Source organism: uncultured Duncaniella sp., assembly GCF_910578445.1.
GTDB lineage: Bacteria > Bacteroidota > Bacteroidia > Bacteroidales > Muribaculaceae > Duncaniella.
This window is the reverse complement of sequence record NZ_CAJTQC010000016.1, coordinates 1-57,671: the sequence shown is the minus strand read 5'-3', so window position 1 is coordinate 57,671 and position 57,671 is coordinate 1. Positions and strand designations below refer to the sequence as shown.

General features: G+C 51.7%; 46 protein-coding genes and 1 tRNA gene (1 of these 47 running past the window's edge). 32 read left to right on the top strand and 15 right to left on the bottom strand.

Annotation, left to right across the window (positions count from 1 at the left end; genetic code table 11):
- The 28 genes from nuoH to QZ311_RS07815 form a co-directional block, all read left to right on the top strand.
- Positions 1–506: the end of an NADH-quinone oxidoreductase subunit NuoH gene (gene nuoH / locus QZ311_RS07950; RefSeq protein ID WP_297066422.1), read on the top strand. The gene continues 571 nt to the left of window position 1, outside the view; only the last 506 of its 1,077 coding nucleotides appear in the window; its start codon lies beyond the left edge, outside the window; its stop codon occupies positions 504–506.
- A 79-nt stretch (positions 507–585) separates the two neighbouring features.
- Positions 586–2,091, top strand: a complete 1,506-nt coding sequence (gene atpD, locus QZ311_RS07945) for a F0F1 ATP synthase subunit beta (RefSeq protein ID WP_123613962.1) — start codon at positions 586–588, stop codon at positions 2,089–2,091.
- Positions 2,092–2,150: 59 nt separating this feature from the next.
- Complete coding sequence (atpC, locus tag QZ311_RS07940; protein WP_297066420.1) at positions 2,151–2,387, top strand: ATP synthase F1 subunit epsilon; 237 nt, start codon at positions 2,151–2,153, stop codon at positions 2,385–2,387.
- Positions 2,388–2,399: 12 nt separating this feature from the next.
- Positions 2,400–3,578, top strand: coding sequence for a F0F1 ATP synthase subunit A (gene atpB, locus QZ311_RS07935; RefSeq protein ID WP_297066417.1), 1,179 nt, complete (start codon positions 2,400–2,402; stop codon positions 3,576–3,578).
- 36 nt (positions 3,579–3,614) lie between these two features.
- A complete protein-coding gene (gene atpE, locus QZ311_RS07930) occupies positions 3,615–3,866 on the top strand; it encodes an ATP synthase F0 subunit C (protein WP_297066437.1) in 252 nt (83 codons plus the stop codon).
- A 23-nt stretch (positions 3,867–3,889) separates the two neighbouring features.
- Positions 3,890–4,387, top strand: a complete 498-nt coding sequence (gene atpF, locus QZ311_RS07925; protein WP_297066414.1) for a F0F1 ATP synthase subunit B — start codon at positions 3,890–3,892, stop codon at positions 4,385–4,387.
- A 170-nt stretch (positions 4,388–4,557) separates the two neighbouring features.
- Complete coding sequence (locus QZ311_RS07920; RefSeq protein ID WP_297066411.1) at positions 4,558–5,103, top strand: F0F1 ATP synthase subunit delta; 546 nt, start codon at positions 4,558–4,560, stop codon at positions 5,101–5,103.
- Between the two features lie 26 nt (positions 5,104–5,129).
- Entirely contained in the window at positions 5,130–6,701 is a 1,572-nt protein-coding gene (gene atpA / locus QZ311_RS07915; RefSeq protein ID WP_297066404.1) for a F0F1 ATP synthase subunit alpha, read from the top strand.
- 82 nt (positions 6,702–6,783) lie between these two features.
- The gene (gene atpG / locus QZ311_RS07910) at positions 6,784–7,671 is read left to right on the top strand and encodes an ATP synthase F1 subunit gamma (RefSeq protein WP_297066402.1); all 888 of its coding nucleotides are present in this window, start codon (positions 6,784–6,786) and stop codon (positions 7,669–7,671) included.
- A gap of 80 nt (positions 7,672–7,751) precedes the next feature.
- Entirely contained in the window at positions 7,752–8,471 is a 720-nt protein-coding gene (locus tag QZ311_RS07905; RefSeq protein WP_297066398.1) for a 4Fe-4S binding protein, read from the top strand.
- A gap of 27 nt (positions 8,472–8,498) precedes the next feature.
- A complete protein-coding gene (locus QZ311_RS07900) occupies positions 8,499–9,014 on the top strand; it encodes an NADH-quinone oxidoreductase subunit J (protein ID WP_297066395.1) in 516 nt (171 codons plus the stop codon).
- A gap of 15 nt (positions 9,015–9,029) precedes the next feature.
- Positions 9,030–9,341, top strand: coding sequence for an NADH-quinone oxidoreductase subunit NuoK (gene nuoK / locus QZ311_RS07895; RefSeq protein WP_123613867.1), 312 nt, complete (start codon positions 9,030–9,032; stop codon positions 9,339–9,341).
- Between the two features lie 9 nt (positions 9,342–9,350).
- The gene (gene nuoL / locus QZ311_RS07890) at positions 9,351–11,297 is read left to right on the top strand and encodes an NADH-quinone oxidoreductase subunit L (RefSeq protein ID WP_297066391.1); all 1,947 of its coding nucleotides are present in this window, start codon (positions 9,351–9,353) and stop codon (positions 11,295–11,297) included.
- 35 nt (positions 11,298–11,332) lie between these two features.
- The gene (locus QZ311_RS07885) at positions 11,333–12,838 is read left to right on the top strand and encodes an NADH-quinone oxidoreductase subunit M (protein ID WP_123613869.1); all 1,506 of its coding nucleotides are present in this window, start codon (positions 11,333–11,335) and stop codon (positions 12,836–12,838) included.
- 16 nt (positions 12,839–12,854) lie between these two features.
- Positions 12,855–14,297: an NADH-quinone oxidoreductase subunit N gene (locus QZ311_RS07880; protein WP_297066385.1), complete on the top strand. Its 1,443-nt coding sequence runs from the start codon at positions 12,855–12,857 to the stop codon at positions 14,295–14,297.
- A gap of 205 nt (positions 14,298–14,502) precedes the next feature.
- Positions 14,503–15,333: a glutamate racemase gene (gene murI, locus QZ311_RS07875; protein WP_297066382.1), complete on the top strand. Its 831-nt coding sequence runs from the start codon at positions 14,503–14,505 to the stop codon at positions 15,331–15,333.
- Between the two features lie 32 nt (positions 15,334–15,365).
- On the top strand, positions 15,366–17,900 hold the full coding sequence (locus tag QZ311_RS07870) for a DUF4493 domain-containing protein (protein ID WP_297066380.1): 2,535 nt from the start codon (positions 15,366–15,368) through the stop codon (positions 17,898–17,900).
- 57 nt (positions 17,901–17,957) lie between these two features.
- Positions 17,958–18,656, top strand: coding sequence for a DUF4923 family protein (locus tag QZ311_RS07865; RefSeq protein WP_297066377.1), 699 nt, complete (start codon positions 17,958–17,960; stop codon positions 18,654–18,656).
- 53 nt (positions 18,657–18,709) lie between these two features.
- Positions 18,710–19,261, top strand: a complete 552-nt coding sequence (locus QZ311_RS07860; RefSeq protein ID WP_297066374.1) for an ORF6N domain-containing protein — start codon at positions 18,710–18,712, stop codon at positions 19,259–19,261.
- A 35-nt stretch (positions 19,262–19,296) separates the two neighbouring features.
- The gene (locus QZ311_RS07855; protein WP_297066372.1) at positions 19,297–20,274 is read left to right on the top strand and encodes a glycosyltransferase family 2 protein; all 978 of its coding nucleotides are present in this window, start codon (positions 19,297–19,299) and stop codon (positions 20,272–20,274) included.
- 31 nt (positions 20,275–20,305) lie between these two features.
- Complete coding sequence (locus QZ311_RS07850; RefSeq protein ID WP_297066370.1) at positions 20,306–20,863, top strand: phosphoribosyltransferase family protein; 558 nt, start codon at positions 20,306–20,308, stop codon at positions 20,861–20,863.
- On the top strand, positions 20,839–21,507 hold the full coding sequence (locus QZ311_RS07845; protein ID WP_297066367.1) for an HAD family hydrolase: 669 nt from the start codon (positions 20,839–20,841) through the stop codon (positions 21,505–21,507). Before QZ311_RS07850 ends, QZ311_RS07845 begins: the two co-directional genes overlap by 25 nt.
- A gap of 209 nt (positions 21,508–21,716) precedes the next feature.
- A complete protein-coding gene (locus QZ311_RS07840) occupies positions 21,717–24,770 on the top strand; it encodes a TonB-dependent receptor (protein WP_297066364.1) in 3,054 nt (1,017 codons plus the stop codon).
- 23 nt (positions 24,771–24,793) lie between these two features.
- Positions 24,794–26,584 (top strand): RagB/SusD family nutrient uptake outer membrane protein, encoded by a 1,791-nt coding sequence (locus QZ311_RS07835; protein WP_297066361.1) that lies wholly within the window; start codon positions 24,794–24,796, stop codon positions 26,582–26,584.
- Between the two features lie 298 nt (positions 26,585–26,882).
- Complete coding sequence (locus tag QZ311_RS07830) at positions 26,883–28,400, top strand: NAD(P)H-hydrate dehydratase (RefSeq protein ID WP_297066358.1); 1,518 nt, start codon at positions 26,883–26,885, stop codon at positions 28,398–28,400.
- A 63-nt stretch (positions 28,401–28,463) separates the two neighbouring features.
- Positions 28,464–29,552, top strand: coding sequence for a DUF4831 family protein (locus QZ311_RS07825; RefSeq protein WP_297066355.1), 1,089 nt, complete (start codon positions 28,464–28,466; stop codon positions 29,550–29,552).
- 270 nt (positions 29,553–29,822) lie between these two features.
- The gene (locus QZ311_RS07820; RefSeq protein WP_297066352.1) at positions 29,823–32,366 is read left to right on the top strand and encodes a hypothetical protein; all 2,544 of its coding nucleotides are present in this window, start codon (positions 29,823–29,825) and stop codon (positions 32,364–32,366) included.
- Positions 32,363–34,240 (top strand): hypothetical protein, encoded by a 1,878-nt coding sequence (locus QZ311_RS07815; RefSeq protein WP_297066349.1) that lies wholly within the window; start codon positions 32,363–32,365, stop codon positions 34,238–34,240. Before QZ311_RS07820 ends, QZ311_RS07815 begins: the two co-directional genes overlap by 4 nt.
- 90 nt (positions 34,241–34,330) lie before the next feature.
- Here QZ311_RS07815 and QZ311_RS07810 read toward each other — a convergent pair whose 3' ends face one another.
- Positions 34,331–37,585 carry a S41 family peptidase gene (locus tag QZ311_RS07810; RefSeq protein WP_297066347.1) on the bottom strand — a complete coding sequence of 1,085 codons (3,255 nt, stop codon included), beginning with the start codon at positions 37,583–37,585 and terminating at the stop codon, positions 34,331–34,333.
- Positions 37,586–37,646: 61 nt separating this feature from the next.
- A complete protein-coding gene (locus QZ311_RS07805; RefSeq protein WP_297066343.1) occupies positions 37,647–38,564 on the bottom strand; it encodes a DMT family transporter in 918 nt (305 codons plus the stop codon).
- 339 nt (positions 38,565–38,903) lie between these two features.
- Between QZ311_RS07805 and QZ311_RS07800 the strand changes: the two genes are divergently transcribed.
- Positions 38,904–39,605, top strand: a complete 702-nt coding sequence (locus tag QZ311_RS07800; protein ID WP_297066340.1) for an OmpA family protein — start codon at positions 38,904–38,906, stop codon at positions 39,603–39,605.
- A gap of 174 nt (positions 39,606–39,779) precedes the next feature.
- Here the strand turns inward: QZ311_RS07800 and QZ311_RS07795 are convergent, their stop codons facing one another.
- The 10 genes from QZ311_RS07795 to pckA form a co-directional block, all read right to left on the bottom strand.
- Entirely contained in the window at positions 39,780–40,796 is a 1,017-nt protein-coding gene (locus QZ311_RS07795) for a M28 family peptidase (protein WP_297066335.1), read from the bottom strand.
- A 287-nt stretch (positions 40,797–41,083) separates the two neighbouring features.
- Positions 41,084–41,635 (bottom strand): NADH peroxidase, encoded by a 552-nt coding sequence (locus tag QZ311_RS07790; RefSeq protein ID WP_297066331.1) that lies wholly within the window; start codon positions 41,633–41,635, stop codon positions 41,084–41,086.
- 57 nt (positions 41,636–41,692) lie between these two features.
- Positions 41,693–42,127, bottom strand: a complete 435-nt coding sequence (locus QZ311_RS07785) for a Fur family transcriptional regulator (protein WP_297066328.1) — start codon at positions 42,125–42,127, stop codon at positions 41,693–41,695.
- A gap of 383 nt (positions 42,128–42,510) precedes the next feature.
- Positions 42,511–43,269 carry a UDP-2,3-diacylglucosamine diphosphatase gene (locus QZ311_RS07780; protein ID WP_297066326.1) on the bottom strand — a complete coding sequence of 253 codons (759 nt, stop codon included), beginning with the start codon at positions 43,267–43,269 and terminating at the stop codon, positions 42,511–42,513.
- Between the two features lie 136 nt (positions 43,270–43,405).
- Positions 43,406–43,726 carry an iron-sulfur cluster assembly protein gene (locus tag QZ311_RS07775; RefSeq protein WP_297066323.1) on the bottom strand — a complete coding sequence of 107 codons (321 nt, stop codon included), beginning with the start codon at positions 43,724–43,726 and terminating at the stop codon, positions 43,406–43,408.
- Positions 43,727–43,837: 111 nt separating this feature from the next.
- On the bottom strand, positions 43,838–46,642 hold the full coding sequence (gene polA / locus QZ311_RS07770; RefSeq protein WP_297066320.1) for a DNA polymerase I: 2,805 nt from the start codon (positions 46,640–46,642) through the stop codon (positions 43,838–43,840).
- Between the two features lie 87 nt (positions 46,643–46,729).
- Positions 46,730–47,167 (bottom strand): thioredoxin domain-containing protein, encoded by a 438-nt coding sequence (locus tag QZ311_RS07765; protein ID WP_297066315.1) that lies wholly within the window; start codon positions 47,165–47,167, stop codon positions 46,730–46,732.
- 197 nt (positions 47,168–47,364) lie between these two features.
- The gene (locus QZ311_RS07760) at positions 47,365–48,300 is read right to left on the bottom strand and encodes a malate dehydrogenase (RefSeq protein ID WP_297066312.1); all 936 of its coding nucleotides are present in this window, start codon (positions 48,298–48,300) and stop codon (positions 47,365–47,367) included.
- A gap of 260 nt (positions 48,301–48,560) precedes the next feature.
- Complete coding sequence (locus QZ311_RS07755) at positions 48,561–49,385, bottom strand: hypothetical protein (RefSeq protein WP_297066309.1); 825 nt, start codon at positions 49,383–49,385, stop codon at positions 48,561–48,563.
- 248 nt (positions 49,386–49,633) lie between these two features.
- A complete protein-coding gene (gene pckA / locus QZ311_RS07750; protein ID WP_297066306.1) occupies positions 49,634–51,241 on the bottom strand; it encodes a phosphoenolpyruvate carboxykinase (ATP) in 1,608 nt (535 codons plus the stop codon).
- 818 nt (positions 51,242–52,059) lie between these two features.
- On the opposite strand from pckA, the gene QZ311_RS07745 reads away from it, so the two are divergent.
- Positions 52,060–52,272 carry an XRE family transcriptional regulator gene (locus tag QZ311_RS07745; protein WP_297066303.1) on the top strand — a complete coding sequence of 71 codons (213 nt, stop codon included), beginning with the start codon at positions 52,060–52,062 and terminating at the stop codon, positions 52,270–52,272.
- A gap of 149 nt (positions 52,273–52,421) precedes the next feature.
- On the opposite strand, the gene rlmN is transcribed toward QZ311_RS07745, so the two are convergent.
- The gene (gene rlmN, locus QZ311_RS07740) at positions 52,422–53,495 is read right to left on the bottom strand and encodes a 23S rRNA (adenine(2503)-C(2))-methyltransferase RlmN (RefSeq protein WP_297066299.1); all 1,074 of its coding nucleotides are present in this window, start codon (positions 53,493–53,495) and stop codon (positions 52,422–52,424) included.
- 177 nt (positions 53,496–53,672) lie between these two features.
- Between rlmN and QZ311_RS07735 the strand changes: the two genes are divergently transcribed.
- Positions 53,673–53,746 (top strand) — tRNA-Ala (locus QZ311_RS07735).
- Positions 53,747–53,982: 236 nt separating this feature from the next.
- Here the strand turns inward: QZ311_RS07735 and QZ311_RS07730 are convergent.
- Positions 53,983–55,203, bottom strand: coding sequence for a hypothetical protein (locus QZ311_RS07730; protein ID WP_297066296.1), 1,221 nt, complete (start codon positions 55,201–55,203; stop codon positions 53,983–53,985).
- Between the two features lie 329 nt (positions 55,204–55,532).
- On the bottom strand, positions 55,533–56,057 hold the full coding sequence (locus tag QZ311_RS07725; RefSeq protein WP_297066293.1) for a macro domain-containing protein: 525 nt from the start codon (positions 56,055–56,057) through the stop codon (positions 55,533–55,535).
- Between the two features lie 116 nt (positions 56,058–56,173).
- Between QZ311_RS07725 and QZ311_RS07720 the strand changes: the two genes are divergently transcribed.
- On the top strand, positions 56,174–57,601 hold the full coding sequence (locus QZ311_RS07720) for an AAA family ATPase (protein WP_297066290.1): 1,428 nt from the start codon (positions 56,174–56,176) through the stop codon (positions 57,599–57,601).
- Positions 57,602–57,671 lie beyond the last annotated feature (70 nt).

Genomic DNA, 57,671 nt, shown 5'->3' with positions numbered 1-57,671 from the left:
TCGGAGGTATCGTAGAGGCACAGAACCACCTCTGGTTTATCTTCTCCGGTCATATTCCGGCTATCATCGCATTTGTGATTTTCATGATTGCGGGTACAGCCGAGACCAATCGTGGTCCGTTTGACCTTCCCGAAGCGGAGAGCGAGCTTACCGCAGGTTACCACACAGAGTATTCGGGTATCCATTTCGGATTCTTCTATCTTGCCGAATATCTCAACCTTTTTATCGTTTCCGGCGTAGCCGCGCTCCTTTTCTTCGGAGGCTGGATGCCTCTCCACATCCCGGGCTTGGATGCCTTTAACCAGATTATGGATTATATACCCTCGTTTATCTGGTTCATAGGCAAGGCGATTGCGCTCTCATTTATCATTATATGGTTCAAGTGGACCTTCCCCCGTCTGCGAATCGACCAGCTCCTCACCCTTGAATGGAAGTATCTTCTTCCGATCAACCTTTTCAATCTTGTACTCATGGTCCTCGTCGTGACGTTCAAGTTTTACCTCTAAGATAATTTCCTCAAACTCTAACTAATATCACGCAGCGCCGGCTTCATTGCCGGGCTGCATGCCAAAAAATCTAAACGCGATGAGTGAAAAATACGGCAAAATCGCCCAGGTAATCGGCCCGGTGGTCGATGTGATTTTCGAAGGTGATGACAACATCATCCCACCCATCTATACCGCCCTCCGTGTCTCTCACGACAATGGCTCGGAGACCATTCTCGAAGTAGAGCAGCATATCGGCGAGGACACAGTACGCTGTGTGTCGATGGAAAGCACCGACGGTCTTCGTCGTGGAATGCGTGTCGACAACCTTGAGCGTCCTATCGCCGTCCCGACTGGCGAGCAAGTGAAAGGCCGCCTGCTTAACGTGCTTGGCGACGCTATTGACCGTCTGCCGGAACTCAACCGCGACAACCTCCGTGCCATACATCAGCCGGCGCCTAAGTTCGACGACCTCACCATCGGAACTGAGATTCTTTTTACCGGAATCAAGGTTATCGACCTTCTCGAACCCTACAGCAAGGGAGGTAAGATCGGTCTTTTCGGTGGCGCGGGTGTAGGCAAGACCGTGCTTATCATGGAGCTCATCAACAATATCGCGAAAGGCCATAGCGGCTTCTCGGTGTTCACCGGTGTCGGCGAACGTACACGTGAGGGTAACGACCTTCTTCGCGAAATGATTGAGAGCGGAGTAATGAAATATGGCAAAAAATTTGAAGAAGGCATGGCCAAGGGCGAATGGAACCTTGCGGATGTCGACATGGATCAGGTGTCGCAGTCGCAGGCAACCCTCGTGTTCGGCCAGATGAACGAACCCCCGGGCGCACGTCTCCGTGTCGCTCTTTCCGGTCTGACTGTCGCAGAGCAGTTCCGCGATCAGGACGGCGGAGGTAAGGACATCCTTCTCTTCATCGACAACATCTTCCGTTTCACTCAGGCCGGTTCTGAGGTGTCGGCGCTTCTCGGCCGTATGCCTTCGGCTGTGGGCTATCAGCCTACACTTGCATCCGAAATGGGTGCTCTTCAGGAACGAATCACTTCGACAAAGAACGGTTCGATCACTTCGGTTCAGGCCATCTACGTGCCGGCCGACGACTTGACCGACCCTGCTCCTGCAACCACATTCAGCTTCCTCGACGCCACTACGGTGCTTTCGCGTAAGATTTCCGAGCTTGGTATCTATCCTGCGGTCGATCCCCTTGAATCGACTTCACGTATCCTTGACCCGAATATCATCGGCGAGGATCACTACAACACCGCTCAGGCCGTCAAACAGCTGCTTCAGAAGTACAACGAGCTTCAGGATATCATCGCTATCCTCGGTGTCGATGAACTTTCTGACGAAGACAAGCTTGTCGTTGCGCGCGCACGCCGTGCCCAGCGTTTCCTTTCCCAGCCGTTCAATGTGGCTGAACAGTTCACCGGTCTTCCCGGTGTGATGGTCCCCCTGAGCGAAACAATCCGAGGCTTCAAGATGATTCTTTCTGGCGAGATGGACGAATATCCCGAACAGGCCTTCCTCAATGTCGGAACAATCGACGAAGCCATCGAAAAGGGCAAGAAACTCCTTGCGGAAGTAGCAAAATAAGTGCATTCCCGCTACGGTAACATAAACACAGTCTCTCACACTCATTAGCAGACATAGCAATGATACTTAAAATCATATCGGCAGAAGACATTGTCTTTCAGGGTGAAGTCACGGTGGTCCACCTCCCCGGAACAATGGGCGCTTTCACAGTCCTTCCGGGACATGCGTCGCTGATTTCAACTCTCACCCCCGGCGACATACGATATACGGCACTTGACGGCGGTGAACACACCGTTGCCGTTGGTGGCGGAATCGTCGATGTCGATTCGAACATTGTTTCAGTCTGCATATATTAACTCATGGTGACAATGAAAAGAAACATATTCACAGCCTTACTGCTGGCAGTCATGGCGCTGGTCTTCCCCTTCGGAGCAGCTGCGTCCGAGGAGACTCCGCTCGACTCTCTGGTCGAGAAGGACAGCTCTGTCGACGCCCAAGGAATCATCTTCGACCATCTTGGCGACCGTTACGGTTGGGAAGTGCCTTTCAATCACCATAAGTCAATTCCCCTCCCTATCATCGTATGGGGCTCCGACGGGCTTCACGTGTTCTCATCGTCACGTGTCGACCATGGCGCGGTCTACCGCGACGGCAATGCCGAGTTCAAGGTGGCCGGGAAAGACAGCCCCTATAAAGGCAAGGTCGTTGAGATTATCGACGGTCAGGAAGTAAAGCCTGCAATCGATATCTCGATTACCAAAAATGTCTGCGGAGTCTTTATTTCCGTCCTGCTTGTCATATGGTGTATCCTCTCGGTGGCCCGCTGGCACAAGACTCAGGGAATGAAAAGCCCGCGAAAGATGACCGGAGCGATTGAATTTCTGATTGTATTCATCTATGACGGTGTCATAAAGTCGACTCTCAAGACAAAGGCAAACAAATTTGCCCCCTATCTTCTGACGGTGTTCTTTTTCGTCCTCGTCATGAACCTTCTCGGCCTGATTGTCATTTTCCCCGGAGGAGCCAACCTTACGGGCAACATTGCAGTGACGCTCGTCCTGGCCATCATCACTTTCCTTGTCACCAATGTCTTCGCAACGAAGCATTATTGGAAGGAAGTGTTCAATCCCGAAGTGCCTTGGTGGTTCAAGTGGCCGCTTCCTATCATGCCGGTGATTGAAATCTTCGGTATTTTCACCAAACCGGCGGCGCTTACCGTCCGTCTGTTCGCAAACATGATGGGTGGCCATATGATTGTCATCGTTCTGACACTTCTGATATTTATTTTTGCTGCCATGGGGCCGGCTGTCACCGGAACGACAGCTGTAGTAAGTGTGATTTTCTCAGTGTTCATGCTTCTAATCGATGTCCTTGTGAGCTTCATTCAGGCTTATGTGTTCACGATGCTTTCGACCCTGTTCATAGCCATGGGTCAGGAAGAAGGACACCATGGACATGAAGAGCATGCCGGTGACGGCGGTCACGGCAGTGGCACACCTCTCCCCGCAGCAAAAACGCAGTCCTCTCCCTCTGCAAACCCCGCATAATCTTAAAAATTTAAATAACCCATTTAATCTTCCGCAATTATGTTAGCAATGATTTTAGCAGCTATCGAAGGAACACTCGGCATCGGCGTATGCATCGGTGCAGCAATCGCAGCAATTGGTGCAGGTCTCGGCATCGGTAAAATCGGAGGCTCGGCCATGGAGGCTATCGCCCGTCAGCCTGAGTCGGCCGGCGACATCCGTAGTAACATGATCGTAATCGCCGCCCTTATCGAAGGTGTGGCCCTTTTCGCTGTCATCGTTTGTATCCTCGCAATGTTTGTGGGCTAATCCAAACTTCAATTTTTTGAAAGATGGAACTTTTCACGCCTGATTTCGGTCTGGTATTCTGGATGTTCGTGTCATTCGCCATCCTCTTCTTCATTCTGTGGAAGTGGGGCTGGCCGGTGATTATGAAAGGAGTGTCTGACCGAGCCGACCTCATCGACAAAGGTGTGGAGTATGCTCAAAATGCCAAACAACAGCTTGACCATGCCCGCGAAGAGGCGGATAAATACATAGCCGACGCACGTCGCCAGCAGGCCGACATGTTGCGCGAGGCCGACAGGATGAAATCACAGATCATCGAGGAAGCCCGCTCTGCCGCACAGTCTGAAGCCAAAAAGGTGATGGACGCCGCAAAGGTATCTATCGAACAGGAACGCAAACAGGCCGAACAGCAATTCCGCAACGAGGTCTCTTCTTTCGCCCTCGATATCGCACAGAAAGTGGTGCGCAACGAGATGAAGGATGAGAAAGCTCAGGAGAAGCTTGTCAACTCCCTGCTCGACGAGATGGAGAAACAGAATTGACGCGCCGGCCGTTGTGCCCGTCATGATTACGCGCCGGCCGTTGTGCCCGTCATGATTACGTGCCGGGCACAACGGTGGCGACTGTCCCGCTCGCTGCTCCGTTTCTTTGACCTATATGAATTAAATTAACTTAAAGATTACTCATCCTCTAAGGCTCTCATCTCCACGCAATGAACCAAGGTCTCATCCCCAGTCGCTACGCAAAGGCTCTTTTCGAGTATGCCTCCGAAAAGGGCGCTGACGCGCGCATCTACGAGCTAATGCACACGCTTGACAGTTCCTTTGTCGCCGAGCCATCGCTCCGTCAGGTCGTGGCCAATCCATTTATCCCCGCGCCCGACAAAGTCAAGCTCCTGACTTCGGCCGCAGGTGCGACAGACAAGGATGAAGTCTATGTCCGCTATCTGAAGCTCCTCGTTGACAACAACCGTCTCGATGCAGCCCGCGACATAGCCCTCGCCTACATGAAGATATATCGTAGTGAGCATCGCATCTATCTCGTGACCGTCACTTCGGCCGCGCCTATGGGTGCTGTTGAGGAGAATCGTCTCAAGGCGCTCATCGAGCGTCATCTTGACGGTGGCACGATGGAATATCACCACCGTGTCGACCCCGCTCTGATCGGAGGATTCACTGTTAGTATCGACAACGACAAGCTCGATGCTTCTGTGGCCAATGAACTCAAGCAATTGCGTCTAAAACTTTTAAGCAACTAACAAATTTCACATCCCTATATATCACAATGATTAACCCAAGCGAGATTTCTCAGGTATTAAAACAGCAACTGGAGAATATCAACTCCAAGGTGTCCTTCGAGGAGACCGGAGTCGTACTTGAAGTCGGCGACGGCGTGGCCCATGTCTATGGCCTTGACAACGTCTGCGCCAACGAGCTTGTCGAATTCGAAAACGGAGTGAAAGGTGTAGCCCTCAACCTTGAGGAGAGTAATGTGGGTGTCATCCTGCTCAACAATGTCAACAAGGTTACCGAGAACATGACAGTCAAGCGTACCGGCGAAATTGCCTCTATCCATGTGGGCGACGGTGTGTTTGGACGTGTGATCAATGTACTTGGCGAGCCGATTGACGGCCGTGGCCCCATTCAGGGCGAGCTTCTCCCGATGCCACTCGAACGTAAAGCTCCGGGTGTGATTTTCCGTCAGCCCGTTAAGCAGCCTCTCCAGACAGGTCTAAAGGCTATCGACTCGATGGTCCCCATCGGTCGCGGACAGCGTGAGCTCATCATCGGTGACCGCCAGATCGGTAAGACTGCCATTGCCATTGACACCATTATCAACCAGCGTGCTAATTTTGATGCCGGCAAGCCTGTCTACTGTATATACGTGGCCATCGGCCAGAAGGCTTCATCGGTCGCAGCTACCGTAGAGACACTCCGTCAGCATGGAGCTCTCGACTACACCGTAGTCGTGGCAGCTACAGCCGCCGATTCGGCCTCGATGCGTTACTACGCTCCTTTTGCCGGAGTAGCCATCGGAGAATTCATCCGCGACACAGGCCGTGATGCCCTCATCGTTTATGATGACTTGTCAAAGCAGGCCGTAGCCTACCGCGAAATCTCCCTTATCCTCAAGCGTCCTTCGGGTCGAGAGGCATATCCGGGCGATATTTTCTATCTCCACAGCCGTCTGCTTGAACGTGCAGCTAAAATCATCGACAACCAGCAGGTGGCCGAGAATATGAACGACCTTCCCGAATCGCTCAAAGGAAAGGTCAAGGGTGGAGGTTCGCTCACCGCGCTTCCTATAATCGAGACTCAGGCCGGCGACGTGTCAGCCTACATTCCGACCAACGTGATTTCAATCACCGACGGCCAGATATTCCTTGAGACAGCCCTCTTCAACCGTGGTATCCGTCCTGCAATCAACGTAGGTATCTCCGTATCGCGTGTGGGCGGTAACGCTCAGATCAAGTCGATGAAGAAGGTGGCCGGTACGCTGAAGATTGATCAGGCTCAGTTCCGTGAGCTCGAATCGTTCACCAAGTTCGGTGGCGACATCGACCCCGTGACCGCCCGCGTGATCGACAAGGGACGTAAGAACGAACGTCTTCTCATCCAGCCGCAGTATTCACCGATGAAGGTCGAGGACGAAGTGGCCGTGATTTATTGCGGCACACGCGGTCTTCTCGAAAACGTGCCTCTCGACAAGGTTGCGGAGTTCGAGAAAAACTTCCTCCAGCTCGTCAATACCAAGTATCCCGAGGTCATGGATGCAATCCGTGCAGGTAAGCTTGACGACGAAGTGACCACAAAGCTCTCAGAAGTTGCTGCTGAAATCTCGGCATCATATAAATAAAAAATATTCAGGGGGGACACAGGATGTCCCTGTGTCCCTCCGCCAATAAATAGAATCCATTCACTGACAGTCAGACATCATTATGGCTACACTTCGCGAACTTAAAGGACGCATCGGCTCGGTGGCCTCAAGTGAGAAAATCACCGGAGCTATGAAGATGATTTCTTCGGCCAAGATGCACCGTGCCGAGAGTGATCTTCGCCGTCTCCTCCCTTTCAGGCAGCAGATAGAGAACATCATCGGCAATCTCCTTACGGCCGATGCCGAGTTCTCGTCGCCTCTAACCGCTGAGCGCGATGTCAATTCGGTCGCCGTAGTCGTGTTTGGTTCTGACGACGGTCTGTGTGGCGCCTACAACATCAATCTCTTCAAGGAGCTCCTTGCTGTCCTCAGCGGTTACCGCGAGAAGTTCGGAGCCGGAGTGCGTGTGACGGTTATCCCCGTCGGACGTAAGATGGTCAAGGCCACATCAAAGCTCAACCTGTCCGGAGTCAGAGTCGAACCGGCTTCAACTGTCGACTCCAAGTCGGGCGGTGATTGTGTCAAGAACTTCACGCGTCATATTGAAGACCGTTTCCTTTCGGAAGAGTTTGACCGTGTGGATCTTCTCTATATGAATTTCCAGTCAGTAAGCCGTCAGAGGCCCAAATGCGATTCACTGCTCCCTGTCAGCTCCGATACATTCACCGGCGAAGGTGTGAAAGCCGTCTGTCGTCCCTGCTTGTTCGAACCTGATGCAGCAACCATCTTTGTCTCGGTTCTCCCGATGTTCCTGCTTGCAGTCATGCAGGAGGTATTCACTGAAAACCGCGCCTCGGAGCAGGCTGCACGCATCATGGCAATGCAGAGCGCCAACGACAATGCAAAGAAGCTCCTCGAACAGCTTCGCCTTGAATATAACAAACTGCGTCAGCAGAGCATTACGACCGAACTCCTCGACATTGTCGGCGGTCAGGTCAGAGACAGTTGATAAACGACTGTCGCCTCACCGCCCCGCCAATCAAAGTCACCATCCACGAATTAACACAGCACAACAGATAATAAACCGACATGGGAAGTGTAAAAGAGTATTTCTCAAATCTTGGCTCCGGCATCGCAAGTCTTATCAAAGGCATGCAGGTGACCGGTAAGGAATTTGTCACCCCCAAAATTACCGAAGAGTATCCCGACAACCGCGACAATCTCCCCGTGGCAGACCGCTTCAGGGCAGTCCTGACTCTCAAGTATGACAATCAGGGCGACCATAAGTGTATCGCCTGCGGAACTTGTGAGCGCGTATGTCCGAACGGGACAATCTCTCTCGGTATCAAAACCGTCGATACTTGGGACGGAAAGAAGAAAAAGAAGCTCGACAAGTACATGTATGATCTCGGAAGCTGCACCTTCTGTCAGCTATGTGTGACCAACTGTCCCACAGATGCCCTTGAGTTCAGCAATGACTTCGAGCAGGCAGTATTTACCAGAGGGAAGCTCCTCAAAAAGCTCAACTACCTTCCTGAAAAGGAAGAGCCGCAGCCTACACCCGAGGAAATAGCTCGTATGAAGGCGGAAAAAGAGGCTAAGATTGCTGCTGCCAAGGCTGCCGCAGAAGCCAAGAAAGCTGCCGCAGCCGCAAAGCCTGCTGCTGAAGCAGCCCCCGCGGCCAACGATGCTGCTGCCAAGGCTCTCGCTGCTGCCGCCGGTGATCCTGAGAAGGAGGCCAAAATCCGTGCAGCTCTCGAGAAGGCCGCTGCCCTCAAGGCTAAACGTGAGGCAGGTAACGCCAATTAACAGCTAAATTAATTACTATCACAGTATATGGAATCAGTAGGAAGTACAATTTGTTACTGGATAATCGCCCTTGCGATTGTCATCTTCTCGGTACTGACTGTCACCACACGCAAGATTCTGCGTGCGGCCACATATCTGCTTTTCGTGCTCTTTGCAACTGCCGCCCTTTATTTCAAACTTGACTACGAGTTTCTGGGTGCGGTACAGATTGCAGTCTATGCCGGCGGTATCGTGGTGCTTTTCGTGTTTGCAATCCTGCTTACGACACATCCCGGTGACAACAGTGAACAGTTAGCTTCAAGGAAGAAATTACTTGGTCTGATCGGCGCTATCGGAGCAGCCGGCGCATGTGGCTGGGCTCTTTGCTCGCGCTGTGCCGACATCTTCAAGCCCCTCCCTGCAATGTCAAATCCCACCATGCACCGCATCGGTGAGGCTATGCTCGGAACAGGCTTCGAACAGTATCTTCTCCCCTTTGAGGCTGTCAGTGTGTTATTACTCGCATGTATAATCGGTGGCGTGGTCATCGCCCGTAAACGCTAATCACAACTTCCCATCATGGATATTACTTTGATTTGGTATCTCGTTCCGGCTCTCGTGATGTTCTGCTGCGGTGTCTACGGCTTCCTTACCCGCCGCAACATGATTGCCATGCTTATCTCGCTTGAGCTGATGCTCAACGCGGTCGACATCAACTTCGTGGTTTTCAACCGTTATCTCTTCCCGTCTTCGATGGAGGGATGGATGTTTACCCTCTTCGGCATCGCTATAGCAGCTGCCGAGACCGCGCTCGCAATCGCGATTATCATCAACCTCTTCAGGGTCAGCAAAAACATTGACGTCCGCGACGCAACTAAAATGAAAAATTAATCACGCCCTATGGATATTACAATACCTATTCTTATATTGGCCATTCCTTTCTTCATGTTCCTTGTTCTGGGACTTGGAGGTGTCAAAATGAGCCACAAACTCGCCGGTGTGCTCGGTACGCTCGGCATGGGAACCGTGTTGGTCTTGTCATATTACACGGCGTTCACCTATTACTTCTCAGGAAACCCTGAATTCATTGATGGTACAAACCGTCTGCAATATGTGGTCTTCAACCAGACTTGGCTGCAGTTCACACCCAACCTTGCAATCAAGCTCGGTTTCCTTCTTGATCCGATTTCAGCCCTGATGCTCATTGTCATCCCGACAATCTCATTCATGGTCCACATCTATTCGCTCGGATACATGCACGGAGAGAAAGGCTTCCAGCGTTACTATGCTTTCCTTTCGCTCTTCAGTTTCTCGATGCTCGGTCTTGTCGTGGCCACAAACATTTTCCAGATGTACATCTTCTGGGAGCTCGTGGGCGCGTCGTCATTCCTTCTCATCGGTTTCTTCTATACACTTCCTTCGGCCATCTCGGCTTGTAAGAAAGCGTTTATCGTTACCCGTTTCGCCGACCTCGGCTTCCTGATCGGTATTCTCATCCTGTCGTTCTACACACAGCAGCTCGACTTCCTTCCGATGACTCAGAATCCTCAGGGTGTTCTTTCATGCTTCGGCGGTGCTACTTTCATGGGTGCTTCGGTCCTCACTTGGGCCCTCGTGCTTATCTTCACCGGTGGTATGGGTAAATCGGCCATGCTTCCTCTCCACATCTGGCTGCCTGACGCGATGGAAGGCCCGACTCCTGTTTCGGCTCTCATCCACGCGGCCACAATGGTTGTCGCCGGTGTCTATCTCGTCGCACGTCTTTTCCCGCTCTACATGCTTGAGGACGCTGCTCTGATGTTTGTGACTGTCGTCGGCGCTGCCACAGCCTTCTATGCTGCAATGGTGGCCTGCGCACAGATCGACATCAAGCGTATCCTTGCCTTCTCGACCATTTCGCAGATTGCATTCATGATGGTTTCGCTCGGTGTGGCTTCACGCGACAATGTCGCTATCCACGAAGGTCTCGGTTACATGGCCTCCATGTTCCACCTCTTCACCCACGCGATGTTCAAGGCGCTCCTCTTCCTCGGTGCAGGCTCGCTCATCCATGCCGTCCACTCCAACAACTACACATCAATGGGCGGTCTACGCAAATACATGCCCATCACCCATATCACCTTCCTTGTCGGCTGTCTCGCCATTGCCGGTATTCCTCCCTTCGCAGGATTCTGGTCGAAGGATGAAATCCTTGTGGCCTGCTTCGCCAACAATATTTTCTGGGGTATATGGATGACACTCATCGCAGGTATGACCGCTTTCTATATGTTCCGTATGTACTACCTCGTGTTCTGGTGGAACAATCCTGACTATGCTAAGGAACATCACGGCCACATGCCCCATGACCCGGGCATGGCAATGACATTCCCGCTTATATTCCTCGCAATCGTTTCGACTGTCTGCGGTCTCGTTCCGTTCGGTGAGTTCGTCACCTTTGACGGTCATGAGTACCACATCCACCTGAATATTCCTATCGCCTGCCTCTCTGTCGCAGTGGCATGTTGCGGAATCTTCCTTGCACGCTGGATGTATATCCGCGAGAACGACAAGCCCAAGCGTCTTGCCGATTCCTGCCGCTGGCTCTGGACTGCCGCTCACCGTCGCTTCTACTGGGATGAAATTTATCTCTTCATCACCCGTCGCATCATTTTCGACGGCATCTGCAAGCCTATCGCATGGTTCGACCGTCATATCATCGACGGAACTATGGACGGCCTCGCCTTCGTCACCAACAAGGCTTCAGTCGCCATCAAGGGACTTCAGAGCGGAAAGGTACAGATGTATATCTGGTGGTATCTCATCGGAGCTGTCATCCTTGGTCTCATCGTAGCGGTATGTGTACTCTGAATCTGTTTGTAAAGTAGCTAAAATATAGTAACGATATGTTTTCAAATATATTAATTTACTTTGTGGTGATACCCCTCGTCATGATGCTGGGGCTCGCCCTCTGCCGGAACATCAAGCAGATTCGTGCAGTGGCCGTCACGGGCTCGGTCGCACTGACTGCTCTCTCCGTCTGGCTTCTTGTCGACTATCTCGCCCTCCGCGCCGCCGGTGCTACCGAACCCATGCTCTGGGTCGACTCTTGGCAGTGGTTCGCACCGCTCAACATCAACCTTGCGGTGGGTGTCGACGGCATTTCGATTGCCATGCTCATCCTGACCGGCATCATCCTTATAACCGGTAGCTTTGCTTCGTGGGAAATTCCCCAGCCCAAGGAATTCTTCCTCTGGCTGATTCTTCTCTCGACAGGTGTCTATGGCTTCTTCATCTCGATCGACCTTTTCACCATGTTCATGTTCTATGAGGTCGCACTCATCCCGATGTATCTTCTCATCGGTGTGTGGGGCAGCGGTAACAAGAACTACTCAGCCATGAAGCTCACCCTGATGCTCATGGGCGGTTCTGCATTCCTCATGCTCGGTCTCATCGGCATCTACTATCATTCAGCACCCGAAGGCATGCCCCTGACTTGGAACATCCTTCAGATTGCCGAATATGACGCAATCAGCCACGGCTGGCAGAAGTTCCTCTTCCCGATGACATTCGTCGGTTTCGGTGTCCTCGGTGCGATGTTCCCCTTCCACACTTGGTCGCCCGACGGTCACGCTTCAGCTCCTACTGCGGTTTCGATGCTCCACGCAGGTGTGCTTATGAAACTCGGTGGCTACGGCTGCTTCCGTGTCGCAATCTTCCTCATGCCTCATGCCGCTAACGAACTCGCTTGGATATTCCTTATCCTCACCGGCATCTCGGTTGTCTATGGTGCGTTCAGCGCATGTGTCCAGAACGACCTCAAATACATCAATGCCTACTCGTCCGTATCTCACTGCGGTCTGGTGCTGTTCGCAATCCTTATGCTCAACACCACCGCTATGACCGGTGCGATTATGCAGATGCTCTCTCACGGTCTCATGACAGCCCTCTTCTTCGCCCTTATCGGTATGATCTATGGCCGTACCCACACTCGCGACATCCGTGAGATGGGCGGTATGATGCAGATTCTTCCTTACCTCTCTGTCTGCTACGTCATCGCCGGTATGGCTTCGCTCGGTCTTCCGGGTCTCTCGGGCTTCGTTGCCGAAATGACTATTTTCGTCGGCTCGTTCGAGCACACCGACCTCTTCCACCGCGTCTTTGTCATCGTGGCATGCAGCTCGATCGTGACAACCGCCGTCTACATCCTCCGTGTTGTCGGCAAGCTCCTCTACGGTCCTGTCTATGACCAGCACCACATGACTCTCACCGATGCCAAGTGGTGGGAACGCGTCGCTACAGCTTCGCTCATCGTCAGCGTTGCCTGCATCGGCTTCTTCCCCAACTTCTTCATCGACCTTATCAAGTTTACTTTCAGCCCCGAAATCTTTACCGTAATAGGTCTGAACTAATCATAGATTAATAGCAATGGATTACTCACAGTTTTTAGCATTAAAGCAGGAAATAGGATTGTTAATCGTATTCCTATTAGTCTTCCTTTACGATACGTTTGCATCGCCCAAGGGAACCAAGGCCGTGCCCATGATTGCATGCGCGCTCATGGCCGTGGTGACCGCATGGGGATTCTGCCCGGTTGTCAAGCTCACCGAGTCTGCTTTCTCGGGCATGTATTTCACCTCACCTACAATTGTAGCCATCAAAAACATCCTCAATGTAGGTGTGCTCATCGTCCTTATTCAGTCAATCAAATGGGCCAACTCCGAGTTTACCGCCATCCGTCGCGGTGAATTCTATGAATTGATTCTGCTCACCCTCCTTGGCATGTATCTGATGATTTCAAGCCGTCATTTCCTGATGTTCATCATCGGTCTTGAGACTGCATCGCTTCCTCTCTGCGCACTTGTCGCTTTCGACAAGCATCGCTACGAGAGCCATGAGGCTGCCATCAAATATGTCCTTACAGCAGTATTCTCTTCGGCCATCCTTCTGATGGGTCTTTCGTTTGTCTACGGTCTCGCCGGCACGCTCTACTATCAGGGCATCGCCGCCGCTCTCTATGGCAACATGGGAGTGATGCTTGCAGTCGCCCTTGCTTTCGTCATGGCCGGTTTCGGATTCAAGATTTCTCTTGTTCCTTTCCATCTCTGGACTGCTGATGTCTATCAGGGTGCGCCCACTTCAGTTACCTCTTATCTCTCGGTCATCTCCAAGGGTTCTGCCGCTTTCGCCTTCCTCGTGGTTCTCACTCAGGTCTTCGGGGCTGTTTATGAAGTAGCTTGGGAATGGATGCTCTACGCGCTCATCATCCTCACTATTACTATCGGCAACCTCTTTGCGATGCGCCAGCACAACATGAAGCGCTTCCTTGCCTTCTCGTCAATATCGCAGGCCGGCTATATAATGCTTGCAATCATTGGCGACAACGCAATGGGTGTATCGGCCCTGATGTTCTACACTCTGGTCTACATCTTCTCAAACCTTGCAGCCTTCGGCGTCATCGGCGCTATCGAGAATGCTACCGGTAAGCTTGACATGAGCGACTACAACGGACTTTACAAGACCAATCCCCGTCTTGCGGTGACAATGATGCTTGCGATGTTCTCACTCGCCGGTATCCCTCCGTTTGCAGGATTCTTCAGCAAGTTCTTCGTGTTCACATCGACTCTTAACGGCACAGGCTCTACCGCCCTCTACGTTCTTGTGCTCATCGCCCTTATCAACACCATCATCTCTCTCTACTACTATCTCCTTGTTGTAAAGGCAATGTTCATCAATGACAGTGAAACCCCCATCGCCACTTTCCGTTCGGCATGTTCAGAGCGTCTTGGCATGTGGATTTGCGTGGCAGGCATAATCGGACTCGGTATCGTAAGCTATTTCTACGATTACCTCCTGACTGTTGTCGCATGATATTTCTTTCAGTTGTGAGACATTCGCCGGAATGCTAAGGCCGGATGTCGTTATGACGGCTGAAAAGATGTTGAAAAAACAATCTGATTACGTAAACTATCTCCGGCTGCACGGCGTTTTGCTTGCAGTCGGAGATTGCTACAGAAACAGACCTGTATTCTTCTACTTTTTTTACACATAAAAGCTTCTAATCATCACTTCTCTCATGTTTCCATCATCACCCGGCCCTATCGGCGTATTTGACTCAGGCTATGGAGGCCTGACCATCCTCAAAGAAATCCGCGAGACACTTCCTGAATATGACTATATCTATCTTGGCGACAACGCCCGCACTCCATATGGCACACGCTCTTTTGATGTAGTCTACGAGTTTACGCGTGAAGCTGTCAATGCGCTTTTCGAGCGCGGTTGCCATCTCGTCATCCTTGCATGTAACACTGCGTCGGCCAAGGCGCTCCGTTCAATCCAGCAGAAAGACCTTCCGGCTTGGGACGCTTCACGGCGTGTGCTTGGTGTGGTCATCCCGACAGTCGAAGCTCTCGGGTCAATCACGAAGAACGGAAATATCGGTGTCCTCGGTACGCCGGGAACAATCAGTTCGGGCACTTATGACATAGAGATTGCCAAGTTCTTCCCGCAGTTCCGCACAGTCTCCGTCGAGTGTCCCATGTGGGTTCCGCTGGTGGAGAACCGCGAATATGATTCGCCCGGGGCCGACTATTTTGTCGAGAAATATGTTGAGGAGCTTTTCGCCCAAGAGCCCGATACCGACACAATCATCCTCGGATGCACCCACTATCCATTGCTCATCGAAAAGATCCGCCGTCAGGTCGCCGGACGTGCCACCATCGTCACTCAGGGCGAACTCGTTGCCGCAAGTCTGAGCGACTATCTTAAACGTCATCCTGAAATGGACGAAAAATGTACCCGTGGAGGCGCATGCACATATCTCACCACCGAGAATGCCGGACGTTTCGCATCGCTTGCCGGAACGTTCCTACAGACACCTCTTCAGGCTACACACGTAACGCTCTGAATTTTTTCAAAACCATCATTATTCACATCCTCTTGATTACCCGAAAGTCAGCATTACGTCTCCGGCTCATAGAGACCTTGGCGTTTATCTGTCCTGTCCTTTTCTTCACATCCTGCTCCGACGACAATACGACCGTCAGTGCAGGGACGGGACGTCTGTCGCTCAACATAGAAATTGACAACACGTTTTACTATCCTGACGGTGCGGTAGTCGGAGCTCCCGTTTTTTTGTTGCCTGAGGTTGATCAGGCCGGTGTCTTCATGCGGTCTGTCGCCGGAGCGTATTCGCATGTCTGGCCGTCGTTCAAGGATTTTCCGCAAGATGACATATATTACACCGGCACTTATTATCTTCAGGCATTCTATGGCTACGAACAGGAGGGTTTTGACCTTCCATACTACAATGCCGTGGAGAATATCGACATTCTTCCCGGAAGGACACAGCAGACTGACATGACGCTCCGTCCTGTCAGCACGGCCAACACCGTGACTTTTGATGCGGAGATGTCGGCCTGTTTTAAAGCAGTCCGGGCTTATTTGCATGCTGACGGCGGAGGTTATTTCGGCTACGACACTGCTTGCGACGATATTCTTTATCTTCTTCCGGGGCACACGTCGGTCTATCTTGAACTGACCCTGGCCGATGGCCGTGAGGTGGGCTACAAGGCTTTTGAAATCGGGAAGACCGAGAGCGGTGTGTTTTATGAATACCGGTTTTCTCTTGACTGTAGCGGAGACGACCCTGTGGTCACTTGTACGGTCGGTTCGGAAAGTGTATCGCGTACACTTGACAGCGTCTTTGTTTCAGCCCTTCCTCCGGAACTGACCGCTTATGGCTGGACTCCTGATGAAATATATGTCCTGCCTGAAGGCGAAATCCCCGATGAGGCAGTCAGAGCCGACATCAGTTCGTCAGCTGAACTATCCCATCTCTACTTTACGGTAAATTCCCCCTACCTGAATTCGGTCGGAGTCCCTCGTCAGGCCGATCTGCTGTCGCTCTCGGCAGAGGAGGCTGAAATCTTCTCCGCCTATGGCCTGAAATGGTCTTCATCAGCTCGCAGAGCCGAGATTGATTTGTCGGCATTTATGGGCAATTTTGTCTTTCTGAACGAGGCTCAGGCCATAAGCACTATCGGTCTGATGGCCGAGGATGTTGACGGGCGTGTGGGCAATCCACTGATGCTGACTGTCGAGACACGGCCTATGGAGATTGTGGTCGATTCGGTTTCTTCAGCAATGGTCGGCGCGACGACAGCTGTTATCCGCGTGGCTACACTTGCCGATGATTTCGCCTCTCATGTCGCGGTCGAGCTGCTCGACAATGGCAAGTGGCATCCGGCAGAGATAGTATTGGTCGGTGAGATAGCCGACGGCATCTATGACATTTCCTTCGCAATTCCGCCCGGAAGCGCTGACCTTAATGCCCGGATTCTCTATTGTCAGGAGGTCAGGGGAGAGGTGTGCATCTCTCGTTTCATGCCCGATTTCAGTCTGGAGTTCGATGCTTTCGCCACCTATGCCCGGGTCAAGGTCATCGCCGATACTCCTGAGCTTATATCTGCCGTGGCCAACGGTCTCGACATCTATCTCAATGGCAGCCGTGCGAGCGTGCTTTATCGCGACACGGAAGAGGGGATGGTTGTCATTACAGGTCTTGCTCCTTCGACTTCCTACACATTGACCGCGACCATGATGCGTAATCCCGGCAAGGATGATTTCACATCGCCTGTCAGGCTATCGACAGAGTCAGATCCTTCGCTACCGAACGATGAATTCGAGCACCGCAAGGAAGGTGTCTCCTATAAAAACCTTCCGAGCGGAGGCCGCTACTCACAGACGACGGTAGCTATATTCAACTGGCAGAATCATCAGACTTTCAGTCTTCAGGTCCCGAGGGAATGGGCCAATACCAATGCCAAGACGTTTTCAACACGCTCATCAAACCATAACACTTGGTACATGCAGCCGTCTGTCTATTCTGTCCCCGGCGACACGGAGGATGCAAGCTTTGCAGTGTGTCTGCGCAGCGTTGCTTTTGATGTTGACGGAGCTATCATTCCCGACTACACCCAGACCGGGCAACCATATCTGCAATATTCACCTATCATTCCTGAAATTAAGTCGCGGGCGGCCGGAAAATTATTCCTTGGTTCATATTCGTTCAATCCGTTGACCCTGGAAGAGACCTATGACGATATTGTCGACTGGCGTTCGCGCCCCATGTCGCTCAACGGATATTATAAATACAATCCTTCACAGGCCGACACATCTGACAGTGGCGTTGCCATAATCGAGGTCTATGGAAACATCGACGGTGAAAGGCGTGTCATAGCATCTGCTACAGCCTACCTGCCGGTGGCCAACAGCTATACAGCTTTCAAGGCTTCGCTGACATATGATTATTTTGGTGTGAAGGCTACAGGACTCAAGGTCATGTTTGCATCGTCGGCTGCAATAGGCACAATCGCTGAGGAAAGTGCAGCCATTGCAACCGCACCCGATCCGGTCAAGGGCGAGTCGGTCGGAAGCACTCTATGGCTTGACCATGTCACTCTCTCATATTGATCAGTGGGCGGAATCCGGCATTAAGCTACAATTAGAATTAATTAAATATTTAACCTTATGAAAAAAATTCTCCTTCTTGTTCTCCTCGCAATTCTTATTTTCGCCAGTGCTCCAACCTATGCCTCGCAATGGGATATAAACAATATTCTCAATAATCTCGGAAAAGGTTCTGCTACCACCCAGCAGACCGATTCCTCACAGTCAAAGTCAACGGCAGGCGGGTTAGGAAATTTACTTTCGGGTGTAGCAAATAAATTTGGTATAGGCTCGTCAAATCTTACAATCGGTAAACTTGTAGGAACATGGCGCTATTCAGGTCCGGCTGTGACATTCAAGAGTGACAATCTTTTGCTGAAGGCTGGTGGTGCGGCAGCAGCTTCTCAGGTGGAAGCTAAACTTGAGCCTTACTACAAGACTGCCGGTTTTACATCGCTGGTGATGACAATAAATGAGGATTCGACCTTCACTTTCAAGGCGCGCCTTATGACTCTTAACGGAACTATCGCGCGCGATGAAAAATCCGGTAATTTTATCTTCACTTTCATGGCGCTCAAAAGCATCAATATCGGTTCGATGGAGAGCTATATCGTCATGAATGGTGACAAGATGGAGCTTACGTTTGATGTCAGCAGGCTTATGGTTTTGATTGAAAAGGCCGGAAGCTTAACCGGTAATAATACAATCAAAGGTGTGTCTGTGCTACTCAATCAGTATGATGGCATGACGGCCGGATTCGAGTTGCAACGCCAGAAGTAAACATTTGCTTCTGTTGTTAATTCATCCTTATTTATAAAATCTCTCTCTGTACCATGGAAAAATTAGTGAATTATAAAGAAATAGAGAATGCCGTCATCGAGTTACGCGGTTTACGTGTGATACTCGATGCTGATGTAGCGCGCCTTTATGGCGTTGAAACAAAACGTGTCAATGAAGCTGTCAGGAATAATCCGGATAAATTTCCTGATGGCTATATTCTGTCACTCGATAAGATTGAAACCGAGAATTTGCGGTCGAAATTTTCGACCGCAAATCTTTCAACCAAATCGAGGGTTTTGCCTAAGGCTTTTACAGAAAAGGGTTTATATATGCTTGCCACAATTCTGAAAAGCCCTGTTGCAACGCAGACCACAATCGGCATTGTCGAGACATTCGCAAGGTTGCGCGAATTGTCACGGACTGTGTCAGCTCTGACGACTGTTCCGGCAGATACCGACGAACGGAAATCACTCATGGTGCAGAGCGGAGAGATTCTTGCCGACTTGCTTGACGATAGTCTTTCGACCACGGATTCTGAAACAACTTTTGAACTGAATTTTGCGGTTCTGAAGCTGAAGCACACAGTCAAACGCAAAAAGAACTGAATAGTGAATTAAAAAAACGGATGTTGTCTCGTCCTATGGTCTCGATAATAATTCCGGCGTTCAATGCCGAAAAATATCTCCGGGAATGTCTCGACAGTGCGGTCGGACAGACCTGTCATGACATTGAGATAATAGTGGTCGATGACGGTTCGACTGACTCTACCGGCCGTATTATTGCCGAATATGCCGCACGCGACAGCCGTGTGAAACCTCTCTTTCAACGGCAGTCGGGCGTGTCTGCCGCGCGTAATGCAGCCTTGCGTGTTGCCGGTGGGGAATGGGTCAGCTTTCTTGACAGCGACGATGTGCTCTATCCTCGGAGCATAGAAATGCTCCTCAATGCGGCGCTTGACAGCGGGTGTGACCTTGTTTACGGAGGATGGCTGCGCGGAGTGGAGTTCAGACCGGTTGATGAAGCGCGGACTGATGTCAGACCTCGCGTCTGCGACAGGCTTGATGTCATTGAAAAAGTGCTCTATCAGTCCGAAGGCATCGTGCCAGCTCCGTGGGGAAAACTCTACAGTCGCGAGTGTCTCCGTGATGTGTGTTTCGATGAGGGATGTATCTACGAGGATCTTGATATTTTCTATAAGGTCGAGGGCCGGAATGGAAAAATAGCCCTGATTGATGCGCCTGTCTATTTCTATCGTGACACGCCCGGCAGTCTTACGAATCAGTTTTCTCCTGCGCGGCTTGATGTGCTCAAGGTCACATCGCGTCTTGAGGACTTTATGGCCGTGAGTTATCCGAGTCTTCTTCCGGCTGCGCGCGACCGCCGGTTGAGTGCCTGTTTCAACATGTATTGTCTGCTTGCCATACATGACCGCGCGGGTGAGCATGCGCATGTTTCGCGCGAATGCTGGGAGCTGATTAAACGCTATAGATTGGAGAGCCTGAAAAATCCGCGTGTCAGACTGAAAAATAAACTTGGAATCATCATTTCATATTTAGGTGAGCGCGTGTTGAAAGCGGTAGCACCGTTGGTCTACGGCAGTAGTAAGAAAAACAGTTGAGGTAGTAAGAAAAGATAGTAAGAAAAAAATTATGAAGGTTGTTACTTTAGACAACAGGCGTTTTGCTGTAGCCTGCCGGATGCTTGCCGAGGTGGTCGCAGGCGAAAAATTTGTGCCTGAGCTTGTGGTTGGCATACGGACAGGAGGCGAATATGTGGCAAGAGAGATTCTTGGTGAATTTCCGGATGCGCAGTTGGCTGTGGTGGAACTGCAGCGGCCTTCGACTCATCATAAAAGCCTCGTGGCGGGTTTGCTCCCAATGCTTCCTTCACGCATCCTTGACTTCATGAGGATTGCCGAGTCGCGTCTGCTTGCTCTCAGACCTCGCAGAAGGGTAGGGCGTGTCGAGATTCCGGCTGAAATAACCTGTCTTAAGGCGAAGAGAATTCTTGTGGTTGACGATGCAATCGACAGCGGTGTCACGATGGAAGCCATCGTCGGTTCACTGCGTGAGGCGTGTCCGGCGGCACAGGTGCGTTCGGCTGTGATAACCGTTACCACCACCCGGCCTCTGATTTCTCCGGACTATGCACTGTATCGTAACAAAACATTAATACGTTTCCCATGGTCAATGGACATGAAAGCCTGATGCACGCTGACAGGGATGTCCCGTGTGTCATTGTAGACCTTGACGGCACTTTGCTTCAGGGCAATTCATTCAGGATGTTTATCCGCTGTCTGGTAGGACATCTCAAAGGACGCGGTGAGTACACGACGCTGGCTAAGGTGTTGGGACTGCTTGCCGCCAGAAAAGCCGGAGTGATAAGCCATGTGGCAATGAAATATCCGATTCACCGCATCGGCTCTCAGGAGATGACGGAAAAAGATCTGGCGGAATTTGCATCGCAGCTTGTCGGCTCGCTTAACACCCGTCTCATGAGTGAGCTTGAGCTCCTGAGGACGGAAGGTTCAAGGATTGTGCTTGCTACGGCCGCCCCCGACCTCTATATACCTTATCTGTTTGAACATCTGAATTTTGATGCATGGATAGCAACTCCGCTGAGCGATTCGTATGGCAGCTATGTCGAAGCACGCGGAGAGGCCAAACGACGCCTTGTCTGTGCACTTGCCGAGGAAAGGGGATGGAATGTGGAGGCGGTGGTGACCGACCATGACGATGATCTGCCATCGTTGCTGCTGCCGTTCGTGCGCCGGATTCTGGTCAACCCTACTGCGACGCTATGTGGGGCGCTTGATTCCGCCGGACTTGAATATGAAACGTTTTTGGGATAGGGTATTCATATTGTAATCAATTAATATCATCTTATTGTATAGAAAATTTGACATAATTTTAATAAAAATTGAAGATTTTATTAAAATTATTGTTAACTTTGTTGCCATCTTATTGTAATCTATATACCTATTATCGTAATAGAAACCTCACGATACCTTTGAAAAGTCATTGTAATTAATTATTTATTTATACCACTCATTATTACATCATGGAAAACAGAAAGATGTTAAAATCAGAGGGGATAAAAGGCTTCAGCCGAAATATTCTGACTCTGATTCTGGCAGTGATGGCACTTGTGGCCACTGCCCAGACAAAATCTGTCACCGGCACGGTCATTGACGAAGCCGGTGAAGCGGTAATCGGTGCGAACGTAGCGGTTCAAGGCACCAAAATGGGCACAGTCACCGATATAGACGGTAATTTTGCCTTAAACAACATTGCCGACAATGCAGTGCTCGTCATCAGCTATGTCGGTTATGTCACAGAAGAAGTCCCGGTTGCGGGCAAGAGCGTCATCAATGTTACTCTCAGGGAAAACCGAGAGATGCTTGATGAGGTAGTAGTTATCGGCTACGGTACAGTGAAGCGTAAAGACCTCACAGGAGCTGTCAGTTCGATGAAAAATTCGGATGTTGTCGTAGCTCCGACAAACAATGTGATGGAAGCCCTTTCAGGCAAGGTGGCCGGTATGGACATCACTAAGAGCAGCGGTGAGGTAGGCAGCGATGTCAGCATCCTCCTGCGTGGTTCGCGTTCGATTTACGGCAGCAACGAGCCACTTTTCATCATTGACGGTCTCCCCGGCAGCTATAATCAGGTGAATCCGAGCGATATCGAGTCGATTGATATTCTCAAGGACGCATCCTCGACAGCTATCTACGGTTCAGCCGGTGCGAACGGTGTGATCATCATCACTACCAAGCGAGGAGAGGAAGGCAAGGCTGTGGTCAACTTCGACGCCTACTATGGATTCAGCGGCGACGCCAACTACAAGCATGGCATGATCGGTGACGAATGGGTAGCTTATCAGAGCGAAGCCTACAAGTACACAACCGGAAACTATCCCTCGGATATGAGCACTCTGCTTGGCAATCCGATCTACACCGATGCCTACAATCAGGGCAAATGGATTGACTGGGTCGACCTCGTTTCGGGCCATCGTGCGACCACTCAGAAATATGCGCTTTCTGTAAGCGGCGGCACACAGAAGACCCGCATCTTTGCTTCGACATCTTATGCGAAGGAAGAAGGCCTGCTTGAGAACGACAATATCAACCGCTACACTCTACGTCTCAACATCGATCAGGAAATCAACAAGTATGCTACAATCGGTTTCACAAGCAACCTCACTTATTCAGACCGTAACCGAGGTGTGAAGAATACTTATACAAAGTCTCTCACATCGTTCCCTCTTGGTGATGCTTATGACGAAAACGGAAAACTTAACCACGAGTATATAAACGGTCAGTATTCTCCGATGGGTGACTTTATCGAGAATCAGTATGCCAACAATACAAAATCGACCTATATCAACTCAATCGGTTATCTTGAGCTTACTCCGATTACCGGCCTGAAACTCCGCTCTCAAATCAGCACAACCCTCTCTGACAGCCGTCTCGGCCAGTACTGGGGCAGTCAGGCAAACGCAAACCAGCCTTCGTATGCTTCATCACCCTACGCACAGAAGACTCACAGCAACGGCTGGGCATATACTTGGGAAAACATCCTCTCATACAATGCCGACATCAAGGACCATTCGTTCGGCGCTCAGTTCATCACATCTTATAATAAGAACACAAACGAGCAGACTATCGCCGGCAGCGGCGGCTTCCTCGTTGACTCATGGCAGTATCACCGTCTTCTGTCAGGTTCGACAAGCCCTTACACATATTCCGACTATTCCCGCACACAGAAAATGTCGTATGCGTTCCGTGTCAACTACAACTACAAAGGCCGCTATCTCCTGACGTTCTCTAACCGCTGGGACGGTGTCAGCTGGTTCTCTGAAGGCAGCAAGTGGGATTCGTTCCCCGCAGGCGCTGTCGCATGGCGCATCTCAGAGGAAAGCTTCATGGAAGATACACGCAACTGGCTTGACAATGCAAAACTTCGCGTGAGCTACGGTGTCACCGGTAACTCAGGCGGTACAGGTGCTTACGTAACCCAGAGTCAGGCATATCTCTATCCCAACGCCGGTGTGACCGTGGGTGGCGTTCCCGTTCAGTTCGCACAGTACACAGGTACGTTTGCCGGTAGCAATCTCGGCTGGGAGAAATCATACAACTGGAACGTCGGCCTTGACTTCGGCGTGCTCAACAGCCGCATCGACGGATCAATCGAATGGTTCAAGACAGACACCAAGGGCCTTCTCTACAAGCGCACAGTGCCCATCACCGACGGTCTCACCGGCTGGGGCTCACCCCTTTCGAGCTGGCAGAACCTCGCACGCACAGAAAACCATGGCGTCGAGCTTACAATCAACAGCCGCAACATCGTGACCAAGGATTTCAGCTGGTCGACTACTTTCACCGCGACTTGGAGCAAGGAAAAAATCAAATCGCTTCCCGGCGGTGACCTCATCAACGAAAACCTTTTCGAAGGCCACCCGATCAAGACTATCTACAGCTGGAAATATGCCGGTATCTGGGGCACTAACGATGACCCTGAGCTCATGAAGAAACTTGGTGTTGAACCCGGTTTCCTCAAGATTGAAACCATTGAGAAAGATGGCGACGGTGGTGTACACGCCTATGGCGACAATGACCGTCAGATTCTCGGTCATCAGAACCCCAACTGGATTCTCGGTCTTAACAACACCTTCCAGTATAAAGGATTCGACCTCTCTGTATTCATGATGGGTCGCTTCGGTCAGACAATCAGCAGCGACCTCCTCGGCTACTACACAGCAGAAGATTCACGTACCAAGAACCAGCTTGCCGGCACAGACTACTGGACAGAGAGCAATCAGGGCGCTTACTATCCTCGCCCCGGCACAGGAAGCAAACAGAGCAAGTTCTATCCGGCTCTCCGCGTAGTTGATGGTTCGTTTGCCAAGATTAAGAACATCACTCTCGGCTACACACTGCCGCAGAAGCTGACCCGCAAGGCCCTCATCGAACGCCTCCGCGTATATGGAACCGCTTACAATCCCTGCATCATTGTCAATGACAGCAAGCTCAAGGGTACTGACCCTGAGACCGGCGGTTCGGATGCATTCCCGACATACAAGCAGTTTGTATTCGGTATCAACCTCACACTCTAATCCCATAAAACGAAATTAATACAATGAAACGTAAATTCTCAAATATACTTTGGGCCTGTGGAGTGAGTGCGACACTCCTGATGCAGTCCTGTTCACTCGATGAGGTAAACCCCGGCGGTTTTACCCTTGAAAACCTCGGCACGACTCCTGCCGGTTACGAAACACTCATCAACCAGTGCTACTTCGGTCTCGAACGCCAGTTCTACAACGGCATTGATTTCATGGGCTTCATGGAGGGTAATACCGACCTCTGGACTGCCAAGACCAATCAGATGGGCCAGAACGACAATGTGTTCAAGTTCTTTGCAGGCGCGCCCAACCAGACTTTCACAAACGCATTGTGGAACGCCGCATACGACGGTATCGGTGCTTGCAACCTTGCTATCGAGACTGCTCCCAACTGCTCGTTTGCGACAGACGCAGAGCGCAATGCCAAAGTGGCCGAGGCACATTTCCTCCGTGCCGTCTACTACTACAATCTCGTTGAAATGTTTGGCGGTGTCGTGAAACTGACAGCCGTGCAAAAGGCCAACAACTATTCGCCTGCGCGCACAGACGTGCTTGAGATTTATCGCGATGTGATTATTCCTGACTTGCGTTTTGCAGCCGAATGGCTTCCGGTCGGAAATTATGACGCTGATGCCAATCCTACCAAGAAATCCGCTCTCGGCTATCTTGCAAAGGCATGTCTTGCGACCCGTCAATATGACACCACTGAATTCCTTCAGGAAGGCTTCGATGTGGCCAAGAAACTTATAGCTGACTGTGAAAACGGCGGAGCTGACTACATGACATACATGTATGCAGATTTCGACGATGTGTTCAAAGAGGCCAACAACAAGTCAAACAAGGAGGCTCTCTGGAAGTACACCGTCTTCGGCGGCAAGACCCACGGTTCAAGCAACGGTAACTACCGTACAAACCGCAACGACGAGCACTTCCTCTGTCAGCTCAACCACTTCGGCGCGAGAATCGATAATCAGGCTGTACGTCTTGCATGGGACGGCGGTGTGCAGGGCGACTTCATGCCGACTCAGCACCTGCTCAGCCTCTATGTGCAGGACAACGGTACGCTTGACCCCCGTTTCCACAAGCTTTTCATCACTGAGTGGACGGCAAATCAGGAGTATAGCTGGACCGACGGCGATGCTTCACGCTACGGCAAGAATGCCTCAAAAGTAGGTGATAAGATCAATGTCGGTGATCTCGCAATCCGCTTCGTGATGCCGCAGGATGCAAATTATGCGTCGGAAGTAGCTGCCAAGGGTACATCGAATCATCTTCTTATCGACTATAAGGACGTGTATGACGATTCCAAGAAGGGTATCATCATGACCGCCGGCGAAGGTGAAAACCACTACCGCTATTACTATCCGTCGCTCAACAAGCATGCAAGCTCCAATTACTTTGTGGCCAATGCAAGCAAGATGCGCAACGGAAATCTCAACGGAGTGATGCCGATGCGTATGGCCGAGATTTATCTGATTGCTGCCGAATACGACATCGTCCTCAACGGTGGCGGACAGGCTATGGGCTATATCAACAAGGTGCGTCAGCGTGCCGGTGCAGCTCCTCTGTCGGGAGCGGCTACAATCCGCACTGTCCTTGACGAACGTGGCCGCGAGCTTTGCGGTGAGTTCACACGCTTCTTCGACCTTAAGCGCACCGGTATGTACAAGGATGCAAGCTATCTTCAGTCAACATTCCCCGAACTTGCCGGTTACTTCAAGCCTGAATACGCCCTGCGTCCGATTCCGAGCAATTATACAGACGTGATCTCCACAGGTGCGCTGTTCATTAATCCCGGATATTGATTCAGTTCACGATAGTGTCTCTGAATCGCAAAATGTAAATATTAAGAGCTATGTCATGTAATATTAAGTGAATTGATATGATTCTTGTTGCACTGAAACACGATTGAGACACACCTAAAGGCCTGAACCTGCCTTTAGAATTTGACTACCGTGACCCTTTGTGTGCATGCCGTCGACCGATGGCATGCACACTGTTTTTTATCCCGATCGGGCTACTTTTTGGATTAATCTATGCTTATAATAATGTTTATTGGCGAAATCTTTGTAATTTTGCGTGGGCAATTCTTTTTGATTGATTATGAAGATTTTTAGCACTGAACATATACGAAACATTGACCGCGTGACTATCGAGGAGGAAGGTGTCAGCTCGATGGAGCTGATTCACCGTGTGGCCGAAGGGGTGGTCAATGAGATTCTCAGCCGTTGGAGTCCGTCGAAACCCACCATGGTTTTTGCCGGTGCGGGGAATAACGGCGCTGACGCGCTTATTGTGGCCAAAATGCTGATAGAGGCCGGTTTCAATCCCCATGTCGTGCTTATCAATGTGAAGGGCGATTCGCTTTCGCCTGACTGCCGGGCATGTCGCGACGAACTTCTCAGCATCGGCAATGTGGCCATGACTGAGATTGTGCATACTTCCCACATCCCGACACTTACATCCGACCATCTCGTCATCGACGGTCTTTTCGGCACAGGCCTGCGCAATCCCCTTGAGGGAGGCTATATGGCTATGGCGCGCTACATCAATGAATCAGGAGCGACCGTCGTGTCGATTGATATACCTTCAGGCATGTATGGCGACTGGAATTCGCGCATTCTTGCGCGCAATGTCGTCCATGCCGACCTCACTGTCGCCGTGCAGTTCCCGCGGCTCGCGTTTTTCCTGAGCGACAATGCTCCCATTGTCGGGCAATGGAAGGTGGTCGACATCGGTCTGAGCCGACGTGCCATCGAGCAGACCCCTACGAAATATTTCTTTATAGAGAAAGATGATGTCAGACGTGTGCTCAAACGCCGTCCCGATTTCTGTTCGAAGGCTGATTTCGGCCATGCGCTGCTCTTCACCGGATGCTACGGCATGATGGGCGCAGCTGTGCTTGCCGCGCGCGGAGCTTTGCGTGCCGGTGTGGGCAAACTGACCGTCCATGCTCCACGCTGCGGTTTCAATGTGCTCCAGACGGCAGTGCCCGAGGCTCTTTATATCCCTGACCGTAATGAGAACGTGATTTCCGACATGACTCCGCGTGTCAACTTCACCGCTATCGGTGTAGGGCCGGGCATAGGCACGAACGATGCCACCCGTGGCGCGCTTGAGACACTCATAAAGACCATAAAACGGCCGATGGTGTTCGACGCTGATGCCCTCAACATCATCTCCCGCACTCCCGCGCTCATGGACCACATCGCTCCCGGCTCGATTCTCACACCTCATGCCGGCGAGTTTGACCGCATATTCGGTTCGCAGGCTTCGTCCGAGACCCGTCTGCTCAGAGCGCTCGAAGTGTCACATAAATATAAGGTGATAATTGTGCTTAAAGGCCGTTACAGCGCCACCGTCCGTCCTGACGGCAAAGTCTTTTTCAATTCGACAGGCTCGGCGGCTATGGCTACAGCCGGAAGCGGCGATGTGTTGACCGGCATCATCACCTCACTGCTCGCTCAGGGCTACAAGTCGGAGATAGCGGCCACGGCTGCGGTCTACATCCACGGTCTTGCCGGCGATATCGCCGCACATGTCGAGGGTGAATACGGTTCGCTTTCGGGCGACATCGCTTCCTGTGTGGGCAAGGCTATAAAAGCCATCATGCAGGTGTAGGTTTTTAGAATTTAAGAGTTTAAAATAAAGAGTTTAAAAGGTTAAAAACTTTTCGATATCATTATGAGAAAGTTATTGTCTATATTGCTGCTGGGCGCTTTGGCTGCAATTCCGTCCGTGGCACAGACATCGTCGAAGCTGACAGCCACAAAGGCGAGCGAGTATGGCCTAATCTACACTCTTCCGCTGACAGCTTTCGAAGTTACGATAGCCGTCGAGAAGACTGTCAACACTCCCGGCGAGTTTTATCAGTATGCCCGCAAGTATCTGAGCACAGAGCCAATCATGAAGCCGTCCACTTCGTGGCACATCACAGAGGCTGTCGTCAATCCCGTGGCTATAGCCGACGAGGAGGAGCGCTATCTTGCCACATTCAAGGGCGGCAACGGTACGTTCATGATGGTGAGCGACAGTAATTTCCCTCTTTCGATAAACGATGAGGCTTACGAGGCGGCGGTTGAACTGACAGAACTGCCGAAAGCAGTAGCGCCCGCGCCCACAGTGCTCCAGAAGCCTATCGCACAGCAGGCTGTCACCCCCGAAATGATTCAGAGCCGTTCATCGGCTAAAAAGGCTGAACTTGCGGCCGATAAAATTTATGAACTTCGCAACAACCGTAACGAAATCATATCGGGGCAGGCGGATGCCATGCCGTCTGACGGTGCTGCCATGAAACTGGCTCTCGACCAGCTTTCAGGACAGGAGGAGGCTTTGACCGCAATGTTTCTCGGGACTGTCCAGAAGTCTGTCGAAGTACGCACATTCACCGTCTACGTCCCTGAAGAGGGTGAGCCGGAGCGTATAGTCGTGGCCCGTCTTTCGGCTGCCGAGGGGCTTGTCGATGCCTCTGACCTGTCGGGCGATCCTATCTATATGGAGATTAAGCCTGTGACACGTGGCGAACTGCCGGTCAATGACAAGGGCGTTGCCAAGTCTTTCCCCAAGGGAGGAGTCGCCTACCGTATTCCGGGGTCAGCGTCAGTGTCGTTGAGTTTCGACGACAAGACCTTGGTCAATAAGGAGTTTGATGTCGCACAATATGGTGTGGTTTTCGGTCTCGACCCAAGCCTCTTTACCGACAAGCGTCAGCCCGCCTATCTGCATTTCAATCCTCTCACCGGCGCGGTCCGCGAACTGGGCACAACAAATTGATTCCGGCGATTTAAGTCCGGAGAAGACATAAGAGGATATTCGACCATCCTCAAAGAACGGTATTGGAGATGTCTGTCAACAGATGTCTCCGATGCCGTTTTTTATATACCGGTTTGTATAATCGCACCTTTCCGATGTCGGGTGATAGTAAATTTGCACAATCTTCCCTATTCTTTCTTATCCTGTCCCCCTTACTCTAAACTTTGTCCCTTATCTCTCCTGATTATTCACACTTTAACCCTTAAACACACTCGTTACTATCTTAATTCTATGAATTTCAGACGAATGAAAGGCAAGAGCCGGGCTGCTATCCGTTTCCCGGCCGGAGCTTTGACACGGCGTGAAACAGAAATCTGCCATAACCTCCGCCCTCCGCTCCGTCGCACCGGTCTTGAAGCGGTCGGCCCTCCTGCCGAGATTCCCCTCGACCTGCCTATGCCGGGGCTGCGCCTGCTTCCCGGAGGCCGTATAGACAGTCCTGATGGCCGAAAATGGCTTGCGATGGAATATGATGGCCGCTTGGTCTGTCACGACGGCACTCGCTCGGTGATGCTTCCCGATGCACCGGGCCGACCGTCGGGCATTGTCAGTTGTGCCGGGCGCTATCTGGTTCTTATGGGTGCTGACGAAGCTCCGATGTGGCTACAGGCTGATACCGACGACGGCTGGACTTGGCATTCTGCAGCCGATATGCCTGAGCCTTTTGCGCTTGTCCGCAACGATGAATCTCCGCTGAGTGTCACGGTCGGTGGCGTGGAACTCCGTGGCGCATACACCTCGCGCTCCTCTCAGCTCTCTGCTGCCGACACCCGGACTGTGGGTCGTCTCGTCGGTGATGCCTATCGCTCGATAGCAGAGGCCGCCATGCAGCGTCAGGTCTATTTTCAGCCTGTCATTGCCCGCTACAGCCTCGTCGGCCACAACGGAGAGCTGTTATATGTCTCAGCGCCCGTAATGGTCATGCCACCTGACGGTCAGCAGCTTCTTGGAGTCGATTTTCTGTTGGGCGGTACAGGTTTCTCGACAATCTCCGTTGAGCGGATGACGGCTTCTGCGTTCACGCTGCGTCTGAAGCCTTGCATTCCTCTTTCGGGGCAATGGCTTGAGACGGTCAGCCGTGTAGTCTTGTCGGTCAGCCCGCAGCTTCATCCATTTGACAGTACGGATAATGCTCCCCATCGTTTCGGCTCTTTCTCGGCTACTTCCGGCTCGCTCCATGTCGGATTGCCCGGCCTCAATGATGCGGTTTCGGCTCTTGGAGGCGAAGGCTCGCGTCTGCGTTCCCTGACCGAAGCAGTCCTTGCCTCCCTGAGCGAGAGTCTCAGGCCATGTGCCACTTTCGGTTTTGACTCTTCTGCCTGTGAGTGGCAGGGCATAAGTCGGCCGGTCCGCACTCCTTCGCCGGGGCTTGACTCAGAGCTGTCCGACCTTCGTCGGCTTCTGGCTGTTTCCCATACGCCGCTTGGTCAGGACGAATCGGTAATGGCTTCGGTTGATATTCCTCATTGTCTGTGTGCCGGAGTGGCCGATATCGGTGGCGACAGCATTGCCTATGCCGGAGTTTCAGCAATGCGTTTTAGAGGGTGGCTTCCATGTGGCTTTGTCATTGCAAATCCCTCGCCCGGCGATGACTTTCCGGAGGCTGTGCCAGTGGCCGTAAAGATTGTTTTTGCCGATGGCAGCAGTTGTGTCCGTAGCGCCACTGTCAGTTCTTTCCGGCTTGGAGCACTGTCGCCGTTGCTGACATACCCGTCGGCCGACGCAGTGAGGATGGAGCTTTTCTATGAGCGTTATTTTCTCCGTGTCGAGCTCCGCCCCGACCCGTCGGGACGTTTTGCCTATTGGCTTGCCGACGACGGTTTGCCTGTCGTGATGATCCGCGACAGGCCGGCCTTTATTCTTCCGGCCGGGGCATCGCGACAGCGTCCGCTGCCATCGACTGTTGTCCTTGCTTCTGTCTCTCAGCCGCTTCGTCCTCTTGCCGTCACGCAGACATCTGAATCGCGCCCTGTGGCACTCATGGCTGTGTCTGGTTCGACAGGGGGATGGGATGCCGGCAGTGCGCGTTTCTACCTTTTCGGGAAAAATGGAGTGCAGTCTGTCACGGCTAATTCCACGCGTAGCCGTCTGACTGCGCGCACTCTTGACACGCGCGTAGTCGGTAGTAGTGATTCCGTGTGCAGTCTTGGCGGAAACTCGGTTGCCGTGCTGGCCGGCGACGACCTTGTGAGGATTACAGGCCAGAGTGTCGTGACTCTGCGCTCCTTTGTCTGTGCCGAAAGGCTCGCCCGTGATTCGGTAAGAGACGAGCTTATATGCTTCTACGGCCATGAAAAGCCTTGTCCTGAAAACTTCATGCTTGCGGAAGGCGACAATCTATCTCCTCTTTTTCCTGATGCGGTTGTCCATGACGATAAAGGCCGTATGCTCTACTCACGTTCATTTCCGTTATTGTCATCGCTCCTTGACGATGGTCAGTGTATATGGGCTACCGATGATAGCGGACGGCTCTATAATCTGTCGGCTTCACGGACTGATGCGTATGTCGATATCGCCTATCGCTCATCCGTGGCATCGCCGTCGTCCACTCCCGGAATATATGGATTCGAGATTCCTGTGTTCGGTGAAATTACAGGTGGGACTGTCGAAATCCGGGCTGACAACGGTATGGGTGTCACGCGCTCGAATCTTCTGACCTCGTGGGAGTTGAGCGGAGAAGTGGTTCATCTGCCGCCTCTGAGTGTTTTCGCCTGCCACAGCCACAATCTCATTTTGTCGATAAATCTTAATGTAAAGAATTTTATCCTGCAATGATACCACGCGATATACTTCTTGAGAATTCCCGTCGTAATGCCGCCTTGCTGCCTGTCCCTGACCCGGTTATTGGCGATGAATCCGACCCCGAGCGCCGTCCCTATTGCTTCAACGGCAAGACATACTATCTCCCGGCCGACATGCTTTCTGACCCTCGGCTCGGTGTGGCGGTCAATGAGACAGATTTCGCGCGCTTGCGTTTCAGATATGATTTCCCTTTCTGGGCTGTCAGCTGCGTGGTGATAACCGACAAGATGACTTCGGCCGATATTCCATTCCGCCTCAACCGTCCGCAGCGCAGGCTCGTCAGCCTCCTTGAGACCGAGCGTCGGGCCGGACGTCCGCTTCGTCTGATTATGCTTAAGGCTCGGCAATGGGGCGGTTCGACACTTATCCAGATTTATTTCGCATGGATTCAGATAGTCCATTGCCGTAATTGGAATTCTCTTATATGTGCCCATGTCAAGGATACGGCGGCCACAATACGCGGAATGTACAGCAAGCTCCTCGCCCGCTATCCCTCGGATTATTGGGATGAGGATGTGCGTCCTGAGTTCAGGCCATTCGAACGGATGTCGAACACTCGTCTCATTCCGGGACGCGAATGCAAGGTGACAGTCTGTTCGAGCGAGAATCAGGAGGCGACGCGCGGTCTTGACTGTGCGCTTGCCCATCTCAGCGAGGTGGCTTTCTGGAAGGATTCTCCGCGCCACAGTCCGGCCGACCTCATGCGTTCTGTCACTTCGGGCATAGCCTCAAAGCCGCTGTCGTTCATCGCTATGGAGAGTACGGCCAACGGAGTCGGCAACTTTTTCCATCGCGAATGGCTGAGAGCCAACACTCCGGGGGCGAGCGATAAGATTCCGTTTTTCGTCCCTTGGCACGAAATCGAGATTAACCGCAGTGAGGTCACAGATCCCGATGCACTGTGGGATTCGATGGATGACTACGAGCGTCGGTTGTGGTCTGCCCACGGCTGCACGCTGGAAGCGATAAAGTGGTATCATGAGAAGCGCATGGCTTTCTCCGACCACCGTTCGATGATGGCCGAGTATCCGACCACACCTGCCGAGGCTTTTTCATCGACTGTCCGCAGTGTGTTCAGCTCGGAGGATGTGGAGGCTCTGCGCGACGGATGCCGCCTGAAGGGTGAAAGGGGAGAGGTCGTGATGTCCGATTGCGGTGACACGTCGCTATGCGTCGCGCCGAGGTTTGTCCCTTCGCTCGACGGGGAGTGTGAGCTGTGGCGACATCCGCGCCCGTGCGGTGACTATATAGTCTGTGTCGATATCGGTGGTCGCACGCGTGACGCGGATTTCTCGGTCATCTGCGTTCTTGACCGTCATAGCGACTCGGAGAGTGCGTTGCCTGAAATTGTGGCCCAGTGGCGCGGGCATATCGACCATGACCTGCTTGCACGCAAGGCAGAGGCCATTGGCCGCTATTATGGCGACGCACTGCTGGTGGTCGAGAGCAATTCTTGGGAAAGTTCCTCGGAAGGCGAGGGGCGCTATATCCTCGACACTCTTTCGGCCCGCTATCCGAATCTCTATTTTCGCCCCGGAGGCAACGACGGAGTGGCGCAGACTGTAGGTTTCCACACCAACATGCGCACCAAGCCTGCCATCATAGCTAACCTTGTCGCCTGTGTGCGTGACCGTGGCTATGTCGAGCATTCGTCGGCTGCCTGCGACGAACTTCTGCAGTATGAGGCGCATCCCGATGGCTCTTATTCCGCCTCGCGCGGTTGTCATGACGACATGCTTATGACCCGCGCCATCGCTCTCTATATCCATGCCACGACACGCCTTGCATCGCCATTCAGGTTTGACGACAGGACTCTCAATGCCATACTTGACCGTTGCACACGGTAGAGCCCGTTACGTTGCGACGAAAAAAATACTACGCCTGTCCCCGGTTGTCCGGGGGCAGGCGTAGTTTCGTTTGCTATAGGAATAGAATTTTTATTTCTTCTTGTCGATGTCGTTGAGAAGAGTGGTGACGGCAGCTGAAATCTGGTCGTCGATTCCAAGGACGATTTTTGCAGGGTCGTTGGCTACCTTCACGTCGGGTTCGAGTTGGGTGTTTTCAAGATAGTTTCCTTCTGCTGTCTTGAATCCTACTACCGGGATGCCGAATGTCAGCGACGGGTCTTGCATATTGACCCAGTTTACCGAACTCATTGTTCCGGGGACAGGCATGCCGACGATTTTGCCGAGACCAACGTGGCGGTACACCCACGGAGTGCCGTGTGCGTTTGAGTAGTTGGCTTCGCCTGTGAGCATGATTGAAGGCTTGTTCCAGCGGCGTGAGGGCATTTCGCCTGCTACAACTCCCTTGATTTCCTGAGTGAGATACTTCTTTCCGCTGAAGAGCACTTCGATGTCCTCGTGCAGACGGCCTCCGCCGTTGAAGCGGGTGTCAATCACGATTCCGTCACGTTCGTTGTACTTGCCGAGCAGGTCAGCATAGATTGTGCGGTAACTTGCGTCGTTCATTGAGCGGATGTGCACATAGCCGAGGCGGCCGCCTGAAAGCGAATCGACGAGGTGTGCGTTGCGCTTCACCCAGCGGTTGTAGAGAAGGTCGGTCATGCGTGTGGTGGGAAGCACGACTTCTTCCTCCTTCTCGCCTGAGGGAAGTGTGAAGCTGACGAGTGTCTTTTTGCGTGAGATTCCGTTGAAAAGCGGGGTATAGTCGCTCTCGGAGTCGATTGTGACACCGTTGATGGCTGTGACGATTGCTCCCGGCTTCATGCTGGAATCTGCATGGCCGAACGGGCCGCCTTCCACGATTTCCGCAACCTTGAGGCCCGGACCTTCGTAGCTCATGTCATAGAGCAGACCGAGCGATGCGGTCGGTTCTTTAGCTCCGTCGCCATAGTAGCGTGTGCCGGTGTGCGACACGTTGAGTTCTCCGAGAAGTTCGCTTGTCATTTCGGCGAAATCAGCGTTGTGGTTGATGTGGGGGAGGAACTTGCGGTATGCCTCGCCCATCTTCTTCCAGTCTACGCCGTGCATCTTGGGGTCGAAGAAGCGTGCGTCCTCTTCCTTGAGAATGTAGTCGTAGAGATATTCTCTTTCGGCCGCAGGATTAAGTTTGCGAGTTCCGCTGACGGTGATTCGTTCCATCTTTCCGCCGGGAAGGCTCATTTTGCGCATCGACGACGAGCCGAGGAGGAAGAGGTTCTTGCCTTCCGCGTCGGGAGTCATCGTGAGTCCGGGCGAGTCGAGCTTGTTGGCAAGGCTCACGTCACCTTTGCGCAGATTCATTTTCCAGAGGTCATAGCCGCTGTCGAATGCAGCGAGAAACCACAGGTTGTCGCCCTTGTCGTCGATATAGATGTCGGCCATGTCTGACGAGAACGGTGTCAGGCGCACGATGCGGTCGCTGATGCCGTCAAGTTCGATGTTGATATCCTTTGATTCCTTCTTTTTGTTTGCATCGTCGATTTTTGATTTCTTGGAATCCTTCTGGTCTTTCTTTTCTTTCTCGGCCTCTTTTTTCTTTCTTGCCTCCTTCAGCTCTTTCTGGAGTGCGAAATCCTCGGGCGAGAGACGGTAGCGGTCATAGGCGGCGCGGTTGGTGAACACGAGCAGTGCGTCGTACTGCGCTCCCCACGAAGCTTGGCTGCGCATGCCGTAGCGGTCGCTAACAAAGAGGATTGCGTCGCCACCCATCACCCAGCGGGGACTGTAGTTGGAATATGATGAGTTTGTGATGTTGGTAATCTCGCCGGTCGATGCGTTGATGATGGCTATGTCATAGTAGGGGCTGCGGCGGTGCATGTCGACCTCGGCTGCAAGCCATTTGCTGTCGGGCGACCATGAGAAATTCAGCTTGCCGGTGCGCGAGTTGCAGATATTACCCTTGGTGAGCTGTGTGACCTTGCCTGACTTGATGTCCATGACAGCGATGTCGCGGCGGCCTATCACGAATGCCATCTTCTTGCCGTCGGGCGAGATGAGGGGATGTGCGCGGTCAACCTTGTCGCTTGTCTTGAACATCGGCTCTTCGTCGATGAGGGTTGCATTGGGGAAGTTGAGGTCGTCTTCACGCGCGATTTTTGCACGATAGATGTTGTAGTGGCCGTCGCGGTCTGAACTGTAGTAGAGCGTACGGTTATCATCGCCCCAGCTGATGGAGCTTTCTTCCTGCGGGGTTGTGGTAATCTGCTTTGTGGTCGGATATTCCACAGATGTCACGAAGATATCGCCGTGGTTGACGAAGGCAATCTGCTTGCCGTCGGGCGAGGGGACTGCTCCGCGTGTGCCGGTGGTGAAACGGGTGATTACGTCGGGCTGGCTCTCGTCGGCTACGATGGAGATGTTGACCTTCGAAGGCTTGCCACCCTGACGCATGGTGTAGATTTCGCCGTCGTAGGTGAATGCGAGTGTGCCGTCAGCTCCACGCGAGAGGAAGCGCACCGGGTGGGTCTTGAAGTCGGTCAGAGCGGTGATTTTCGAGGGATTGGAGAGCTGCATGGAGTAGACGTTGAATGTCCCGCCGTCGCGTTCGCTCAGGAAATACAGAGTCTGGCCGTCGGGTGTCACAACCGGGCTGCGGTCTTCGCCTGCATGCTCGGTGAGGTTGGTGTGGCGGCCGGTAGCGGCGTCGTATTTCCAGATTTCGCGGGTGACAGACGACGTGTGGTGCTTGCGCCACTGGTCTTCACCGCCTTTACGGTCAACATAGACAAACGATTTGTTGTCGGGCAGATAGCTGATGGCTTCTGCCGGAGTGGAGAGAATCTGTCGCGGACGTCCGCCTTTCACGGGCACTGAATAAAGCTCTGTCTGCCATGCGGCCGGAAAGAGCAGGGCCGAGGGTGCGTCCTGAATCGAGGCCGAGTAGACCACCGATTTGCCGTCGGGGGTGAATGCGTGGGGAATTTCGGCGGCAGAGTGGTAGGTCAGGCGTGTCGCTTCGCCTCCATCGGCGCTCATGATATAGATGTCAGTACCTCCGTTGCGGTCGCTTGCAAAGGCTATCATCTTTCCGTCTGGCGACCAGACGGGTTCTGATTCGTAGGACTGGACGGTGGTGAGCTGTCGGGCCTGTCCGCCGCTGACGGGCACGGTGTAGATGTCGCCTTTATAGGTGAAGGCGATTGTCTTGCCGTCGGGCGAGATGCGTACATCGCGAAGCCATAGCGGGGTCACCGCGCCTGCGCCCAGAGTGGCGCTTAAAAGCACTGCGCTGATAATGGTTTTCTTCATAAGGTCGGTGAGGTGTATGTTGGTGAATTTGTTAGAGGCCGTTTTTTTGTAGCCTCAGACTTTAGTTACGTAGTTTGCGTTTCTGCAGATAATCGGCCATCCAGACACCCAGCAAAATCATTGCGCAACCGGTGTAGCCGATGAACGAGATTTTTTCACCAAGGATGATGAAGGAGAACACCAAGGTGACTACTGGCTGGAAATACATGTAGTTTGAGGCTTTTACTGCACCGATTTTCCCAATGATGACCGCCCACATCAGATAGGCGAACAGTGAGCAGAATAGTGCGAGAAACAGGATGTTGCCAAACAGTTTCGGTTCGAGCAACACGGTCGGTGGGGTAATCGACGGTTCGATGAGCAGGAACGGGATGGCAGTCAGCACTCCGTAGAAGAATGTCTTGCGGGTGATGAAGAGTGCGCTGTAGAGAGGGTTGAGCTGCTTGAGGACTATGCTGTAGATAGCCCAGCAGAAGGCTGCAAGGAGCGACAGCAGGTCGCCGAGAGGATTGATGCTGAGATTGAAACTGCTGTTGAAAATCACAAGTCCGACTCCGAGAAAGGCTACCACCGAGCCAAGAATGGTTTCTTTGCCGGGGCGGTCGGACTTATAGATGAATCCTATGAGCAGGACAGTCAGGAGAGGAGACAGGGAGGTGATGAGCGAGACGTTGCTGACAAGAGTGTATTCAAGCGCGACGTTTTCGGAGATGAAATAGATAGAGCCACCGAAAAGACCTGCAAGCATGAAAGTCACCTCATGTCGCAATGAGTTGCAGAATATCTTTTTGTGACAGATCAGCAGCATCGCAAGATAGGCGATGGCAAAACGGTAGATGTAGATTTCGATAGGGTGCAATCCGTTGTCGAGGAGCACTTTTGTGGAAATAAACGAGACTCCCCAGCCAATGACAGCAACAGCGGCCCCTACATGATAAAGCAAAAGATTGCCTTTCGGAGAAAAACGCTTTGTCGACATGACGATAGTTCATAGAATGCCGCAGTTTTTTTTGTATCGGCACTCTGTTTAAGGTTAACCTTCGTTTAAGACCCTCCGCATCAATAATGTTTTCAAGGTGTTTTTAGGGTCGGTCATGCCAACGGAAGGACTTGACGTCGTCATAACCGATGGCAAAATTAAGAAATTTTTATCAAAGATTGCGATTAAGGGAAAAACTTTATTTTTTTGAATACGTATTATAACTATACAGACGCTTTATGGAGAAAATATCGTAATGCGTAGATTTTATTGGGAAGTCTATGAATTAATGCCTATTTTTGCGTCGAGATTTAACACGTTAACTTAAAAAATGAAAAAATGAAACTCGCAAAAGCTTTAGGAATTCCTGCAATGGCTCTCTGTGTACTTCTTTCAACGGGATGCTCATCATGGACAAATACAGGTAAGGGCGCTGCCATCGGCGGCGGTGGCGGTGCGGCTCTCGGCGCAGGCCTCGGTGCGCTTATCGGTGGTGGCAAGGGCGCTGCGATCGGTACTGCGATCGGTGCGGCTGTCGGCACAGGTGCTGGCGTTCTCATCGGCAAGAAGATGGACAAGCAGCAGGCTGAATTGCAAGCCGAGCTCGCAAAACAGGCTGAAATCAAGCAGGTGACCGACGAAAACGGTTTGCAGGCCATTCAGGTTACTTTCAACGGAGGTATTCTCTTCCCCACCAATGGCACGACTCTCAGCGCGAGCGCTCGCACTGACCTCAGCAAGTTTGCCGCTTCGCTGATCAACAACCCCGGCACAAACGTGCAGATCTACGGTTACACTGACGATACCGGCTCGCTTGCCGTCAACGAGCGTGTGGCAACCGGTCGTGCTGACGCTGTGCGCAATTATCTTCTCAATAGCGGTGTCGCTGCGACCCGTCTTTCAGCTGAAGGTCTTCCTATGCAGGATTATATCGCATCAAACGCTACTGCCGAAGGCCGTGCGCAGAACCGCCGTGTCGAGGTCTACATCACTGCAAGCAAGGAAATGATCGAACAGGCAAATCAGGGCACACTCAAGTAAGATGGTGATGTCCGAAGGTCTTTAATCAAGACATATAATCATCAATTCTTTTCATAAGGCAAGGAGGAAACAGACTTTCAATCTCTGTTTCCTCCTGTTATTTTGTCCGGCAGGCATCCGCATGGGCTGAGGCCGGATATATGCTTTGTTGATGTCGGTGTCGCTTGTGAGATATTATTTCAGGCAGCGTATTTCGTTATAGATGAGGTTGAGCACCGTCTGTCCGGCTGCTTCGAGCGATGATGGATCGATGTTTTCGAGTGTGTCGTCTGTCGTATGCCATGTCGGGGCGAATGTTCCGGTCGACTCGTTTTTCGATTCGATGATGTCGATGGCCGGGATGCCTGCATCGTTGAGGAAAATATGGTCGTCGATTACCGCGCCGCCGCTCTTGTTGACAAAACGGTTCTCATAGCCGGAGCGGGCTGCCATCGACCATACCTTGTCGACAAGTTTCGATGCGTTCTGGTCTGAGAAGTATTCACGGTGGAATTTTGCGTCCATTCCGCCCACCATGTCGAGCAGCACGGCGTATCGTGGCAGAGAATCCGAATGATAAGGCATGTTATCGACCCAGTATTGTGTTCCGAGACACCACGATGAGTCATGGGTCGAGAATCCGGAGGCCTGCCCGTAGTCTTCGGCGTCGACAAGCAGGATGTCTACTCCTACCGGAGCTTCAGTCTCGTTGAGGTGGCGTGCCACTTCAAGCAGGACCGCTACACCGCTGGCGCCGTCGTTAGCGCCGAGCACCGGTTTTAGGCGGTTTTCCTCATTTTGGTCGGAGTCACACCACGGACGGGTGTCGTAATGTGCGAGAAGGAGTATGCGGTCTTTGATTTCGGGGTTGTATGATGCCATTATGTTGCCGATAGGGAGGCGGTCGCCGTTGAAGGCTGTGACCTCGCCTGTCTGTACATTGACATTCTGCGCGCCGTGGCGTTTGAACTCGTTGACGAGATATTCACGGCAGAGGCGGTTTCCTTCTGTCCCTGACACGCGCGGCCCGAAAGCAAGCTGGCGTCTTACATAAGAATAAGCGCTGTCGCGGTTGAAGCGTGCAGGGGTCTTGATCCGTTTTTCTTCCTGACGGTTGTGTGTGGCCTCACCGTTAGAAGCGGTCGGACGACAGCTTGTGGCTCCCATGGTAGCAATGATGCTTAACAGGGCTGTGATTAAATATCCTTTCATGACTCTGCTGGCAGTGTTAGGGTGGTTAAAAGAAGTTGATTTACTTTACTCTGCCTTATGTTTCGATATGGTTAAAGTATGGCACAGCAAAGTTACAACATAGTTACAATACTTCGACAATCCAGTTACAAAAAAAATGTCGAGTTAATCTTTATTAACAATTTATTTCGCGATTAATGTTCTATATGTAAGAATGTAAGAATATGGTGATATGGAATAAAGACAACCCCGTTGCCATTCTCAGACAACGGGGCTGAAAGGTTATGGTATTAAAGGTTTATCGCTGATTACTTCTTGAAGTAGCGGTTGTAAAGACCTTGGAATCCCTGACCGTGACGGGCTTCGTCCTTGGCCATTTCGTGAACGGTGTCGTGGATTGCGTCGAGGTTGAGTTCCTTTGCGCGGCGTGCGATACGCATCTTGTCGGCGTTTGCACCTGCTTCAGCAGCCATGCGCTTTTCGAGGTTTTCTTTAGTTGACCATACGCATTCGCCGAGGAGTTCAGCAAACTTCGAAGCGTGTTCTGCTTCTTCGATGGCGTAGCGCTTGAAAGCTTCTGCGATTTCGGGATAGCCTTCGCGGTCAGCCTGACGCGACATAGCGAGATACATACCTACTTCTGCGCATTCGCCTTCGAAGTGGGCACGAAGGTCGGCCTTCATTTCATCATCGGTGTCCTTTGCGATTCCGATTACGTGTTCAGTCACGAACTCAAGCGCAGCGCTTTCGTCCATTTCTTTGAATTTTGAACGGGGAGCCTTGCAGAGGGGGCAGAATTCGGGAGCTTCGTCGCCTTCATGTACGTAACCGCAAACGGTGCAGATAAATTTCTTTTTCATAATGAATTGATGTTTGTTTAAATTAATTTTTTATACGAAATTTGATTTGATTCAGTATTAATTTGCCATTGAGCAGTTAGGACATAGCCCCTTGAAAATCACATCGGTCAGATGGACAATATAGCCTTTCGGCGGAATTGCAAATGACGGTGATGCGTCAGTATAGTCTATATCCGTGACTTTGCCGCAGGCCGAGCACAGGAAGTGTGCGTGGTCGTGTTGCGAATAGTCCCATCTTGCTCCGTCGCCTCCGCTTGCCTCGATGCAGCGGATTATGCCGGCTGCTGCGAGTAACCTCAATGTATTGTAGACCGTGGTCCGAGAGAGGGTGGGGTGGTTGGGTTGAAGAGCCTTGAAGATTTCGTCAACGGTTGGGTGAATTCTATTTTCCATCAGGTATCTAAGTATTACTATCCGTTGGGCTGAGGGTTTGACTCCGCCTTCCGTAAGGATATCGAGTATTTCCTGAGTAGTAAAACTATATATCTGCATGGTTGATGAATTCAGTTCTAAATTGTAATGATTACAATTTTGTTTTCATTGCAAAGATATACTATTTATTTTGAACATGCAATATCCGGGCAACGAAAAAATGTTAAAAATTAAAAGGGAGCAGCTTCACGCGGCTCCCTTTTATGAGTTTCCAATAGGTACAATTTCTAAGGTAAAAAAGATTGTTTTAGGTTCGTGATGCAAAGGTAGGCCAAGAATCGTGGGCGGACAAATTTTTCTTTATGTTATCCAACATAAATTTATACCATATTCTTTGCAATTTTTGCAATAATGATAATTATATTGTTGAGATATAGTATTTTATAAAAAGAGCAATGGTTTAATCAAGTCTTGTTAAAATACGTTAATATTATGAACGTTTATTATTTTGCAGGTGCAAAAACATGTGTTTGGAGTGTTTCTCCATCCCACACGGCATAGGAAAAATGGCGGATCCAGTCACCTAAAATGACAATTTCGCCACCTTCGGGGAGTCGTTCATCGAGCAATATGTGGCAGTGGCCGAATATGAAGAAATCTATTTTTTCATGCTTCGGATCGGCGTTGTAGCCGCGGGCGAAGTTTATTAGATTGTCGCCGGCTTTTTCCGGTGGAGTGTAGCCTCCCTGCTTGCGCGAGTGTGATGACCATGAATGGGCGAAGCCTATCGACCAGCGTGGATGGATTGAGGCATAGAGTCGCTGGGCGATGGGATTGCGGAATATGGCTCTCAGACGGCGGAACGACCAAGGGAGTGAGCCGACTCCGTCGCCGTGTTCGAGCAGGAATCGGCGGCCGTCGATTTCGGTTGTCATGACACCGTCGTGGACGGTGAGTCCTATTTCTTCTGGCAGGTAGTCGAATATCCAGATGTCGTGGTTGCCTTTAAACCAGACAATCTCCACGCCTGCATCGGCAAGCCGGGCAAGTGCGCCGAAGAATCGGGTGAATCCGCGGGGGACTACCGTGCGGTATTCCCACCAGTAGTCAAGAATGTCGCCAAGGAGAAACAGTCTTTTACAGTCGGGGGCGATGGTTTCGAGGAAGTCGACCACCCGCTTTTCATGTGCTCGGTGGTCGGCGATGTATGATGCCCCGAGGTGCAGGTCGCTGATGAAGTAGGTTTTTGTCGGTTGTGACATGTCCGGGTAGGGTTGCGATATAATCCCCCCGCACATCATTGCTTTGCTCGATGTACGGGGCTACGGGTAAGAGAGCGTCCTGCGGACGCGGAAGGTTAGGGGTGTTGGTTGGAGTTTTGCGGATGCGGTGACCGGATTAGAGGAAGCCGAGGTCGAGTTTGGCTTCTTCGGTCATCATGTCCTTGGTCCATTCGGGTTCGAAGACAATTCGGATGTCAACACTTTTGACTCCCTCGATGCTTTCGAGTTTGATGCGTGCGTCGTCTACCAGAAAGTCGGCGGCCGGACAGTTGGGCGCGGTGAGGGTCATGTCGATTTTCAGATTTCCATCATCGTCGAGGTCTATGCCATAGATGAGTCCGAGGTTGTAGATGTCGACGGGGATTTCAGGGTCGTAGACTGTTTTCAGCATCGTGACGATGCGCTCTTCTATGCGGGTTCTTTCTTCTGTGGTCATATCGGTCAATATGCCCCGACAGGAGAGTGGGGAGTGATTCTCCTGTCGGGTAGGGTTATAAAAATCTTTATTATATAATGTGTATATATATGGTGTGGGTGAGGTGGTGAATCAATGGGCTTCAAGCCAGTTGGGCGCTATTCCGGCAGAGACGGTGAGCGGGACTGCGCCGTGGTAAGCTCCTTCCATCTGCTTCTCGACAAGCGTCTTCATCACGTCGAGTTCCGAAGGGTGGACGTTGAAGATGAGTTCGTCGTGGACCTGCATGATCATGCGTGAACGGAGTCCGCGGCTTTCCATCTCGTTATATATACGAACCATCGCTACCTTTATTATGTCGGCTGCCGAACCTTGGATGGGGGCGTTGACGGCATTTCGCTCTGCATAACCGCGCACGACGGCATTGCGGGAGTTGATGTCGGGGAGGTAGCGTCGGCGTCCCATGCGTGTGGTGACATAGCCTTGCTCGCGGGCCGTGGTGACGGATTTTTCGAGGTATTCGCGGATGTGCGGGTAGGTCGAGAAATAGCCGTCAATCAGCTCACGCGCTTCTGCTCGGGCTATTCCGAGGCGTTCGGCAAGTCCGAAAGCCGAGATGCCGTAGATTATACCGAAATTGGCTGTCTTGGCACGTCGGCGCTGGTCGTCGGTCACTTCATCAAGGGGAATGCCGTAGATTTTCGAGGCTGTGATGCGGTGGATGTCGTCGCCTGAGAGGAAACCTTCGATCATATCCTTATCAGCCGAAAGGTCGGCGATGAGGCGCAGTTCAATCTGCGAGTAGTCGGCGCTCATGATCATGTCGCCGGGGTCGGCGATGAATGCGCGGCGGATTTCGCGGCCGTCGTCGGTGCGGATGGGGATGTTCTGGAGATTGGGGTTGGTCGATGAGATGCGTCCCGTAGCGGTGACGGTCTGGTTGTAGGACGTATGGATTTTTCCTGTCTTCGGATTGACCATTTCGGGAAGCGCGTCGAGATAGGTGGCTATGAGTTTCTTCAGTCTCCTGATTTTGAGAATGAGACTGACCACCGGGACTTTCGGCGCGTATTTTTCGAGAATCTGCTCTGTGGTTGAGTAAGATCCGCGGGCTGTTTTCTTCGCTTTGGGGTCGATTTTCATGCGGTCGAAGAGCACCATGCCCACCTGTGCCGGCGAGCCGATGTTGAACGGGCCTCCGGCCATTTCGTAGGCCTCCTCCTCCATTGCCCTCACCTGCTGCTTGAGGCGTGTGGAGAGGTCGGTGAGCACGGAGGAGTCGATGCGGACACCGGTGTATTCCATCTCTGCGAGCACACGGATGAGCGGGAGTTCCACTTCGTCGAGTAGCTTGGTCATGGAACGCGAGTCGATTTCGTCGAACAGCGGCTTCCGTAGGCGCAGGCTAAGGTCGGCTTCCTCGCAGTAGCGACCGACGGCGGCTTCCTGTGTGAGTGATGTCTTTGGATGTCCGGCTTTTGCGTCGGGGGCGACTCCGGCGAGTTCGAGACGGAGATATTTAGCCACAACGTAGCGCAGTTCGTGTTTCATCTCCGGGTCGATGAGGTAGTGGGCTACGGTGGTGTCGAAGTATGGTGCGGAGAGGTCGATACCTGCGTTTTTCAGAAGGAGATAGTCGCGCTTGACATCGTGGCTGACGAGTGTAGCCTTGCCTGTGAAGAGCGGTTCGATGACAGCGAGCATTTCGCTGCGTGCCGCCCCGTCGCCGAGAGGAATGTAGAACGCCTCGCATGGGTTGGCTGAGAGCGCGAGGCCCTCCCAGCGGGCTGTCATGGCTTCCTCGCCAATGGCGTAGAGCGCCATGCCTATTGCTGGCGATTTCATCAGCCGGGCTATCACTGCGGCGGTTTCGGCAGGTGATGAGACAACGGTGTAGCTGCGCTCCTCGAAGGGGGTGTCGAGTGAAGGAGTGCTGTAGTCGGGCATATCGAAAAGCGAGCCCATGCCTGTGGAGTCGGGCTGCGGGGTTGCTGCGGCCGGGGCTTCTGCGGGCGTCGCGGGTGTGATTTCCGCTGCCGGTGAGGCTGTCACTGAGGCTTTGTGCGATGCCTTCAGGCGGCTGAGCAGTGTTCGGAATTCGAGTTCCGAGTAGACGGCCATGAGGCTGTCGATGTCGATGTCCTTGCGGACGAGGCTGTTGATTTCGATGTCGACGGGGACATCCGTGCGTATGGTGGCGAGATATTTCGACAGGCGGATTTTGTCGGCGTTTTCGCTGACTTTCCTCTGGAGTGCGCCTTTGAGCTTGTCGGTGTTTTCGAGAAGATTTTCAACCGAGCCCCATGCCTCGATGAGTGTTCGTGCGGTTTTTTCGCCGACACCCGGGCAGCCGGGGATGTTGTCGGAGGCGTCTCCTTCGAGGGCGAGGAGGTCGATGACCTGCGATGGACGCGCTATGCCGTATTTCTCGCAGATGCGTGCGGTGTCGCGGATTTCGAATCCTTCGCCTTTGAGGGCTGGACGATACATGAAGATGTGGTCGGCCACGAGCTGGCCGTAGTCCTTGTCGGGGGTCATCATGTAGGTGTCGAATCCTTCATTTGCAGCGCGGACGGCAAGTGTGCCGATTACGTCGTCGGCCTCGAATCCGGGAATCTCGATTACGGGGATGCGGTAGGCTTCGAGTATCCGTTTGATATAGGGGACGGATGCGGTGATGTCTTCCGGCTGTTTGTCGCGCTGGGCCTTATAGTCGGGGTATTCCTCGTGGCGGAAGGTGCTTCCACCCGGTGGGTCGAAGCACACGGCTATGTGCGAGGGGTTTTCCTTTCGCAAGAGGTCGTCGAGCGTGTTGCAGAAGCCGAAAACGGCAGACGTGTTGAAGCCCGCGCCGGTGAAACGGGGCGAACGGATGAGGGCGTAGTAGGCGCGATAGATCAGCGCGTAGGCATCGAGCAGAAACAGGCGTTTCTCCATCTGTAATGTTGAGTGTTGAGTACTTCGTACTAAGTATTAAGTGTTAAGTATTAAGTACAAAGTACAAAGTGCTAAGTGTTAAGGGGGTTATTTTATTGCTTTTGAGATGAAGTCGGTGAATTGGGCTTTGTCCATGAATCCGACAGTTGAGGTGATTGTGCCGTCGGGCATGAGTATGCTGACCTGTGGGATGGCTGAGACTTCAAACTGGCGTGCTGTCACGGGTGAGTTGTCGACATCGACAGACATGAATATGGCTTTGCCTTTGTATTCCTTGGCTGTTGCTTCGAAAATCGGGGCGAAGCGCTGGCACGGACCGCACCATGTGGCGCTGAAGTCGATGACTGTGGGTAGCTCTTTGTCGGGTGAGATTGTGGCGTTGAGTTTATAGGCCACTGGTTCGCCCTCCTTGACTTCGGTCATTTCGGGGGTTGTGTTTGTCTCTTTTGCGGCTGAGTCGCTGCTTCCGCAGGCTACGAATGTCGCGCCCACGATGACTGAGAGGAATAATTTTCGGAGTGTCATATCTGCTAAGGGCTTTTGAAGGTTTGAAATTAGTGAGGATAGATGTATTTATAGTTAGCCGGTTGATTATGGCTGCCTGTCTGAGTCGGGAAAGCCCACATTTCTTATGCTCGGCTGCGGATGCAGTGAGCCGGAGAAATGTGGGCTGAAAGGTTTTTCGCGTCTAACGTCAGATGTCCGACGTTCAGGCTCTGTTATCAGAGAGCTGAAGCGAGGGCTGCGTTAGTCTTGTGGACAGCTTCTGCACTCTTGTGGAAGAGTTCTTTTTCGGCATCGTTGAGGTCGAATTCAACGATTTTTTCGATACCGTCCTTGCCGATGATACAGGGAACACCGATGCAGAGATCCTTTTCGCCATATTCTCCGTCGAGGAGTGCAGAGCAGCTGATGAGTTTCTTTTCGTTGTGGAGGACAGCCTTGACCATCTGAGCTCCTGCCGCACCGGGTGCATACCAAGCTGAAGTGCCGAGAAGTTTGGTGAGGGTAGCGCCACCGACCATAGTGTCGGCTGCGATCTTGGCGAGCTGGTCGTCAGAGAGGTAGTTGGTTGCGGGAACGCCGCGGTAGGCTGCATAGCGCACGAGGGGAATCATGGTGGTGTCGCCGTGTCCGCCGATCACGATGCCTTCAACCTCAGTGGGGTTGGCGTTGAGGCCGATAGAGAGGAAGTATTTGAAACGGGCGCTGTCAAGAGCTCCACCCATGCCGATGATGCGGTTTTTGGGAAGACCGCTGACCTTGTGGATAAGATAGGTCATGGTGTCCATCGGGTTGGAGATGCAGATGATGATTGCGTTGGGCGAGTGCTTGAGAAGCTGGTCGGTCACAGACTTCACGATGCCGGCGTTGACACCGATGAGCTCTTCGCGGGTCATACCGGGCTTGCGGGGGATACCTGAAGTGATGACAACGACATCGCTGCCTGCGGTCTTTTCGTAGTCGTTGGTGACACCGGTGAGACGGGTATTGATATTGAGGATGTTGGCGGTCTGCATGATGTCCATGGCCTTGCCTTCGGAAACACCTTCCTTGATGTCGAGGAGGACAACCTCGTCAGCGATACCATACTTGACAATCACATCAGCACAAGTTGCGCCCACGTTGCCGGCGCCTACAACTGTAACCTTTGACATAACTATTCTTTTAATTTGATTTTATAGAATTGATTGGTTGAAACTTTCCCTCTTGGAAACAGGAGAAAAAGTGGCTTGCCCGGTTGTGACGGCAGCCTTGTTCTCCTACATTGCAAATTTACTGAAAAGTTTTAAACCGCCCGCTATATTTATTGAAAAAATTCATTAATTCTCCGAGGCCTATCCGTCACCGCTTCATTGCGGTCGTGGATGAGGCGGACGGGAGATGAAATGTCGTGATTTTTATATCAAGGTCTGCTTCAGTATGGCTGATATTTGATCCATTCATTAAGAGGGGATTCTTTTGTTGGCCTTGGGACTTTGTAGGTCTCGCCACATCCATTCAGTAAAATCATGTCGGGGGTGAATGAAATCAAAGACCAGTAAATTCCGCCGTCAGGGTTGAAAGTACAGGCGTTGGGATTGAATTTCGTGTCGTCGATTTCAAGGTTATGTCTGGCGACGTTGAAATTGTCGGGAACGATGCTCATGGTATATTCACCCGTGTTTTTGTTTTTCATCATTCGGATGTTCTGGAAGAACAATGTCCCGTTGTTGTTATTGCGTGTGGCGGCAGCTCTGATATATACCATTGATTTATTGACCATATAAACGAACATGTGTCTGTTGGTATTGATTTCACAATATGGCATATCGTCTACGACCCCACAGCTCAGGCCAAGCCTCCATTCTTGCAGGCATTTTCCAACGTTGTATTTATTGTTGCAAAGCGGCATGTCGTAAGGCTCGACGGTTTCAATATCCTCGACTTTAGTAAGGGTGTTGCCGCAAATATCAAGTTTGCCGTCGGATGTCTTTATTTCAAGAGGTTCATGGAGTAAGGTCGATGCTACAGTCCCGTCTTTTGTGAAGGTTGTTTTGTGGATATAGCCGGCGGTCGGTATTTCAAGTGTGGCTTGCATGGTGATGCTGTCTATTTTTGCAAAGTAAATGCAGACAGAATCGGTAATGATGGCTTCGGCATTGTCGTTGGCCCATACGCCTCTGACAGATGGGAGGTCTACGTTGGCAAAAGCCATGAGAAATGACATTGCAAAAATGAAGGTTAAGGATAGCTTTTTCATTGTGATAGATTTTCTGAGTGTTAGTATTTGAGGTGTTGGTGTCAGGTGGTGATTGGTTTGTGGGCGGAGGAGATTTTATATATATAATAGACGGAAAAACAGGTGTTTTGTTACGTCTGTTGTTGAGAAATGCCAAACGGCCTCTAAGTGTGTTTCCGGGGGGGTATAAAGAGGGCAGGGCGCACTCCCGGATGTCGGGGATGCGCCCTGCTTAGTGTTTTATGATTGCTGAACTGCGTTCAGTTGGCTTAAGCCTTTTCGGGGTGAGGACCTGCAGCTACGAGAGCCTTGCCTGCTTCATGTCCTTCGAACTTCTTGAAGTTGTTGATGAACATTTCAGCGAGCTTGTCGGCCTTGGTGTACCATTCCTGAGCGTCAGCGTAAGTGTCGCGGGGATCGAGGATCTTGGGATCTACGCCGGGGAGCTCGGTGGGGATGGTGAAGTCGAAGATGGGGAGCTGCTTGGTGGGAGCGCTGAGGATAGCGCCGTCAAGGATGGCGTCGATGATGCCACGGGTATCCTTGATAGAGATACGCTTGCCTGAACCGTTCCAGCCGGTGTTCACGAGATAAGCCTTTGCACCGCTCTGTTCCATACGCTTAACGAGTTCTTCAGCGTACTTGGTTGGGTGGAGCGAAAGGAATGCAGCGCCGAAGCATGCAGAGAAGGTGGGAGTGGGCTCAGTGATGCCGCGCTCTGTACCTGCGAGCTTGCTGGTGAAGCCTGAGAGGAAGTAGTACTTGGTCTGCTCGGGAGTGAGGATAGACACGGGAGGAAGCACACCGAATGCATCAGCCGAGAGGAAGATGACGTTCTTTGCGGCGGGACCGCGAGAAGGAACGATGATGTTGGTGATGTGGTTGATGGGGTAGCTTACGCGGGTGTTTTCGGTCACGCTCTTGTCGGTGAAGTCGATCTTGCCTTCAGCGTTTACAGTAACGTTTTCGAGGAGGGCGTCGCGAGTGATAGCGTTGTAGATGTCGGGCTCGCTGTCCTTGTCGAGGTTGATGACCTTAGCGTAGCAGCCACCTTCGTAGTTGAACACGCCGTTGTCGTCCCAGCCGTGCTCGTCGTCACCGATGAGGAGACGCTTCGGGTCGGTTGAAAGGGTGGTCTTGCCTGTTCCGGAGAGGCCGAAGAAGATAGCGGTGTTTTCGCCCTGCTTGTCGGTGTTGGCCGAGCAGTGCATTGAAGCGATGCCACGGAGGGGGTTGTAGTAGTTCATGATAGAGAACATACCCTTCTTCATTTCACCGCCATACCATGTGTTGATGATGAGCTGCATGCGTTCGGTGAGGTTGAAGGCAACGCAGGTCTCAGAGTTGATGCCGAGTTCCTTCCAGTTTTCAACCTTAGCCTTAGAAGCGTTGAGAACCACGAAGTCGGGCTTGAAGTTCTTGAGTTCTTCTTCGGTGGGGCGGATGAACATGTTGGTCACGAAGTGAGCCTGCCATGCCACTTCCATCACGAAGCGTACTGCAAGACGGGTATCGGGGTTTGTGCCGCAGAAAGCGTCGACAACATAGAGAGTCTTGTCAGAGAGCTCCTTGTCGGCGATAGCCTTGAGGGCGTCCCAGGTAGCGGGAGTGATGGGCTTGTTGTCGTTCTTGTATTCTTCAGTTGTCCACCAGATTGAGTCTGCGCTGGTGTCGTCCTTAACGAAGAATTTGTCTTTGGGCGAACGGCCGGTGTAGATGCCGGTCATCACGTTGACAGCACCGAGCTCTGTTTCCTGACCCTTCTCATAACCCTGAAGGTTGGGGTTGGTCTCGTCGATGAAGAGCTGGTCGTAGCTGGGATTGTGAATCACCTTTGCGCCGGTGATGCCATACTGGGATAAATCAATTGTACTCATTGTTGTGTAAAGGAGTTTGATATGAAATTGATAATTTGTTGTTTCCTATTATATATTGAAATCTTTTAAACCTTAGTCGTCTGTGTAATTTTTTTAGACAAAAGGAATCTTCTTATCCGACTGCAAAGTTACTTACTTTTTTCGGTATTAAAATGCAGGATTAAAGAAAATTTTCTTTATTAATAATTTTTAATTAAACCATGAAGATTGAGGGGCTTCAGGCCTCTCTTACTCTTCCAAAACTTCAAACAACGGTGGATGTGGAAGTGTTCGGGGCTTTAAATCTCATATAGCCGATTTAATCTTTTTTAAGGTTTGTAATTCTGTTTTTGATGGGTATTTCTTTGACGCAAACCAAAAACATCATTAACTTTGCATTGCAAACTTTCTTGCCGGTCGCGTCGTCTCGTGTAGAGGCCTGAAGACATGGTGTAGGGAGCATGCTTAAAATGTTAAAGAAATTCCCTCTGTCTGGAAACCGCCAATATCTTCCGTCCGCGGGGAATAAGAAAAAGATTAGTTTATATGCTCGAAATATGGGCTGAACTCATCTCATACTTGTTCCGTGGATAAAGGCGCTTGGCGGTGCCACAGACTGGGAATGATAGTATGAATCAGAGGGGTTCAGCCCTATTTTTTATCTATCCGCAGCCTCTTTGCCCCACGAAGGTTAGCCATGGCCTTCTTCCTTTTTATAATTTTTATAAAGTGTAGCTGCCACATCAGCAGCAAACAGTTATCTTATTTTTTTCCACGCATTGTCCTTTCATCGATATTATTCATCCTGCATTCCTGACATATACACACAAAAATACATTATGACTACTATCTTTATAGGAAAACTGATCAAGGATGAGCTTAAGGCGCAGCAGAAGTCTGTCGTATGGCTCTCCCAAGAGCTTGGGTGTAACCGCACCAATATATATAAGATCTTTAACCGCCACAGCATTGATGCCGAGCTTCTCTTGCGCATCTCGCGCATAATGGGGCGCAACTTCTTCGAGCCATACGTCGAGCGGCTCTCAAATTGATGCGTTGTTTAATTCGGTATTACCATTTGCCGTTCTCGGCTACACACGCGCACTCATGTAGCCGTCGGCATCAGCCTCTCCACCTCCACCACAAAGTAAATTTTTTGAAAGGTATTTGACAGATGGCTTTGCTGCATGGGGCGTTATTGTCAGTGGGTCTCTCCGGCGGTTTCGCCACTCAGCATTCCGCAGGCGGCTTCGATGTCTTCGCCGCGCGATGTGCGGATGGTTGCTGTCACACCAAGTTCATTAAGTCTGTCGCGGAATCTCTCCATGACGGCCGTTGATGCGGTCTCATGTTCGAAGCCCGGGATTGCGTGGAATCTGATGAGATTTACACGGCAGTCAAGTCCGCGCAGCAGCCGGGCAAGCGCGTCGGCATGGCGCATGTCGTCGTTGATTCCGCTCCACATGATGTATTCGGCCGACAGACGGCGCTGGTGGGCGAAGTCATATCCGCGTAGAAATTCCATGACGCGTGTGACCGGAAACGCTTTTTCAATAGGCATGAGGCTTTCGCGCTGCGCCGGAAACGGCGAGTGGACACTTATGGCAACATGTACCTTTGTCTCGTCAAGCAGGCGGCGGAGCGAATCGAGTTTGCCTATGCTCGACACTGTGATGCGTTTCGGGCTCCATGCCAGTCCCCAAGGTGCGGTGAGCACTTCGAGAGCCTTCAGCACCTCGTCGATATTGTCCATCGGCTCGCCCATTCCCATGAACACGAGGTTGGTAAGTGTCGTACTTTCGGGTATGGCGAATATCTGGTTTATGATGCCTGCCGCCGTCAGGTCGCCGTGGAATCCCTGCCGCCCTGTCATGCAGAACTTGCATCCCATCTTGCATCCGGCCTGAGATGATACGCACAGAGTCGCGCGGTCGCGGTCGGGGATGTAGACAGCCTCGACGTCACGTCCGCCCTTGCCGCTTGTCAGAAAGTCGAAGTCATCGCCGCGTGTGGCGAAGAGATACTTCACCGTGCCGTCGGTCGACCGCGAAGCCTTGACAGGAGCTTGAATGCCTACGCAGTAGTGCTCGTTGAGCCATTCGCGCGAGGCCTTCGGGAGTTCGGTCATCTCGTCGATGCTGCGTGCGCGGTTGACATAGAGACGGCGTGCGATCTGTTTGGCTGCAAATTTGCGCAGCCCTGCTTCAGTGGCCACGGTTTCGAGTTCGGCGAGTGTCATGCCCAGCAGCGGGCGGCGTATTTCGTGCTGTTCCATTTTTAGGCTTATGAAGGATATATCTGGCGGCTGTCCCGGTTACGGGCATATTGCTGTGAGAGGCTTAATTAAAGGATATGCTTCTGTGATAGGACAATCCGGCTACAAAATTACGAAAAAAATCGCCAAATCCTTGCAAAAACCAAAAATCATACTTACCTTTGCACAGCAAAGCACGGGGTATTAGCTCATCTGGCTAGAGCGCGACACTGGCAGTGTCGAGGTGAGCGGTTCGAGTCCGCTATACTCCACAACTTACGCTGACAATCAGCAGACCACAGGCATAACGCCCAATTTCACACCCGCTTAGGTTGAAATTGGACGTTTTTTCTTTGATGCTTATCGGCTTTTTACAACGGCTGCCAGCTTATAAAAAAGTATCAATTAAAAATCTCATTTTATTCTTATTAATAAGCAGGCCGTGTCAAAAAAATTGACACGGCCTGTTGGTATTGTTGTTTGGGATAGATTCAGTCGGATGTATCTGTTAGCGGATGATTACCTTGCTGACCTTGTTGCCCTGACGACGGATGAAGAGACCGTTTTCGGGGTTTTCGACACGGATTCCCTGAAGGTTGAAATATTCGACAGGAGCGTTGTCGTCTGCTCCGATTTCAGTGATGGCGCTGCTGTCAGCTTTCTCGATTGAGATGGGCTGTACCTGAAGATTGCCGTTGTAGCATCCGATAATGGCTGTAACGTTGAATGTTACGTTCTCGTATCCCTCGGGAAGAGTAATCGAGAACTGGTTGTAGCCTGCAAATGTTGTCTCACCCTGCTGGAAAGTGATGTCGCGGTTGTTGATCTGTGAGATGGTCACGCCATTGATTGCGACAGCCTCAAGCTTGTTGGCTGCGGTGATTTCGCTGAGGGTGATGGTGCGGGGTGCGCTTTCGTTGTGGGCGATTGCAGCTTTTAAATCAGTGGGATTGATGAGCTGGGGTTCGCCTCCGAAAGTGCCGTAAGTACCCATAAATCCGCCGGGGATTACGTCGCCCGGTTTGTATGTCTGGTCAAGCTTGCCGTAGATAAGCAGACGGCCGGAGTTGTCTTTTACAAAGAGGTATGAGCCAATCTGATAGATGACCTCGACGTTTCCGCTGAAAATTGTCGGGTTTTTATCTGCTTTTGCGATGAATGCGGCGATGTCGGCAACTGTCTCAATTGGAGTCTCTTCAGCGTTGTTATAAGTCACTGCGCTGATCTGGATAAGTCCGTTTGCTGTTCCTGTGTCGCCACAGTCGAAAGTCAGACGGTAGTAGAGGTTTGCCTTGGGTGATTCAAGAGCGAAGACCATTGCACCGCTTTTGAAGTTTTCGGCAGCCATGTCGACTGTTGCGTCGATTGTCGAGAAATCTGCTGCTGCAGAGGTCTCAAGTTTGATTGAATTTATTGCTTTTGCTGTGATTTTGTCGATGGTCACTTCGACATTATTGATTGCTTCTGCAATGGCGAAGTCTGTGGTGATGCTTGCGACAGAGGCGATGCCCTTGCGTCCGCATCTTACATAGTCCCAGCCATTCTTGTTGTTATTGAAGTTGGCAATCGACCACGTGTTGTCATTGACTTTGACCTGCCATGTTGTTGTGTAGTTGCTTACTGATTCCTGATTGTAATTTGCACCGAACTGGCAGGTGTAAAGGGCTTTGGCAGCACCCGGAAGACCGAGGCACAGAACCAGAACTAATGAGAGTAAAAATTTCTTCATAAAAATCTGTTTGTGTTTCTAAGTAGATGAATTAATAGAATTGGATGAATTAATTGAATCGGATTAAACGCTTTCGACGTGTTAAATGCAAAGATAAGAGATATTCTTTAAACATTGTTTGATGTTTTTGTTAAAAATGATTATGTGCATGTGCGTTTTTTTGACTTACAACGATAAAAAACGGTCCGGTAGCATGTGAAAAATGCTCATGTTCACTTGAAAATCTCCTGTAAACTTGTTATTTTTGCATAACTATGAAGCTGATAGAACTTAACCTCGACAAAATCATAGCCTTGTGTAAGAAATGAATGCTGTCGCGGGTTTGGCTGTCAGTCTGTCAGCTGACGGTAGCTTTCTATGTCCTCGTCAGTGAAGCAGCAGACGGTCACTTCGCCGTCGTAGTCGGACGTGAGGCGTTTCATGATGGTGTCGTAGGCTATGCGGGCGGCCTCGGCCTTGGGATACATATAGACACCGGTGCTTATGCAGGGAAATGCTATCGATTTGAGGCTGTTGGCTTTGGCGAGGTCGATTGCGGTGTCGTAGCACGACGCTAAAAGCCGTTCGGGACTGTCGGTCAGCTTGGCGGCCGCCCACGGGCGGAGGTCTGGGCCGACCGTATGGATGACCTTTTTACACGGAAGATTGTAGGCGTCTGTGATGACGCTTTTGCCTGTGTCGCACCAGCCGATTGCGTTGCATTCGATTGCGAGTTGCGGACCGGCTGCGCTGTGAATAGCTCCGCATACTCCGCTTCCTGCGCGGAGCTGGTTGTTGGCGGCATTGACTACGGCCTCGGTCGCCATGCGGGTTATCGAGCCTTTTACGATATGAAGACGGTCGGTAGGATTCATGTCGGGCGGGGTTTTGGGGGATGAAAATGTGGGGTTATAGTATTATATCTGTGCAAAAGTAGGTAAAAATCTGCTGATTTTATATACTTTTGTGAAGCCTAAACGTTTATAAAATCATGACAGTCGGCGAATTTGCAAATCTGGTAAAAGTCAAGTTGCCCTATACCGCCAATAAGCAGCAGTCCATGCTTATTGACGCGCTTGCACGTTTCTGTTCGTCGGCCACGCCTCCTGAGTCGGTATTCATTATCAACGGCTATGCCGGCACAGGAAAAACATCGCTCACCGGCGCACTGGTCAAGGCTCTTGAAGAGGTCGGCCGGCCGGTGGTGCTTCTTGCTCCTACCGGGCGCGCAGCCAAAGTGTTCAGCGCACATTCCGAACACCCGGCTTTCACCATACACCGTAAGATTTACCGCGGACCGACAGGAAACATTTCCGGCGGTTTTACCATGATGCAGGACAATCGTCTCTCCAACGCCGTGTTTATAGTCGATGAGGCTTCAATGATAGGCGACCATGAATCCGATTCCGGAGCCGGCGGACCGATCAACGGGCTTCTGGAAGACCTGTTGCAGTATGTGTTTACCGGTGATAACTGCCGGTTGATACTGCTTGGCGACATCGCGCAGCTGCCACCGGTCGGCAGCACCGAAAGTCCGGCCATGTCGCCTAAGCGCTACAAGGAACTCGGACTTCACGTTTCGCGGGCAGTCTTGACCGATACCGTAAGGCAGGCGCGCTACTCGGGGATTCTCCGTAATGCCACATGGCTGCGTCGCGCAATGCTTGTCGACCCGCTTCCCGCCCCGAAACTCATACTCGGACGCTATGACGATGTTTTCGTGGTGGAGGGAGAGGAGGTTCTCGATGCCATCGGCGACTGTTACCGCGATGGGGGAGCTGCGGCTACCGCTGTCATAACCCGTTCGAACCGCCGCGCGACAGCATTCAATCTCGGCATACGAAGCCGGATTCTTGACTATGAGGAGGAACTTGTCAAGGGCGAACGTCTCCTTATCGCGAAAAACAACTACACTTGGGCTGCAAAAATCAAGGGGCTCGACTTCATAGCCAACGGAGATGTGGCAGTAGTCACGGCTGTTCATTCCACGGAGGAGAAATATGGATTCCGTTTCGCTAATGTGACCGTCAATCTGCCTGACCGCGATGTCGATGTCGAGTGCCGTATATTCCTCGACACACTTACCGACGAAAGCACTTCGCTCTCGCGCGAACGCATGGAAGCTCTTGCACAGGCGCGTATGGACGACCCGGAGGTCAACGCACCCGATGTACCTTATGAGACACGTCTGCGCCGTCTGCGTACCGACGAGTATTTCAACGCGCTTCAGGTCAAATATGCCTATGCTGTGACATGCCATAAAGCACAGGGCGCACAGTGGCCCAATGTGTTTGTCGACATGGGCGGTATTCCTGCCGAGGCACAGGGACTTGACTTCTACCGCTGGCTCTACACCGCCACATCGCGCGCCACATCGCGCCTCTTCTACATGAACCCCGACGAAGCGATGTGCGAATGAATCAGTGGTACTATTTAACGTGAGTTCGACATAAGTAATCAGAACAACGTCAGTTGCTTGTCAGCGACAA

What these genes read in the sequence shown, in the direction of transcription:
- atpC (WP_297066420.1), top strand. Translation starts at nt 2,151, where the DNA reads ATGATACTTAAAATCATATCGGCAGAAGACATTGTCTTTCAGGGTGAA.
- atpG (WP_297066402.1), top strand. Translation starts at nt 6,784, where the DNA reads ATGGCTACACTTCGCGAACTTAAAGGACGCATCGGCTCGGTGGCCTCA.
- atpD (WP_123613962.1), top strand. Translation starts at nt 586, where the DNA reads ATGAGTGAAAAATACGGCAAAATCGCCCAGGTAATCGGCCCGGTGGTC.
- QZ311_RS07765 (WP_297066315.1), bottom strand. Translation starts at nt 47,167, where the DNA reads ATGACACTCCGAAAATTATTCCTCTCAGTCATCGTGGGCGCGACATTC.
- atpA (WP_297066404.1), top strand. Translation starts at nt 5,130, where the DNA reads ATGATTAACCCAAGCGAGATTTCTCAGGTATTAAAACAGCAACTGGAG.
- QZ311_RS07815 (WP_297066349.1), top strand. Translation starts at nt 32,363, where the DNA reads ATGATACCACGCGATATACTTCTTGAGAATTCCCGTCGTAATGCCGCC.
- QZ311_RS07905 (WP_297066398.1), top strand. Translation starts at nt 7,752, where the DNA reads ATGGGAAGTGTAAAAGAGTATTTCTCAAATCTTGGCTCCGGCATCGCA.
- QZ311_RS07780 (WP_297066326.1), bottom strand. Translation starts at nt 43,269, where the DNA reads ATGTCACAACCGACAAAAACCTACTTCATCAGCGACCTGCACCTCGGG.
- QZ311_RS07800 (WP_297066340.1), top strand. Translation starts at nt 38,904, where the DNA reads ATGAAACTCGCAAAAGCTTTAGGAATTCCTGCAATGGCTCTCTGTGTA.
- QZ311_RS07790 (WP_297066331.1), bottom strand. Translation starts at nt 41,635, where the DNA reads ATGAAAAAGAAATTTATCTGCACCGTTTGCGGTTACGTACATGAAGGC.
- murI (WP_297066382.1), top strand. Translation starts at nt 14,503, where the DNA reads ATGTTTCCATCATCACCCGGCCCTATCGGCGTATTTGACTCAGGCTAT.
- QZ311_RS07840 (WP_297066364.1), top strand. Translation starts at nt 21,717, where the DNA reads ATGGAAAACAGAAAGATGTTAAAATCAGAGGGGATAAAAGGCTTCAGC.
- QZ311_RS07845 (WP_297066367.1), top strand. Translation starts at nt 20,839, where the DNA reads ATGGTCAATGGACATGAAAGCCTGATGCACGCTGACAGGGATGTCCCG.
- QZ311_RS07920 (WP_297066411.1), top strand. Translation starts at nt 4,558, where the DNA reads ATGAACCAAGGTCTCATCCCCAGTCGCTACGCAAAGGCTCTTTTCGAG.
- QZ311_RS07850 (WP_297066370.1), top strand. Translation starts at nt 20,306, where the DNA reads ATGAAGGTTGTTACTTTAGACAACAGGCGTTTTGCTGTAGCCTGCCGG.
- QZ311_RS07830 (WP_297066358.1), top strand. Translation starts at nt 26,883, where the DNA reads ATGAAGATTTTTAGCACTGAACATATACGAAACATTGACCGCGTGACT.
- QZ311_RS07810 (WP_297066347.1), bottom strand. Translation starts at nt 37,585, where the DNA reads ATGAAGAAAACCATTATCAGCGCAGTGCTTTTAAGCGCCACTCTGGGC.
- QZ311_RS07805 (WP_297066343.1), bottom strand. Translation starts at nt 38,564, where the DNA reads ATGTCGACAAAGCGTTTTTCTCCGAAAGGCAATCTTTTGCTTTATCAT.
- QZ311_RS07820 (WP_297066352.1), top strand. Translation starts at nt 29,823, where the DNA reads ATGAATTTCAGACGAATGAAAGGCAAGAGCCGGGCTGCTATCCGTTTC.
- QZ311_RS07730 (WP_297066296.1), bottom strand. Translation starts at nt 55,203, where the DNA reads ATGAAGAAATTTTTACTCTCATTAGTTCTGGTTCTGTGCCTCGGTCTT.
- QZ311_RS07745 (WP_297066303.1), top strand. Translation starts at nt 52,060, where the DNA reads ATGACTACTATCTTTATAGGAAAACTGATCAAGGATGAGCTTAAGGCG.
- atpF (WP_297066414.1), top strand. Translation starts at nt 3,890, where the DNA reads ATGGAACTTTTCACGCCTGATTTCGGTCTGGTATTCTGGATGTTCGTG.
- QZ311_RS07785 (WP_297066328.1), bottom strand. Translation starts at nt 42,127, where the DNA reads ATGCAGATATATAGTTTTACTACTCAGGAAATACTCGATATCCTTACG.
- QZ311_RS07725 (WP_297066293.1), bottom strand. Translation starts at nt 56,057, where the DNA reads ATGAATCCTACCGACCGTCTTCATATCGTAAAAGGCTCGATAACCCGC.
- nuoL (WP_297066391.1), top strand. Translation starts at nt 9,351, where the DNA reads ATGGATATTACAATACCTATTCTTATATTGGCCATTCCTTTCTTCATG.
- QZ311_RS07865 (WP_297066377.1), top strand. Translation starts at nt 17,958, where the DNA reads ATGAAAAAAATTCTCCTTCTTGTTCTCCTCGCAATTCTTATTTTCGCC.
- QZ311_RS07825 (WP_297066355.1), top strand. Translation starts at nt 28,464, where the DNA reads ATGAGAAAGTTATTGTCTATATTGCTGCTGGGCGCTTTGGCTGCAATT.
- QZ311_RS07760 (WP_297066312.1), bottom strand. Translation starts at nt 48,300, where the DNA reads ATGTCAAAGGTTACAGTTGTAGGCGCCGGCAACGTGGGCGCAACTTGT.
- QZ311_RS07775 (WP_297066323.1), bottom strand. Translation starts at nt 43,726, where the DNA reads ATGACCACAGAAGAAAGAACCCGCATAGAAGAGCGCATCGTCACGATG.
- pckA (WP_297066306.1), bottom strand. Translation starts at nt 51,241, where the DNA reads ATGAGTACAATTGATTTATCCCAGTATGGCATCACCGGCGCAAAGGTG.
- QZ311_RS07900 (WP_297066395.1), top strand. Translation starts at nt 8,499, where the DNA reads ATGGAATCAGTAGGAAGTACAATTTGTTACTGGATAATCGCCCTTGCG.
- polA (WP_297066320.1), bottom strand. Translation starts at nt 46,642, where the DNA reads ATGGAGAAACGCCTGTTTCTGCTCGATGCCTACGCGCTGATCTATCGC.
- QZ311_RS07795 (WP_297066335.1), bottom strand. Translation starts at nt 40,796, where the DNA reads ATGAAAGGATATTTAATCACAGCCCTGTTAAGCATCATTGCTACCATG.
- QZ311_RS07855 (WP_297066372.1), top strand. Translation starts at nt 19,297, where the DNA reads ATGGTCTCGATAATAATTCCGGCGTTCAATGCCGAAAAATATCTCCGG.
- QZ311_RS07835 (WP_297066361.1), top strand. Translation starts at nt 24,794, where the DNA reads ATGAAACGTAAATTCTCAAATATACTTTGGGCCTGTGGAGTGAGTGCG.
- QZ311_RS07755 (WP_297066309.1), bottom strand. Translation starts at nt 49,385, where the DNA reads ATGAAAAAGCTATCCTTAACCTTCATTTTTGCAATGTCATTTCTCATG.
- QZ311_RS07885 (WP_123613869.1), top strand. Translation starts at nt 11,333, where the DNA reads ATGTTTTCAAATATATTAATTTACTTTGTGGTGATACCCCTCGTCATG.
- rlmN (WP_297066299.1), bottom strand. Translation starts at nt 53,495, where the DNA reads ATGGAACAGCACGAAATACGCCGCCCGCTGCTGGGCATGACACTCGCC.
- nuoK (WP_123613867.1), top strand. Translation starts at nt 9,030, where the DNA reads ATGGATATTACTTTGATTTGGTATCTCGTTCCGGCTCTCGTGATGTTC.
- QZ311_RS07860 (WP_297066374.1), top strand. Translation starts at nt 18,710, where the DNA reads ATGGAAAAATTAGTGAATTATAAAGAAATAGAGAATGCCGTCATCGAG.
- atpB (WP_297066417.1), top strand. Translation starts at nt 2,400, where the DNA reads ATGAAAAGAAACATATTCACAGCCTTACTGCTGGCAGTCATGGCGCTG.
- QZ311_RS07720 (WP_297066290.1), top strand. Translation starts at nt 56,174, where the DNA reads ATGACAGTCGGCGAATTTGCAAATCTGGTAAAAGTCAAGTTGCCCTAT.
- QZ311_RS07880 (WP_297066385.1), top strand. Translation starts at nt 12,855, where the DNA reads ATGGATTACTCACAGTTTTTAGCATTAAAGCAGGAAATAGGATTGTTA.